The sequence below is a fragment of the Nocardioides sp. Z24_21 genome, assembly GCF_058134345.1.
In genome coordinates, this window is the sequence record NZ_JBYTTH010000002.1 from 1 (window position 1) to 56,560 (window position 56,560).

The following is a 56,560-nucleotide window of genomic DNA, read 5'->3' on the forward strand; positions in this document are numbered from 1 at the left end:
AACCCCCCTTTTGGGGGGGGGGTCCGACACTTTGTGGGGTTGGCAATGGCCTCCGGGTGTTGGATTCCCCGTTCGAGTGGGGACTCCGACGACCCGCTCGAGCGGGGACTCCGACACGGAGCGAGCCGGAAGAGCGCCCGGTCAGGCGGTCACCTTGCGGGGCCACCAGAACTTGTCGCCCAGGGTGAGGGCGAGGGCGGGCACCAGCACGGTGCGGACGACCAGGGTGTCGAGCAGCACGCCGACGCAGATGATCGCGCCGAGCTGGGCGAGCACGACCAGCGGCAGCACGCCGAGCACCGCGAAGACCGCGGCGAGCAGGATGCCCGCGCTGGTGATCACGCCGCCGGTGGCCGTCAGCGCGCGCAGCATCCCGGTGCGGGTGCCGTGCTCGCGCGCCTCCTCCCGGGCCCGGGTGACGAGGAAGATGTTGTAGTCGACGCCCAGCGCGACGAGGAACAGGAACGCCAGGAGTGGCACCCCGGTGTCCATCGCGTCGAAGTCGAACACCGTCCGGAAGAGCCACCACGAGGCGCCCATGCTGGCCGCGTAGGTCGCGACGACGGTGGCGACGAGCAGCAGCGGGGCCACGATCGAGCGCAGCAGCAGGAGCAGCGCGCCCAGCACCAGCAGCAGGATCAGCGGCAGGATGAGCAGCCGGTCGCTCGCGGCGTAGTCGCTGGCGTCGATGGCCTCGGCGTCGCCGCCGCCCACGTAGGTGTCGTCGAAGTCGGCCACCGTGTCGCGCAGCGTGAGCACGATGTCGCGGGTGTCGTCGCTGCCCGGTGCGGCGTCGGGGACGGCGTCGATGCGGGCGATCCCGTCGGCGTCGTTGGTGATGCGCGCGGAGTCGACACCGTCGACCTCCTCGACGGCCGCGAGCACCTTCTCGGGCTCGTCGCGGGTGATGACCTGGACCGGGTCGCTCGTGCCCGCCGGGAACGACTCGCCGAGCCGCTCGGCGGCCGAGATCGCCTCGGGTCGCTGCAGGAACTGGTCGGCCGGGTCGAGACCCGTGGTGATGGACGCCGTGCCGGTGGCCAGCACCGCGAGGCCCGCGATGGTGGCGACGACGAAGGTGCGCGGGCGCCGCGAGACGGCCCGGCCCACGCGGAACCAGAAACCGCGGGAGTCGACCAGCACCTCGTCGCCCACGTGCGGGACGCGCGGCCAGAACACCCACCGGCCGAACAGCACCAGCGCCGCCGGCAGCACCACCAAGGCGAACGTCGCCGCGATCAGGACGCCGACCGCACACGCGAGGCCGAGGCCGCGGGTGGTGGGGACGGCCGACAGCAGCAGCGTCAGCAGGCCGAGCACGACCGTGGTGGCGCTCGAGAGCACGGCCTCGAACGTCCGGCTGAGCGCGCGCGCCATCGCCAGGTGGCGTGAGTCGGTGGTCTTGAGCTCGTCGCGGTAGCGAGATATCAGCAGCAGGGCGTAGTCGGTGCCGGCTCCGAAGACGAGCACGCTGAGGATGCCGACCGTGGACTCGTCCCACGCGAAGCCCGCCACCTCGAGCACGTTGGTGGACGCGATCGCGGCGAAGCGGTCGGCGACGCCGACCACGGTCAGCGGGATCACCCAGAGCACGGGGCTGCGGTAGGTGATGATCAGCAGGATCGCGACGACGCCCGCCGTCGCGGCCAGCAGCCGGATGTCGGCGCCGTCGAAGACCTGACCGATGTCGGCCTGGATGCCCGCGGGGCCGGTGACCTGGACCTCGACGCCGTCGGGGGCGTCCGCGCGCAGCTGCTCGCGCAGCTCCTCGACGCTGTCGATGTTGTCGGTGGCGGAGCTCGCGGACACGGGCAGGGCGAGGAGCGCCGCGGTGCCGTCCTCGGCGACCACGACGGGCGACTGCTCGCCGCCCTCGCCGCCGGGCGGTCCGCCGCCGGTCCCGCCCTGGGTCCCGTCGGGACCACCCTGGCCGCCACCCTGGCCGCCGCCCTGGCCGCCACCCTGGGCACCGTCGGGCGCGCCCTGGGCGTCCTCACCACCGCCGGCCTCCGACAGCAGAGCCACCGCCTGCTTGGTCAGCTCGCCCTGCGTGGCGCGGTCGAGCTCGCCGGACTCCGCGGTCCACAGCACGATGGCCACCTGGCCCTCGTCGTCGGGCAGCTGGTCCTCGAGCTCGACGGCGTAGGTGCTGTCGGCCCCGACGGGGAGCTGGTCGACGGGGGTGGTGTCGCGCTCGCCCTCGGGGACGAAGGCGATCGCGGCCAGCGCCATCAGGATCGGGACGAGGGCGAACAGCCAGGCGAGCCTGGGCCCGGTGATCGCCCGCGCGAGGGCAGGAGGGCGGTGGGAGGTCACGAGGGTCTCCAAGGTGTGGACGGGACGTCAGGCGAGAAGTCTAGGAAAGATGATTGCTAAGCAGGTTACTTATCAAGTTATAGGTAGTATCATGGAGAGGCAAGCCAACGGACACGACGGGGAGGTCGACACTCGGTGACGGACGCGGAGGCACCCCCCACGACGCCGCGCTGGATCGGCCGGGGCAACGAGAGCGCGCGTCCCGCGACCCTCATGGCCCTGCGCGACCTGATCGCGGTCGGCAGCCGGGTCAACCACGTCGTGTCGCGGCGTGCCGGGTTCAGCGAGTCGGAGCTGGTCGCGCTCGACCACCTCAGCCGCGAGCAGATCGGGCCCGCGGAGGTCGCGCGCCGGCTCGAGGTGTCGACCGCCGCGGCCACGGGCATCGTCGACCGGCTGGTCTCCCGCGGGCACGTCGAGCGTCGCCCCCACGAGGGCGACCGCAGGCGCACCGAGCTGCACATCACCGACTCCGGGCGCACGGAGGTGATCGGGCACCTGATGCCGATGTTCCGCGCCCTCGACGAGCACGACTCCCGGTTCACCGACGAGGAGAAGGCGGTCGTCGAGCGCTACCTGCGCGGCGCGACGGAGGCCTTCGAGCGGGCGCTCGAGCCCTGAGCCGACTGCGGTCGGGTCGGGCCCGGTTCAGTCCTCGACGCCGGCGAGGCGGTGTGCGACCAGCGCGGCGCCCACGATGCCGGCGCGGTTCTGCAGCGTGGCCGGGACCATCTCGGTGTCGACCTCGATGAGGTGGCCGAACTTGTCCCACGACTTGCTCACGCCGCCGCCGATCACGAAGAGGTCGGGGGAGAAGAGCCGCTCGACGTGGCGGAAGTAGGCGGTGAGCCGCTTCCCCCACTCCTCCCAGCTCAGCCCCTCGCGCTCGCGGGCGCTGGTGGCGGTCGTCGACTCGGCCACGGCCCCGCCGAGCTCGAGGTGGCCGAGCTCGGAGTTGGGCACGAGCTGACCGTCCCAGATCATGGCCGAGCCGATGCCGGTGCCGAGCGTGATGACCATGACCAGCCCGCTTCGGCCCTTCGCGGCGCCGTACTCCGACTCGGCGAGCCCGGCGGCGTCGGCGTCGTTGACCACGTGCACCTCGCGACCGAGGGCCTCGGTGAAGATCGCGTCGGCGTCCTGGCCGATCCACGACTTGTCGATGTTGGCGGCCGAGTGGACCACGCCGCGGCGCACGATGCCCGGCACCGTCACGCCCACGGGCCGCGTGGAGACGTCGAAGTTGTCGATGATCTGCCCGAAGACCGCCGCGACCGCCTGCGGGGTGGCCGGCCGCGGGGTGTCGATGCGCACCCGGTCGTGGGCGAAGTCGCCGACCTCGAGGTCGACCGGGGCGCCCTTGATGCCGGTGCCGCCGAAGTCGATGCCGAAGGGATGCTCCATGGCCACCAACCTATCGTCAGCGGCGACCGGGTGTGACCGGCGCAACACCGGCGAGACGGCACGACGGGTTCATCCCTCGACCCCGGGGACGGCGACCTGGCGCCGGTCGTCGGCGAGCCTGCGGGTCAGCCCGGACCGGTCGAGCCGGTCGAGCAGCGGGAGCACCACCCGCCGCGACGTGCCCAGCTCCTGGCGCGCAGCGCTGGTGGTGAAGGGCTGCTCGAGCCGCGCGAGCCGGGCGGCCGCGTCGCGGTCGGCCCCGGGCAGCAGCACCAGGCCCGGTGCCACCCGCCACAGCAGGCCGGCGCGCTCGGCCGCACCGAGGGCGCGGTCGTCGAGGCCGAGCTCGCGCAGCCGGTCGGCAGTCGGGGCGGCGAAGGGCTCGGTCGCGAGCTCGCCGCGTACGACGTCGACGGCCGCGGCCACCGCCGCCGGGAGTCCCGACCCGGGGGAGCGGACCCGCCCGCCGACGACCTGCAGCGGCGGGCGTACGAGCGGGGCGACGAGCTGCGGGTCGGGCAGGCGGAGTCGGTCGGCCAGCACGGTGAGCGGCACGTCGGGGTCGAGCGGATGGGCGCGGGCATGCTCCTCCACGAGCCCGGGCAGCCGTTGGGCGAGGGTGGCGGCGAGCGCGCGGCTGACCAGCCACGGCCCGGCCTCGAGGTGGTCGCCGGCGGCGGGGTCGACGCCGATGCGCCGCAGCCGGTCGCGGCGGGCCAGGCCGCGGCGGGCGAGCTCGTCGGCGAGCTGCGGGGTGCCGTCGGCGCCGGCGAGCTGCGCCGCACGTCGTGCCGATGCGCCGCGCCGGCGCAACCGCGGCGGGTCGGGGTCGAGCACGTCCACGCGCCACAGCGCTCGGCGTCCGGGGTCGCGCAGCACCATCCGGTCGCCGACGCGCAGCGGCAGCGGCCGCTCGAGCGTCAGCCGGGCGATGCCGTCGGCGGCGTCGCCGAGCGGGCGGTGGCGCACGGCGACGTCGGCCGCCCCGACGTGCAGCTGCGGCGAGAGCGGCGGGCCCGCGTCGTGGTCGTCGCCCCGGAGCCGTACGTCGACCACCTCGGTGTGGTGCCACGCCGCCGGGGTGGTCAGCGGGGTCCCGCGCCCGATGCCGGCGACGTCGCCGGTGAGGTTGAGCGCCACCCGGGCGGTGCCGCTGACCGCCTCGGCGTCGCGGCCGAGGGCCTGCACCCCGCGGACTCGCACCGTGCGCTCGCCGTGGGACAGCGTGTCGCCCACCCGCACGGTGCCGGCGGGCAGGGTGCCGGTGACCACGGTGCCGGCGCCCCGCACGGTGAACCGCCGGTCCACCCAGAGACGTACGTCGGCCGCCGGGTCCGGGACGGGCAGCCGCGCCAGCATCGTCGCGAGCGCGGCACGGAGCTCGTCGAGGCCGTTGCCGGTGCGACCGCTGACCGCCACGACCGGCGCCCCGATCAGGCTGGTGCGCCCGACCTCCGCGGCGGCGCGGGCCATGGCCGGCGCGGGGTCGGCCAGGTCGCTGCGGGTGACCGCGACGACGCCGTGGGCGACGCCGAGGGCGTCGAGGGCGGCGAGGTGCTCGGCCGACTGCGGCATCCAGGGGTCGTCGGCCGCCACCACCAGCAGCGCGGCCGGGACCGGGCCGACGCCGGCGAGCATGGTGGTGAGGAACCGCTCGTGCCCCGGGACGTCGACGAACGCGACGTCGCCCGCGCCGGGCCACGCCGTCCACGCGTAGCCGAGCTCGATGGTGAGCCCGCGCCGCTGCTCCTCGGCGAGCCGGTCGGGGTCGGTGCCGGTGAGCGCGCGCACCAGGGTGGACTTGCCGTGGTCGACGTGACCAGCCGTGGCGATGACGTGCATCAGGGTCGGTCCGCGCCCGCGACGCGGCGTACGGCGTCGGCGAGCGCGGTGTCGTCGGCCGGGTCGAGCGCGAGCAGGTCGAGCAGCAGCCGGCCACGCACCGTCCTGCCGAGCACCGGCGGGTCGCCGGCGCGCAGCGGTGCCGCGAGGCGCTCGGGCAGCGAGATCGCCGCGCTCGGCAGCTCGACGCCCGGCGCGCCGCCGCCGCCGACGGCTCCGGCGGAGTCGACGACCTCGGCATCGAGCGCGGCGACCACGTCGGCGGGCCAGGCGGCGACGACCGCCTGCGCACGTGCCCGGAGGTCGCCGGCCGAGCGGCCCAGGGCGGCCGGCACGGGGGGCAGCGGACCGGCGAGCGTGGCCTCCAGCGCGGCCAGGGTGAGCTTGTCGACGCGCAGGGCCCGGGCGAACGGGTCGCGCCGCAGCCGCTCGACCAGGCCAGCCTCGCCGAGGAGCAGGCCGGCCTGCGGGCCGCCGAGGAGCTTGTCGCCGGACGCGGTGACGAGGTCGGCGCCCGCGCGCAGCGCCCCGGCGGCGTCAGGCTCGTCGGGGAGCCGGGGGTGGTGCGCCAGCAGGCCCGAGCCGATGTCGACGACGAGCGGGACCCGGCGTCGCGCATGGGTGATCCCGGCGAGCTCGCGGGCCGGCACCGAGGAGGCGAACCCGGTGACCGCGAAGTTGGAGGGGTGCACCTTGAGCACGAACGCGGTCGTGTCGTCCACGGCCGAGGTGTAGTCGCGCAGGTGGACGCGGTTGGTGGTGCCGACCTCGCGCAGCCGGGCTCCGACCGACTCCATCAGCTCGGGGATCCGGAAGCCGTCGCCGATCTCGACCAGCTCGCCGCGCGCGATCACCACGGTGTCGCGCCCGTCGTCGCCGCGCGCCAGCACCCGGGTGACCAGGGCGAGGGCCGCCGCACCGTTGTTGACCACGTGCACGCCGCCCGCGTCGGGAACGGCGGCGCCGAGGGCGTCCAGCGCACGGCGTCCGCGGCGGCCGCGGCGCCCGGTGGCGAGGTCGAGCTCGACATCGGTGGCGCCGGCGGCGGTGCGCACCGCCTCGACGGCCGCCTCCGACAGCGGCGCGCGCCCGAGGTTGGTGTGCACGACGACCCCGGTCGCGTTGAGCACCCGCCGCAGGCTCGACGCCGACTCGGGCAGCGACGCCACCGCGACGTCGGCGACGTCCTCGGGAGCGACGTCGCCCGCCCGGCACTGCTCCTGCGCGCGGGCCACCGCCTGCTTGACCAGGCCGGGCCCCAGCCGCCCGGCGGCGACGACCAGGCGCTCGTCGGCGAGCACCTGGTCGGTGCGGGGCGTGGCCCGCCGCGGATCCGGCACCCGCCCCTCCTCGTCCGACGACCCGGCTCACGTGTGGCGGAGGCGGACGGGAATCGAACCCGCCCGACCCAGCTGCTGGGCCGCAACGGTTTTGAGGACCGCGTCCGTCACCAGACGAGAACCGCCTCCGCGCGCCACCCTAGTCCGGTCCCCGCGGCCGCGCCCACGGTCCGCACGCCGGGCACGTGCTCGCGGCCCTGACCCGGCCGTGCCTAGATTGGCCGGGTGACCCAGCGCGCGAGCACGTCCGACCCGGCAATCCGCCTCACCCAGTACGCCGCCGGCGGCGGCTGTGCGTGCAAGGTCCCGCCCGGCGAGCTCGAGCGGGTGCTCAGCGGGCTGGGCCGGGGCCGGGCCTCGGGCGACCTGCTGGTCGGTCTCGACCACGGCGACGACGCGGCCGCCGTGCGCATCGACCCCGCTCCCGACGGCACCGGGCGCGCGATCATCGCGACCGCCGACTTCTTCACCCCGGTCGTCGACGACCCCTACGCCTTCGGCCGCATCGCCGCGACCAACGCGATGTCCGACGTGTGGGCGATGGGCGGCACGCCCGTGGTCGCGGTCAACCTCCTCGGCTGGCCGCGCGACCGGATCCCGTTCGACGTGGCCGCGGAGGTGCTGCGCGGCGGTGACGACGCGTGCACCGAGGCGGGCGCGTTCCTGGCCGGCGGGCACAGCATCGACGACCCGGAGCCGAAGTACGGGCTCGCCGTCACCGGTCTCGCCGACCCCGAGCGGCTGCTGCGCAACGACGCGGCGCAGCCGGGCATGCCGCTGACCCTGACCAAGCCGTTGGGCCTCGGCGTGCTCAACAACCGGCACAAGTCGACCGGCGAGTGGTTCGAGGAGGCCGTCGCGGTGATGACGCAGCTCAACCGCGACGCCAGCCGGGCCGCCGTCGACGCCGGCCTGCGGGCGGCGACCGACGTGACCGGCTTCGGCCTGCTGGGCCACCTGATGAAGATGATGCGCGCGAGCGGCACCACGGCCGTCATCGACGCGGCCGCCGTGCCCTACGTCGACGGGGCGCGCGCCTCGCTCGCCGACGGGTACGTCCCGGGCGGGAGCCGGCGCAACCTCGACTGGGTGCGGCCCCACCTCGACGCCTCGGTCGACGAGGACGAGCTGGTGCTGCTCGCCGACGCCCAGACGTCCGGCGGCCTCCTCGTGGTGGGCGAGCTTCCCGGGCACCCGGTGGTGGGCGAGGTCGTGGCCGCGGGCGAGCGCGCGGTGGTCGTGCGCTGACCACCCTCGGGGTGGTGGACGGCCCCCGGCGGGCGCCGTAGGGTCGAGGCACAGCGCACACTGCGGGGAGGTGAGGGCCATGGGTGAGTCCCGTTCCCAGTTGCCGTGGCCTGTGCTCCGCCAGCTCGTCAGCGGCGACTTCCTCGGCCGCGGCAAGGCCGTGCGCTCGCGGGCCACCGACGAGATCGAGCCCCGCACCACCACCGCCGACCGGGTCGCGCGCAGCGTGTGCCCCTACTGCGCGGTCGGCTGCGGGCAGAAGATCTTCGTCAAGGACGAGCAGATCGTGCAGATCGAGGGCGACCCCGACAGCCCGGTCAACCGCGGCCGGCTGTGCCCGAAGGGCTCGGCCAGCAAGAACCTGGTGACCAGCGAGCTGCGCGAGACCACGGTGAAGTACCGCCGCCCCTTCGCGACCGAGTGGGAGCACCTCGACCTCACCACCGCGATGGAGATGATCGCCGACCGCGTGGTGACGTCGCGCCGTGACGCCTGGCAGGAGCTCGACGAGAAGGGCCGCCGGGTGCGCCGCACGATGGGCATCGCGAGCCTGGGAGGGGCGACCCTCGACAACGAGGAGAACTACCTCATCAAGAAGCTCTTCACCGCGATGGGCGCCATCCAGATCGAGAACCAGGCGCGTATTTGACACTCCGCCACCGTCCCCGGTCTGGGGACCAGCTTCGGACGCGGCGGCGCCACCGGCTTCACGGCTGACCTCGCCAACGCGGACTGCATCATCATCCAGGGCTCCAACATGGCCGAGGCCCACCCGGTGGGCTTCCAGTGGGTCGTGGAGGCGCAACGGCGTGGCGCGAAGGTGATCCACGTCGACCCGCGGTTCACCCGCACCAGCGCGGTGGCCGACAAGCACGTCCCGATCCGCGTCGGCAGCGACATCGCGTTCCTGGGCGGCATCGTCCGCTACGTCCTGGAGAACGAGCTCGACTTCCGCGACTACGTCGTCAACTACACCAACGCCGCGACGCTCGTCAGCGATGCGTTCGAGGACACCGACGACCTCGACGGGCTGTTCAGCGGCTTCGACCCCGAGAGGCGCACCTACGACCCGACGAGCTGGGCCTACGACGTCGAGGACGGCCCGGGCGAGCAGAGCTCGGCGCAGGCCGACGACTCCGAGGAGACCCAGGAGCAGAGCGACACCGCTGCCGGCATGCAGAACGAGGCCCACGGCATGCAGGTGGCGGGACACCCGCGGCGCGACGAGACGCTGCAGCACCCGCGCTGCGTCTACCAGGTGCTCAAGCGCCACTTCTCCCGCTACACCCCCGAGGTGGTCGAGCAGACCTGCGGCGTGAGCCAGGCCGACTTCCTCGAGGTGTGCCGGGCCTGGACGGAGAACTCCGGCCGCGAGCGCACGACCGCGCTGGTCTACAGCGTCGGCTGGACCCAGCACAGCGTCGGCGTGCAGTACATCCGCACCGGAGCGATCCTGCAGCTGCTGCTCGGCAACATGGGTCGTCCCGGAGGCGGCGTGATGGCGCTGCGCGGCCACGCGAGCATCCAGGGATCCACCGACATCCCCACCCTGTTCAACCTCCTGCCCGGCTACCTGCCGATGCCCAACCCCGGCCAGCACGCGACCCTGTCCGACTACGTCGACAGCATCCGCAACCCCGGCAGCAAGGGCTTCTGGTCCAAGGCCGACGCCTACACCGTGAGCCTGCTCAAGGCCTACTGGGGCGACGCGGCCACCGCCGACAACGACTACTGCTTCGACTACCTGCCCAAGATCACCGGCGACCACGGCACCTACCGCACCGTGCTCGACATGATCGACGGCAAGGTCTCCGGCTACTTCCTGCTCGGCCAGAACCCCGCGGTCGGCTCGGCCCACGGTCGCGCGCAGCGCCTCGGCATGGCCAACCTCGACTGGCTCGTGGTGCGCGACCTGTTCGAGATCGAGAGCGCGTCGTTCTGGAAGGACGGGCCCGAGGTCGCCACCGGCGAGATCGTGCCCGAGGAGTGCCGCACCGAGGTCTTCCTCTTCCCGGCCGCGTCCTACGCCGAGAAGGAGGGCACCTTCACCCAGACCCAGCGGATGCTGCAGTGGCGTGAGAAGGCCGTCGACCCGCCGGGTGACTGCCGCTCGGAGCTGTGGTTCTTCTACCACCTCGGGCGCATGGTCCGCGAGCGCCTGGCGGGCTCGACCGACGAGCGCGACCGGCCCGTGCTCGACCTCGCCTGGGACTACCCCGTGCACGACGAGGGCGCGCTCGGCAGCGACGGCGCCGCCGCCTGGGGCGAGCCCAGCGCGGAGGCCGTGCTCAAGGAGATCAACGGCTACGACGTCGCGACCCGTCGCCCGCTGTCGTCCTTCCTGGAGATGAAGGCCGACGGGTCGACGGCCGGCGGGTGCTGGATCTACACCGGCGTCTTCGCCGACGGCGTCAACCAGGCCAACCGCCGCACGTCGCGCCACGACCAGTCGTACGTCGCGCCGGAGTGGGGCTGGGCCTGGCCGATGAACCGCCGCATCCTCTACAACCGCGCCTCCGCCGACCCCGAGGGCCGGCCGTGGAGCGAGCGCAAGGCCTACGTCTGGTGGGACCCGACACTCGGCGAGGCCGGCGAGTGGACCGGCGACGACGTCCCCGACTTCGAGAAGACCAAGCCGCCGTCCTACCGCTCGCCCGAGGGGTCCGACGGTGTCGAGGCGATCGAGGGCATCGACCCGTTCATCATGCAGGGCGACGGGAAGGGTGCGCTCTACGCCCCGCAGGGCCTCATCGACGGCCCGATGCCGACGCACTACGAGCCGGTGGAGTCGCCGTTCCGCAACCCGCTCTACGGCCAGCAGGGCAACCCCACGCGCAAGGCCTACGACCGCGACGACAACCGGATGAACCCCTCGCCCCCCGAGGAGCACAGCGAGGTCTTCCCCTTCGTCTTCACCACCAGCCGGCTCACCGAGCACCACACCGCCGGCGGCATGAGCCGCTACCTCGAGCACCTCGCCGAGCTCCAGCCCGAGATGTTCGTCGAGGTGTCGCCGGCGCTCGCACGCGAGCGGGGCCTCGAGCACATGGGGTGGTGCCACGTGATCACCGCCCGCTCGGCGATCGAGGGCCGGGTGCTCGTCACCGAGCGGCTGCGCCCGCTGCGGGTCGAGGGCCGCACGGTCCACCAGGTCTGGATGCCCTACCACTGGGGCAGCGGCGGGCTGGTCAGCGGCGACTCGACCAACGACCTGTTCGGCATCTCGCTCGACCCCAACGTGCTCATCCAGGAGAGCAAGGTCGGCACCTGCGACGTACGCCCGGGGCGGCGGCCGCAGGGTGCGGCCCTGCGCGCGCTCGTCGCCGACTACGCGCGCCGCGCCGGGGTGGACGACGGCGTCCCTGCGCGGATCGTCACCGCGTCCGAAGGGGCGCAGGCCAGGTCATTGGCGGGGGCCGACACCAGCGACGACGACCAGCACGACCAGGAGGGCCAGTGATCGGCCGCAACAGCCTCTTCGGACCGCTCGACCCGGCGCCCGACGCCGGCTACGTCGACCCGCCCAAGCGCAAGGGCTTCTTCACCGACACCAGCGTGTGCATCGGGTGCAAGGCCTGCGAGGTGGCGTGCAAGGAGTGGAACGACGTCCCGGAGAACCTCTTCGAGATGCTCGGCACCTCCTACGACAACAGCCACTCCCTCAACGCCAACCAGTGGCGCCACGTGGCCTTCATCGAGCGCTCCGCCCGCACGGAGGCACCGCAGCCACAGCGCGCGGACCTCGGCATGCCGACCGTCGGCGCCCCACCCAGCGACGTGCCCGAAGAGGCCAAGCCCGACTTCCAGTGGCTGATGTCCTCCGACGTGTGCAAGCACTGCACCCACGCCGCCTGCCTCGACGTGTGCCCGACCGGCTCGCTCTTCCGCAGCGAGTTCGGCACGGTCGTGGTGCAGGACGAGATCTGCAACGGCTGCGGCTACTGCGTCGCCGCCTGCCCCTACGGCGTGATCGACCGGCGCCGTGGCCCGGAGGGCGACCCCAAGGTGGGCATCGCCCAGAAGTGCACCCTCTGCTACGACCGGCTCACCGACGGCCAACGACCGGCGTGCGCGGCCGCGTGCCCGACCGAGTCGATCCAGTACGGCGACGTGGAGGAGCTGCGCGAGCGCGCCGACGCCCGGGTGGCGCTGCTCCACGAGCGCGGGGTGATGGACGCCCGGCTCTACGGCAACGACCCCGAGGACGGCGTGGGCGGCACCGGGGCGATGTTCCTGCTCCTCGACGAGCCGGAGGTCTACGGCCTGCCGCCCGACCCGGTCGTCACCACCCGGGACCTGCCGCAGATGTTCAGCCGCGCCGGGATGGCGGGCACGGCGCTGCTGCTCGGCGCGGCGCTGTCGTTCGTGCGGAGGCGCTCGTGAGCGAGGTCGACGGGGCCGGCCCGCAGGTCCGGCACGGCGGCAGCCCGGGTCGCTCGCGCGGTCGCGGGCGTGGCCGCGGCGGCGGCGACCGGGTGATGGTGCCGGAGGCCGACTTCACCTCCTACTACGGCCGCCCGATCGTCAAGGCGGCGCCGTGGGAGCACGACATCGCCTACTACCTGTTCACCGGGGGAGTCGCAGCCGGGACCTCGCTCCTCGCCGCCGGAGCAGACCTCACCGACCGCCCCGGACTGCGGCGCGCCGGCCGGATCGGCTCGCTCATCGCCCTGCTCCTCAGCATGGTCGCGCTCGTCCACGACCTCGGCAGGCCCAGCCGGTTCCTCAACATGCTGCGGGTCGTCAAGCTGACCTCCCCGATGTCGGTCGGCACCTGGATCCTCACCCTGCACGCCCCGTTCGCGAGCCTCGCCACGGCCGCCGAGCTGGTCGGCATGCTCCCGACCCGGTGGCAGCGCGGACCGGTGCGGCTGCTGCTGCGCCTGGGACGCCCCGCCGGGCTGGTGGGGGCGATCACCGCCCCGCCGGTCGCGGCGTACACCGCGGTGCTGATCGCCGACACCGCCACCCCGGCGTGGCACTCGGCCTACGCGGAGCTGCCCTTCGTCTTCTGCGGCTCCGCCGCGGCCGCGTCGGGGGGCTGGTGCATGGCCACCGCTCCCGTGGCCGAGGCCGGTCCCGCCCGCGCGTTCGCGGTGGGCGGCGCCGCGGTCGAGCTGGTGATGGCCCACCGCATGGAGGCCTCGATGGGCCTGTCCGCCGAGACGCTGCACACCGGCGTGGCCGGCAGGTGGATGCGCGCCAGCAAGGTGCTCACCGTCGCGGGCGCCGCCGGCGCGCTCGCGGGCGGGCGCAGCCGCATGCTCTCGGCCGTCGCGGGCACTGCACTGATGGCCGGCTCGCTGTGCACCCGGATGGGCGTCTACGAGGCCGGCCTGGCCTCGGCCAACGACCCGAAGTACACGGTGGTGCCGCAGCGCGAGCGGGTCGAGCGCGGCGAGCAGGTGCGCCACCAGGGCTGAGCCAGAACGGCGCCTCTCGGGCCGACCGACGGCCGGGGCCGGACGAAGGAGACAGCGATGGACGAGACACCCACGCGAGCGCAGGATCCCGCTGCCTCGAGCCGCTCCGGACCCGGCGGCTTCCGCTGGCTGCTGGTCGGGGGTGGGCTGCTCCTGCAGTTCTCGATCGGGGCGGTCTACGCCTGGTCGGTGTTCGGTGGCGCGCTCGAGGACGCCGAGTCGTGGCAGCTCAGCAAGGTGCGCGCCTCGCTGCCCTTCACCGTCACCATCGGCATGATCTTCATCGGCAGCTATCTCGGCGGCCGGCTCCAGGACGCCCGGGGGCCGCGGGTCGTGGCGCTCGCGGGCGGTGTCGTCTACGGCGTCGGCATCCTGCTGGCGGGGCTCACCAACGGCTCCGACGACTACTGGCTGCTGATCCTCGGCTACGGCGTCATCAGCGGCTTCGGCCTCGGCTTCGCCTACATCGTGCCCATCGCCATGCTGCAGAAGTGGTTCCCCGACAAGACGGGCCTGATCACCGGGCTGGCGGTGGGCGGCTTCGGATTCGGCGCCGTGCTCACCTCGCCGGTCGCCCAGTGGCTCATCGACCGTGACCCCGACGACCCCACCGGGGCGTTCATCCCGCTCGGCATCGCCTACCTGGTGATGTCGCTGGTGGGCGCCTCGATCTTCCGCAACCCGCCCGCCGACTACGTCGTGCCCGGCATGGAGACGACCGGCGGCGCGGCCACCGGCGCGGGCCGCGACTACACCCAGGGCGAGGCGCTGCGCACGCCGCAGTGGTACCTCCTCACCGCCATCCTCACCCTCAGCGTGAGCGCCGGCATCTCGCTGATCTCCCAGGCCAAGCTCAGCGCCACCGACATCGCCGGCGTCAGCGTCACCGGCGCCGCGACGCTGGTGGGCGTGCTCGCGATCTTCAACGGCGCGGGGCGCATCGTCTGGGCCGGCATCTCCGACCGGATCGGCCGGATGAGGACGTTCGCCGCGATCCTCGCGCTGCAGGGCGTGTGCCTGATCGTGCTGCCGCACGCCGGGAGCGTGGCGCTCTTCTCCGTGCTCGCCGCGGTGATCTACCTCTGCTACGGCGGCACCTTCGGCACGATGCCCGCGACCGCCGGCGACTTCTTCGGCGTGCGCAACGCCGGCGCGATCTACGGACTGATGCTCGTCGGCTGGAGCCTGGGCGGGGTGATCGGGCCGGTGCTCGCCTCGGCGCTCATCGGCGAGGACAAGGCCTACACGCTGGCCTACACCACGATCGGCGTCGTCGCGCTCGCCTCCGTGGCGCTCACCTTCGTCACCAAGGTGCCCGAAGGACGCCACGCCGAGCACGACTGAGCCCTGCCACACTCGGCTCATGGCCACGACGTCGACCCGAGTGCCGCGCGACTGAGGCCGGGCGAGCCGATGAGCGGAGTCGCCTGGGGCACGCCGACCGCGCGCGGCGTCGTGGCCGCGGCGACCCTCGGCTCCGGGATGACGCTCCTCGACGGCACCGTGGTCAACGTGGCACTGCGGTCGATGGGTGCCGACCTCGACGCCTCGCTGGCGGCGCTGCAGTGGATCACCAACGGCTACTTCCTCTCCCTGGCCTCGCTGATCCTGCTGGGCGGCTCCCTCGGCGACCGCCTCGGCCGGCGTCGGGTCTTCGTCGTCGGCACCGTGTGGTTCGCGCTGGCCTCCCTGCTGTGCGGGCTCGCCCCGACCGCGGAGGTGCTGATCGCCGCCCGCGTGCTCCAGGGCGTCGGCGGCGCGCTGCTCACCCCGGGCAGCCTCGCGATGATCCAGGGCGCGTTCCGGTCCGAGGACCGCGGCCGGGCGATCGGTGCCTGGTCGGGCCTCGGCGGCATCGCCTCCGCGATCGGGCCGCTGGTCGGCGGGCTGCTGGTCGACCACGCGTCGTGGCGGTGGATCTTCCTCATCAACCTGCCGCTCGCGGTGCTGACGGTGTGGCTCGCCCTGCGGTGGGTTCCCGAGACGCGCGACCCCCGCACGCACGGACGCTTCGACCTCACCGGCGCGACGCTCGCCTCCCTCGCCCTGGCGGGCGTCACGTGGGCGCTGACCGACGCCGGCGGAGCCGCGACGCCGTGGGCGGCCGGGGGCGGGATCGCCGCGGCCGCGGCCTTCGTCGTGGTGGAGCGCCGCACCCGTGCGCCGATGGTGCCGCTCGGGCTGTTCGGCGACCGCACCTTCAGCGCCGCCAACCTGATGACGCTGCTCGTCTACGCCGCGCTGGGTGCCGTCCTGTTCTTCCTGGTGCTCCAGCTGCAGACCGTGGGCGGCTACACCGCGCTCGAGGCCGGCCTCGCCACGCTCCCGATCACGCTGTGCATGCTGCTGCTCGCGGCCCGCGGCGGCGCGCTGGGCGAGCGGATCGGGCCGCGGATCCCGTTGACGTTCGGACCGCTGGTGATGGCGGCCGGGACGCTGTGGCTGCTGCTCGTCGGACCCGGGGTGACCTGGTGGCGTGACGTGGCGCCCGGCCTGACGGTCTTCGGCCTCGGCCTGGCCCTGATGGTCGCCCCGTTGACCGCCACCGTCCTGGCGGCCGCGCCCGACGAGGTGGCCGGCATCGCCAGCGGCATCAACAACGCCGTCGCGCGGGCCGGGTCGCTGCTGGCCGTCGCCGCGCTGCCGACGGCCGTGGGCCTGGCCGGCGACGACTACCGCGACCCCGCCCGGCTGGACGCGGCGTACGGCACCGCGCTGCTCGCGTGCGCGGCGCTGCTCGCCCTGGGCGGACTCGTCTCCTGGGTCACCATCCCCCGCCGCGTCCAGACACCGTCTGCCTAGGGTCGAGGCGTGCGCGGACGACGACAGGTGGCGGCCGCGGCGACGGCCGCCCTGCTGGCGGGGCTGGTGGGCCTGGCGGCCTGCAGCGAGCCGGCCGCGCGCGAGCGTCCCGACCCGGCCCCCGCGTCGCCCGCCCCCGAGCCGACCGCGTCGGACACGACGCCGCCCGTCGCCGACACCGACCACGCCGTCGACCCGCCCGGCGAGCGCGACGGACGGCTGTGGAGCGCCGACGTCCTCGTGCAGTGGGACAAGCCCATCGACGACGCGCTGCTCGCGCGGATCGAGGACCTGCGCGGCGTCGCGCACACCGAGCGCATCGGCCTGGGCCAGGTGAGCCTGGAGAACCGCGTCCTCACCGTCGCCGCCGTGGACCCGGGCGCCTACCGGCACTTCACGCAGGCCGAGGTCGCCGACCTCCAGGAGGCCTGGGACCGCGTCGCCGGGGGCGAGCTGGCCATCGACCGCACGGTCGCCGAGCGGGTGGCCGACCCGGAGACGGGGATGGTGCGGCTCGGCGCCGACGACGCGCCGAGCCTGCACGTCGGCGCCTACACCCCGCAGCTGCCGACCATCGACATGGTCGTCAACACCGCCTGGGCCGACGACATCGGGATGGACACCGACAACGGGCTGCTCATCTCCACCGACGCCGTCGCCCCCGCCGGCATCCGCAAGCCGTTGCAGCGGCTGGTCGGCGAGGACGCCTCGGTGCAGATGCTCGACGTGGCCTCCCGCCTCGGGCTCGACCCCGACGCCAGGCTCACCGCGGTGCCCGCCGGCGGCACCCTGGGCAGCGTCGTGGGCACCTTCCGCTACCAGGTGCTCGGCGGGGGCCGGATCGCCCCGGAGCCCGCCTGGGTCGCGGCCAGCATCCGCACGGAGTCCGTGCCGATCCTCGGCAGCGTCACCTGCCACAAGGACCTCTTCCCCCAGCTGCGGGCGGCGTTGCTCGAGGTCGAGCAGCGCGGCCTCGCCGACGAGATCGACCCGGGCCAGTACGCCGGGTGCTACTACCCGCGCTTCATCGCCGGCACCACGACGCTGTCCAACCACTCCTTCGGCCTCGCCCTCGACCTCAACACCCGCGACAACCAGCGCGGGACCGTCGGCGCGATCGACCGCGACGTGGTGGCGATCCTCAAGACGTGGGGCTTCGCCTGGGGTGGCGACTGGCGCTGGACCGACCCGATGCACTTCGAGCTCGCCGAGGTGAAGCGGGTCGGGTGAGCACCTGACTAGGGTCGGCGCATGCGCGCAGTCCAGGTCGTCACGCCCACCGGTCCCGCCGACATCGAGGTCCGCGACGTCGACCCTCCGGTGCCGGGGCCCGACGACGTGCTGGTGGAGGTGCACAGCGTCGGTGTCGCCTTCCCCGACCTGCTCCTCAGCCGCGGGGAGTACCAGTTCAAGCCCGAGCCGCCGTTCACGCTCGGCGTCGACTTCGCGGGCGTCGTCCTCGACCCGGGCTCCCCGGAGTCGAGCGGGTTCACCGTCGGCCAGCGGGTCGCCGGCGTCAACCTCAACGGCGGCGCCGCCGAGCAGGTCGCCAACCCCGCGATCTTCACCTTCGCCCTGCCCGACACGATGTCGTACGACGAGGGTGCGGCGCTGCCGATGAACTACCTCACCGCGCTGTTCGCGCTCGAGGAGCGCGGCGGGCTGCGCGAGGGCGAGACCGTGCTGGTGCACGGAGCCGCCGGCGGCGTCGGCACCGCCACCCTGCAGGTCGCGCGAGGTCTCGGCGCACGGACGATCGCGGTGGTCAGCACCCAGGAGAAGGCCGACTTCGCCCGCGCGGCCGGCGCCGACGAGGTCGTCGTGGGCCCCGACTTCAAGGACGCGGTGCGCGAGCTCACCGGCGGCCGCGGCGTCGACGTGGTCCTCGACGTGGTGGGCGGCGACGCGTTCACCGACTCGCTCCGCTGCCTCGCCGAGCAGGGACGCGTGCTCGTCGTCGGGTTCGCCGCCGGGCAGGGCATCCCCCAGGTGAAGGTCAACCGGCTGCTGCTCGGCAACACCGACGTCCGCGGCGTCGGCTGGGGTGCCTACGCGATGGTGCGACCGGGCTACATGCAGCAGCAGTGGCACCGCCTCCTGCCGATGATCGAGTCCGGTGCTGTGAAGCCGCCCGTCGGGGCGACGTACGACCTGGCCGGCTTCGGGCAGGCGCTGGTCGACATGGACGAGCGGCGCACCCTCGGCAAGTCGGTCGTCCGGGTGCGCTGACCCCGCCGGCCCATCGCCTTCCCGCCGCTGACGCGGCTACTCAAGCGGTGCGGTCCCCGCTCAACACGTCGGATCCGACGTGTTGAGCGAGGCGGCGACCGCTTGAGCCCGGCCGAACGACGAGCGACCGCGTCGTCCACAGGGGCCCTCCGCCGCGCCCGGGACTGGGCCGCCGGGGTTAGGGTCGCGACGTGACGATCCTCGACGCTGCCCGCGACGGCATGAACCTCGACATCCGCCCGCAGGACGACCTCTTCGGCCACGTCAACGGCCGGTGGCTCGACGAGACGGAGATCCCCGCCGACAAGTCGAGCTGGGGCGCGTTCATCGCGCTGGCCGACGCCGCCGAGCAGCAGGTGCGCGACATCATCACCGAGCTCGCCGAGCGCCCGGCCGACCAGCTCGACGAGGACGAGCGCAAGATCGGCGACCTCTACGCCTCCTTCATGGACACCGAGACGATCGCCGCGAAGGGCCTCGACCCGATCCGCGGCCTGCTCGACCGCGCCCACCACGTCGCCGACCTCACCGACCTCGCCGCCTTCCTCGGCGCGTACGAGCGCATCGGCGGGCCCGGCGTGTTCGGCTCCTACATCACCCCCGACCGCGGCGACGCCTCGCGCAACATCGTCTACCTCGCGCAGGGCGGCCTCGGCCTGCCCGACGAGTCCTACTACCGCGACGACAAGTTCGCCGAGATCCGCGAGAAGTACCTCGCCTACCTCACCACGCTGCTCGAGCTGAGCGAGCACGACGACCCGGCCGGTGCGGCGGCGCGCGTGCTGGCCTACGAGACCCGGCTGGCCGAGGGCCACTGGGAGGCCGCCGAGACCCGTGACGTGCAGAAGACCACCAACCACAAGAGCCTCGACGAGCTGCGCGAGCTCAGCCCCGCCTTCGACTGGGTCACCTGGATCACCGGCCTGGGCGGCACCGAGGAGATGCTGCGGCGCTCGATCGTGATGCAGCCCGACTTCTTCTCCCACCTCTCCACCGTGCTGGAGGAGACGCCGATCGAGACCTGGCGCGACATCCTCCACGTGCGCGTCGTGCGCAGCTCCGCTGCCTACCTGCCCGACCCGTTCGTCGAGGCCAACTTCGACTTCTACGGCCGCACCCTCAACGGCACCCCCGAGCTGCGCGCCCGCTGGAAGCGTGGCGTCGACTTCGTCGAGGGCGCCATCGGCGAGGCGGTCGGCAAGGTCTACGTCGAGCGCCACTTCCCGCCGCGGTCGAAGCAGAGGATGGACGAGCTGGTCGCCAACCTCGTCACCGCCTACCGCCGCTCCATCGAGGCGCTCGACTGGATGGGCGAGGACACCAAGAAGAAGGCCTTCGACAAGCTCGACCGCTTCTACCCCAAGATCGGCTACCCGACGGAGTTCCGCGACTACTCCACCCTCACGGTCTCCGCCGACGACCTGATGGGCAACGTCGCGTCGGCGTCGGCGTTCGAGACCGACCGCCAGCTGGAGAAGGTCGGCCAGCCGGTCGACCGCGACGAGTGGCTGATGCTGCCCCAGACGGTCAACGCCTACTACCACCCCGGCACCAACGAGATCTGCTTCCCGGCCGCCATCTTGCAGCCGCCGTTCTTCAGCCCCGACGCCACCGACCCCGAGAACTACGGCGGCATCGGTGCCGTCATCGGCCACGAGATCGGCCACGGCTTCGACGACCAGGGCGCCCAGTACGACGGCGACGGCAACCTCCAGGACTGGTGGACCGCCGACGACAAGGCCGCGTTCGAGGCCAAGTCGCAGGCGCTGATCACCCAGTACGACGCCTTCGAGCCGCGCAACCTGCCCGGCGAGCACGTCAACGGCAGCCTCACCGTCGGCGAGAACATCGGCGATCTCGGCGGGCTCACCATCGCCCACAAGGCGTTCGTGATCAGCCAGGGCGGCGAGGCGTCGCTCGAGGACCGGCGCGACCTGTTCCTCAACTGGGCCCACGTGTGGCGCACCAAGCGCCGCAAGGAGCAGGAGCTCCAGTACCTCACCATCGACCCGCACAGCCCCGCCGAGTTCCGCGCCAACATCGTGCGCAACCTCGACGAGTTCCACGAGGTCTTCGAGACCGGGCCCGAGGACGGGCTGTGGCTCGACCCGGAGCGCCGCGTCCGCATCTGGTGACCCGCCGGAGGACCTTCGGCCCTGACGTGCTGCCTGCCCGCGTCCCTACGATGACGCCATGGTGAGCAAGAGCGCTGATATCACCGGCGGGATCGTCGTCGGACACGACGGGTCGCGGGTCGGGACCACCGTCGTGCGGCGGGCCGCCGACCTCGCCCGGCGCCTCGGCGTCACGCTGCACGTGATCCGCGTGTGGAGCGTGACCACGGCCCCGCGCCCCGACTCGATGGTGGGCGGCTACGTCCCGCCCTTCGCGGAGTTCGAGCGCGCGGTCATCGCCGACCTCGAGGACGACTGCGCGGCCGCCGGGATCCCCGACGACGTCGACGTGCAGCTCTACGCCCTGCGCGGCCAGGCCACCGAGCGGCTCGTCGCGGCGGCCGCCGACGCGGAGATGCTGGTCGTCGGCACCCGCGGCGCGGGCGGGTTCGCCGGCCTGCGGTTCGGCTCGACCGCCGCCCAGGTCGTCCGGGCCTCGCGCGTGCCGGTGCTGGTCGTGCCCAACGTCCCCGACTGATCGCGGCCGACTCGGGCGGGCCGTGCTGCGCGCGAGCCGCCGGGGCTGTTGAATGAGGCGGTGACGCTGCCCGGGCACGACCAGTCGACCTATCGGCTCCGCATGGAGTGGGGCCCGACGGGTGCCGAGGCCGTGCCCGCCGACTACGCGGTCGTCGTCGACGTGCTGTCCTTCACCACCACCCTGGCCGTGGCGCTCGAGCGGGGCATCGAGGTCTTCCCGTTCCGCTGGAAGGACTCCCGCGCCGCCGAGCACGCGATGCGGCACGGAGCGACGCTCGCCGTCGGCCGGTTCGAGGCGCTCTCGCGCGGCGACGCCCGCCATGTCTCGCTCTCGCCGGCCGGTCTCGCCGAGGTCGAGGGCGTCGAGCGGCTCGTGCTGCCGTCGCCCAACGGCTCGACCATCGCCTTCTCGCTCGCCGAGTCCGGCGCCCAGGTCGTCGGCGCCTGCCTCCGCAACGCCGGCGCGGTCGCGCGGTGGCTCGCGCCCAAGGTCGCCGACGGCGCCAGCGTGGTCGTCGTACCCGCGGGGGAGCGGTGGTACGACGACACGCTCCGCCCGGCCGCGGAGGACCTGTGGGGCGCCGGGGCCGTCCTCACCGCCCTCGACCAGGAGGCGGAGGCCGGGGCAAGCCCGGAGGCCCGGATGGCGATGGCCGCCTGGCAGGCGGCGGTGCTGCCGCACGACCTGCTCCTCTGCGCGGGCGGACGCGAGCTGACCGAGGTGGGGTTCGTCGCCGACGTGGAGATCGCCGCGAAGCACGACGTCAGCGAGGTCGTGCCGGAGCTGGTCGGCGAGTCCTTCCGCGACGCCGCGGCCGCGCCGCCTCCCCCGGGCGCCCGACTACGCCGCATCGGCGACTGACGCCGGCCGGTGACGCCGGCGGGGCACCTCGTGCCGTTGCCGCCCGTCCGGTCCGGTCTGGTGGAGCGGAGCGCGCGTCCCTAGTGTGATGAGGGCCACACTCGGGTGGCACCTGTCTCGGAGGACACAGATGAACCGCTCGTCCCGCCTCGCGGTGCTCGGCACGGCGCTCGCCGGCCTGCTCACCCCGGTCCTGGCCCAGCCCGCCCAGGCCGCCGCACCGGCCTACGTCGCCCTCGGCGACTCCTACTCCTCGGGCACCGGCACCCGCTCCTACATCGCCGACGGCACCGGCTGTCAGCGCTCGACGTCGGCCTACCCGAGCCTGATCGCGGCCGCCCGCGGGTACGCGCTCAACTTCCGCGCCTGCTCCGGCGCGACCATCCCCGACGTCACCTCCACCCAGCTCCCCGCCCTCACCGCGAGCACCGCCTACGTCTCGGTGTCGGTCGGCGGCAACGACGCCGGGTTCGCCAGCGTGCTGACCGAGTGCGCCCTGCCGGGCTGGCTGAGCAGCTGCGACCGCGCGTCAACGGCGCGCAGTCCTTCATCACCTCCACCCTGCCCTCGCGGCTCGCGACCCTCTACGCCGGCATCCGCAGCCGCGCGCCCCAGGCCACGGTCGTGGTCGTCGGCTACCCGCGCATCTTCAACGGCGAGGACTGCAACGTACTGACCTGGTTCTCCCCGGCGGAGGAGACGCGGCTCAACCAGACCGCCGACCTGCTCAACAGCCGCCTCGCCACCGCCGCGTCGGCCGCCGGCTTCTCCTTCGCCGACCCGACCAGCCGCTTCGTCGGGCACGCCGTGTGCGACGACGCCGAGTGGATCAACGGGCTGTCCACCCCGATCAGCGAGAGCTACCACCCGAAGGTCTCCGGACACACCTCCGGCTACACCCCGGTCGTCAGCCCGCTGCTGACCGGCGCCGCCGTGGCCGTCACCGCCGACGTCGCGGCCGCCGCGGCCGCCGGCGCCGACGCGCAGGCAGCCCTGCAGCAGCAGTACGCCGCCGCCGACCGCACCATCGAGCCCGAGACGTTCGTCGCCCCCGACCTGACGACCCCCGAGGCCCGGCGGGCCGCCCGCCGCGCCGGCGTCGATCTCGACCGGTTCCTGGCCCGCGGCGCCCGCAGCGCCCACTGAGCCCGCCTCAGCCGCGCTGGCGGCCGCGGCCGGAGCGGAGGTCGCGGACGTACTCCTCGAACAGGGCGCGGTGCACCGCGTGCGGCAGGAGCTCCGGGCGCCGCGCCACCACCGGCGCCAGCGCGAGCAGCAGGGGGTCGATGCTCTCGACGGTCTGCGCGGTGACCTTGAGGCCGCGTCGCCTGCCCGCGGTGGTCCGACCGAGGAGGGTCACCGACTTGTTCCAGAGCTCGGGGGTGGCCCCGCCCGCCGAGCCGTCGACCCCGGGGCGGACCTCGGTCAGGTCGTCGAAGGCGAACGTCCGCACCTCGCGCTCCCCCCGGCGTACGACGACGCGGTCCGGGCGGACCAGGATCGTGCGACCCCGCGCCCACCAGATCGCCCACGCCGGCAGGGCCACCGTCACCACGAGGATCGCGACGGTGAGCAGCGCGCGCTGGTCCCCACCGCCGGCCCACGTGGCCGAGGCGAGCAGAATCCCGACGACCAGCACCCCGATCGCCAGGTGGAGCACCAGCGGGCGCGGGGTGAGGACGGTCGCCGGCGGCGATGCACCGGGCGGGCTCTCCATGTTTGCCCACAGTAGGGCGGGGAAGGATCCCCAGGCACGACGACATCCCCGGAGGACTGATGAGCTCACGGCTCGATGCCTATCTGGCGGCGATGAACGAGTCGTTCGACGCCGCCGAGGCCAGACTGGACCAGGCCCAGGCCCTGGCCGCCACCACCGAGCGGATGCGGGTGGAGGGCGAGTCGACCGACCGCGTCGTCACCGTCGTCGTCGACGGCAACGGCCAGATGGTCGACCTGCGCTTCGACGACTCGTTCGCCGGCCAGGAGCCCGCCCGGCTCGCGCACAGCGTGCTCGAGGCCCACTCGCAGGCCAAGCGCCGGCTGAGCTTCGAGGTCGAGCAGGCCGCCCGCGAGATCTACGGTCCCGACGTCGCCGCGGCGTCCACGATCACGCAGTCCTACCGCAACACGTTCGGCTACGAGGAGTACCAACGATGAGCATCGACGTCAGTCTCGCCGCGATGCGGAGCCACGCGGGCAAGGTCGAGCACCTCAAGGGCCGGGCCGACAGTGCCGTGCAGGCCGCCGACTCGGTCTCCTTCCACCCCAACACCTTCGGCAAGATCGGCGCCGCGCTGGTCTACCCGCTGATCGCGCCGCTCGAGGTCGCCGGCGTCGGCGCCACCCGCGCCGCGAGCGACTCCCTGTCGGCCACCGCCACGGGCATGCGGTCCGCGGCCGACCTGTTCGAGCTGGTCGACGAGAAGGTCGCCGAGCTCAACGAGGCGATCCACAAGGCGCTGTCGTGAACGACCTGGTCGCCGTCGTCGACCGCAACCCGGGCTTCAACGAGATGACCAACGGGCTGAAGATGATCGACGGGGCCGCCGACTCCGCCGAGGCCTTCGGCCGCGGTGACTGGATCGAGGGCTCGGCCAACGGTCTCAGCGCCGCCGTCGACGTCGTCGGCGCGGTCGTCGACCCGATCGGCACCCTCGGGTCGATGTTCGCCGGCTGGCTGCTCTCCCACATCGGCCCGGTGCAGGACGCCCTCGACGAGCTGCTGGGCGACCCCGCCACCATCCAGTCCTTCGCCCAGACGTGGGAGAACTGCGCCGGCCACCTCCGCGGCCTGGCCGACGACTATCGCGGCGCCGTCGCCGGCGACCTCAGCGGACTGCAGGGCATGACGATGGACGCCTATCGCGACTTCGCCGAGACCGAGGAGTCGCTCGTGCGCGGCATGGGCAACGTCTGCACCGGGGTCGGCGCCGGCGTCGCCCTCGGCGGCACGGTGCTCGCCGGTGTCCGCGAGTTCATCGTGCAGATCATGTCCGACGCGATCGGCCAGATCATCAAGCTGCTCGGCGAGGCCGCGGCCACCCTCGGCATCGCCGCCCCGCACGCGATCACCACGGCGGCCAACAAGGCCCGCGAGCTGATCCAGAGGACCCGGACGCTGATGACCGACCTGGCCAAGTCGCTCGACAAGTTCGCCGACCTCGTCGCCGACATCTCCCCGGCGCTGGAGAAGGCCTCGACCGCCCTGGCCAAGGCCTCCCGCTACGCCTCGGAGATGAACGCGAGCGAGCTCACCGCGCTCCAGCAGCTGATCAAGTCGACCACCCAGCTCGACAACTACCGCGATCCACAGACTGCCTGAGGCGCCGTGCGCTGCGTCGGTGGCGGTTGGTAGACAGGTGGCATGACCGCCGTCCCCACCACCCCCGCCGACGTCCGCCCCGCCGCCCGCGAGGCGGCCGAGCGGCACCTGCGGGCGCTGGTCGGGCGAGACGACGCCGTCCTGCGCGAGGACCAGTGGGCCGCGATCGAGGCCCTCGCCGTCGACCGGCGCCGCGCCCTCGTCGTCCAGCGCACCGGGTGGGGCAAGTCGGCGGTCTACTTCGTCGCGACCAAGCTGCTGCGCGAGGGGGGTGCGGGTCCCACCGTGATCGTCAGCCCGCTGCTCGCGCTCATGCGCAACCAGATCGCCGCCGCCGAGCGGGCCGGCATCCGGGCGGTGACGATCAACTCGACCAACATCGACCAGTGGCAGCCGATCAACGAGCAGATCCGCGCCGGCGAGGTCGACGTCCTCCTCGTCAGCCCCGAGCGGCTCAACAACCCCGGCTTCCGCGACGAGGTGCTCCCGCGCCTCGCCGCCACCTGCGGCCTGCTCGTGGTCGACGAGGCCCACTGCATCTCCGACTGGGGCCACGACTTCCGCCCCGACTACCGCCGGCTGCGCACCCTGCTCGCCGAGCTGCCCACCGGCATCCCGGTGCTCGCCACGACGGCGACCGCCAACGCCCGGGTGACCGACGACGTCGCCGAGCAGCTCGGGGTGCACGCCGACGGGGCCGCCGACTCGCAGGTGCTCGTGCAGCGCGGCACGCTCGACCGCGAGTCCCTCCGGCTCGGCGTCGTCCGGCTCCGGACCCCCGAGCAGCGGCTCGCCTGGCTGGCCGACCACCTCGCCGAGCAGCCCGGGTCGGGCATCGTCTACTGCCTCACCGTCGCCGCCACGCAGGAGGTCGCGGGCTACCTCCGCGACCGCGGCCTCGAGGTCGCGGCCTACTCCGGCCAGACCGAGCCCGACGAGCGGCACGCGCTGGAGCAGGCGCTGGTGGACGGCCGGGTCAAGGCCCTCATCGCCACCAGCGCGCTGGGCATGGGCTTCGACGCGACCCTCGGCTTCGTGATCAACCTCGGCGCCCCGGCGTCGCCCGTCGCCTACTACCAGCAGGTCGGCCGCGCCGGCCGCGGCACCGACGAGGCGACGGTCGTGCTGCTGCCCCAGCTCGAGGACCGCGACATCTGGGCCTACTTCGCCTCGCTCGGCTTCCCACGCGAGGAGCAGGTCCGCGAGACGCTCGCCGCCCTCGGCGCGTCCGAGCGCCCGATGTCGACGGCCACCCTCGAGACCCGCGTCGAGCTCGGCCGCAACCGGCTCGAGTCGATGCTCAAGGTCCTCGACGTCGACGGCGCCGTCCAGCGCGTGCAGGGCGGCTGGGTCGCGACCGGGCGTCCCTGGCACTACGACGCCGAGCGCTACGCCCGGGTGGCCGAGGCCCGCGAGCGCGAGCAGCAGGCGATGCTGGGATACCTCGAGACCACCGAGTGCCGGATGCGCTACCTCCGCGAGCAGCTCGACGACCCCGACGCCGCCGACTGCGGTCGCTGCGACAACTGCGGCGGGCTGAGCCTGTCGACGGCGGTGAGCGACACGGCGGTGGCCGAGGCCGGCCAGCGGCTCTCCCGCCCCGGCGTCGTGCTCGAGCCGCGTCGGATGTGGCCCACGGCGCTGGCCAACCTCGGCCTCGACCTCAAGGGCAAGATCACCCAGGGCGCCGAGCCCGGTCGCACGGTCGCCCGCCTCACCGACCTCGGCCACGGGCAGGCGCTGCGGGCGCTCTTCCGCGAGGACACCCCCGACGGTCCGGTCCCGCCCGGGCTGGCGCAGGCGGTGATGGACGTGATGAAGGACTGGGCCCCCGAGTGGAGGTCGCGTCCCGACGTGATCGTCGTCGTGGAGTCGGCGGCCCGGCCCACCCTGACCCGCGACCTCGCCGACGGCCTGTCCCGCGTGATGCAGGTCCCCGTGGTCGGCACGTGGGCGATCCGCGACCCCTCCGTCCCGCCCCGCGCCGGCCAGTCCAACTCGGCCCAGCGCGTCGCCGCCGTACGCCGTCGCGGTGGCCTCGACGCCGACGTGCCGGCCGGCGCCACCGTGCTGCTCGTCGACGACCAGGTGGCGACCGGCTGGACGCTCACGGTCGCCGCGACCGCGATCCGCGCGGCGGGGGCGAGCGCCGTCCTCCCGCTGGCCCTCGCCTCCCAGGGCTGAGCGACGGCGGTCAGAGCGCGGTCGTCACCGCGTGCTGGAAGTGGTCGCGCTCGAGGTCTCCCTGCAGCAGCGCGGGACGCTCGGCGACCTCCGCCGCGAGGCGGCGCAGCAGCGGCTGCAGCGACTCGACGTGGAAGCGGGACACCACGATCGTGCCCCGTCCGACCCGGGGCTCGCCGGAGAGGAGGATCCGCTCGCTGGGCATGATCTTGCCGCCGTCACCGGTGTAGCGCACCTTGATCTCGGTCAGGTCGTCGAAGGCGATCTGCTGGCGGACCTCGCCGCCCGTGACCACCGACACCGCGTCGTCCGAGACGTGGGTGTGGCGGGTGAGGATGCTGCGCACGAGCAGCAGGGGCGCGACGACGAGCACGAGGGCCATCACCGCGGCCGACGCCCAGGCACCGATCGCCGTGCCGCCCGACTCGCCGGTGGCGGCGCGCACCGTGCGCACCACCGGCACCGCGAAGACCACCGCGGCGAGGACCAGGACCCACACGAAGGTGCGGCGTGGCGGCAGCTCCGCCCCGAGACCGTCCATGTCTCGCACGCGGGCCGTCAGTGACCCACCAGCACGGTGGGGTCGACCGGGGCGAGCCTCCTGCGGGGCAGGAACGCCGCGGGGATCAGGCAGCACGCGACGAGCACCGTGGCGACGACGAACACCGTCGCGAACGCGTCGGCCATGTCGCTGGTGACCAGCTGCTCGAGGTTGCCGAGCTGGTCGGGCGAGATCCCGAAGCGCTCGAGGATCGCGGCCACCTTGGTCTGGTCGTCGCCGGCCTCGGCCAGAGCGGTGCCGGCGGCGACGAAGCGCGAGTCCTTGAGCTCGTTGGTGAGGATCACCGAGAAGAGCGCGGTGCCGATCGAGGCCGCGACCTGCTGGGTGATGTTGAGCAGCGTCGAGCCGCGGGCGACGTTGTTCGCGGTGAGCGTCGCCAGCGCGGCGGACATGATGGGCATCATCGTGCCGCCCATGCCGAGGCCCATGATGAACAGCGCGCCGAGGATGTAGACGTAGGAGGTGTCGGCGCCGATCTGGGTGAACATCGCCATGCCGACGGTGATCACCGTGATCCCGACGAGCACGATCTTGCCGGGACCGATCCGGTCGGCGAGGACGCCCGCGAGGGGCATGGTGAGCATCGCGCCGACGCCCTGTGGGGCCAGCAGCCAGCCGGTGAAGAGGGTGCCCTCGCCGCGGACCTGGATGAAGTAGAGCGGGAACAGCAGCGAGGCCCCGAAGAAGGCGATGGCGAAGAGCGTCATCGCGATGATCGCGACGGTGAGGTTGCGGTTGGCGAACAGGCGCAGCTCGACCAGCGGGTGGACGTTGCGCCGCGCGAGGGCCCACGGCACGAACGCCGCGATGAAGGCGAGGCCGCCGACCATCGGCACCAGCACCCGGGCAGCCATGACGGTGCCCTCCTCCGGGATGGAGCTGACGCCGTAGAGGAACGCGGCGAGGCCGGGCGAGAGCAGCAGCATGCCCAGCCAGTCGAAGGTCTCCGACGGCTCGACGTCGTCCTTGGGCAGCACGATCCAGGCGTAGACGATCGCGGCGAGGCCGATGGGCAGGTTGATCAGGAAGATCCAGTGCCACGACGCGCTCTCGATCAGGGCGCCGCCGACGATCGGGCCGAAGATCGGGCCGAGGAGCATCGGGATGCCGAGCACGGCCATCACGCGGCCCACCCGCTCGGGGCCGGCGGCGCGGGTCAGGATCGTCATGCCGAGCGGCATCAGCATGCCCCCGCCGAGGCCCTGGAGCACCCGGAAGAGCACGAGCGTCTCCAGCGACGTCGCCGCGGCGCACAGCACCGAGCCGAGGGTGAAGAGCAGCACCGCGAGGAGGTAGAGCCGCTTGGTGCCGAAGCGGTCGGCCGCCCAGCCCGTCAGCGGGATGACGCTGGCGAGGGCGAGGGTGTAGCCGGTCATCGTCCAGGCCACCTCGGCGGCGGTCGCGTCGAACTCCTCCTGGAAGGTGTTGAGCGCGACGGACACGACGGTGATGTCGAGGATCGACATGATCGCGCCGAGGACGACGACGCCGGCCACCATCAGGACGTTCTTGTCGAGCTTGTCGGAGCGCTCGGGGCGGATCTCGCCGGGCTGGGTCTGGGTGTGGGTCACCCGCCAACGGTAGGCGGTGCGGGCGACCCCGGCGCAATCGGTTTACGCACCGCCCGGGTCACTGCCACGGACGCTCGGGCGTACGCCGTCGAGGTCCTCGATCCGCGCCAGGCTCGGCCCGCGCTCCGACTGCAGGTCGAGCGCCACCGCCTCGATCTCGCGCATCACCCGCAGGGTGTTGCGGCAGGTCAGCCGGGCCAGGTCGGCGGCCGACCAGCCGCGCTCGGCGAGCGCCGCGAGCAGCCGCGGGTAGGCCGACACGTCCTCCAGTCCTGCGGGGAGGGTCTCGACCCCGTCGTAGTCGCCGCCGAGCCCGACGTGGTCGATGCCGGCCACCTCGCGCACGTGCTCGCAGTGGGCGACGACGTCGTCGAGGGTGGCCGTGGGCCGCGGATGGTCGAGCACCCACGTCCGCTCGAACGCCGCGAACCGGACGCCGTCGGCCTCGGCGACGCCCTCGCGCGCGGCGGCCTCGACCAGCTCGCGGTGGGCCTCGGCACAGGCCGCGTTGACGAACTTCGGCACGAAGGTGACCATGCACACCCCGCCACCGCGGGCCATCGCCTCGAGCACGTCGTCGGGGGCGTTGCGGGGGCTGTCGGTCACCGCCCGCGCGGAGCTGTGGCTGAAGATGACCGGCGCCTCGGAGACCTCGAGCGCGTCGCGCATCGTGTCGGCGGAGACGTGGGAGAGGTCGACCATCATCCCGGTGCGGTTCATCTCGCGCACGACCTCGCGGCCGAAGTCGGTCAGCCCGCCCGCCGCGGGGCGGTCGGTGGCCGAGTCGGCCCACGGGGTGTTGGCGTTGTGGGTGAGCGTCAGGTAGCGCACGCCCAGGGCGTGGAGCGCGCGAAGCGTGCCGAGCGAGCAGTCGATCGAGTGGCCGCCCTCGGCGCCCATGAGCGAGGCGATCCGGTCCGACGCCCACGCCTCCTCGACCTCGTCGGCGCTCGTGGCCCACGCCAGCTGGTCGGCGTAGCGCGCGGTCAGCATGCGTGCCGCGTCGACCTGCTCGAGCGTGGCGCTCACGGCCGTGTCACCGCTCAGCCGCGTCGGCACGTAGACCGACCAGAACTGCGCGCCCATCCCGCCCGCGCGCATCCGCGGCAGGTCGGTGTGGGTGGGGGTGCCGCCCGCGCCGACGTCGAGGCGGGAGAAGTCGTACGCCGCCTGCGCGCGCGCCTCCCACAGCAGGTCGTTGTGCCCGTCGATCACCGGGTGCGCGGCCAGCAGTGCGGAGACGTCCACGGGGGTGCCCATGGTCGTCGACCGTAGCCGGTCGAGCGGCTGCGCGAGACCCGGGCGGGTGAGGGGCGGGAACTCCGTGTCGGTGCGAGGCGTTAGCGTCTCGTCGTCCGCCACCCGGCGGATCGGAGAGGGGCCAGATGACCGACGTCCCACCCCGGCCCTCCCCTTCGACGCCGCTCGCCGCGTCGCGCACGGAGGACCGCGCATGAGCCTCGTCCCGGTCACCGGCCCGGCCAGGCTGCTGGTGGGGGAGCCGCCCCGGGAGGGGTCGGTGGAGTTCACCGACGCGCGCCGCACCATCGTGATGCCGATCAGGGGCGCGCTGCCGGTGCTGGGCAAGGCCCGCGACCAGGCCGACGTGCACCCGTCGGTGGCGCTGCTCGCCGGGGCCGCGCTGATGGGCCTGCAGCTGGTCGCGTCGGGCCGCTTCGCCCCCGACCCCGAGGGCCGGCACTGGCAGGTCGCGGGTCTCGACGCGGCCGACGAGCAGCGGATCGCCGACCTGGCGCGCTCGCGGGCGTGGGACGGCTTCGACGAGGCGTCCGCCGAGGGGATGGTGCGCGGGATGCTCGACGCGGTCGTCGACACCATGCCCCGCACCACCCCGGGACGCTCGCGGCACCGCGGCCCCGCCCGCGCACCCGACCGCGCGCCCGCCCAGCGGAGCCCCGACGACTTCAGCGACCGGCTGCAGCAGCGGATCGCCCGGATCCGGGCTCGCGGGCGCGACGACCGACCCCAGCTGGTCTCGATCTCCTTCCGGGTCGAGGCCGACGAGGAGGAGCTGGTCGCGGGCGCCGTGCGCCTGGTGATGCAGGTGCACGCCGTCGACAACCCCGCCCATGTCGCCGACGCCTCCGAGCTGTGGGCCGAGACCGGCCCCGAGGCGGCCCACGGCTTCGGCGAGCGGGCCCGCACCCACGCCGCGATCGCCCTGCGCTCGGCGGCCGACGCCTGGCCGGTGCTCGACCGGCTGCTCGACCTGCGCGTCCCCGACGAGATCACCCTCGACACCGACGAGATCCTCTCGCTGCTCGACGGCGGCGCCGCGGCGCTCACCGAGGCCGGGCACCCGGTCATGTGGCCGAAGTACCTCGACCGCGAGGTGACCCAGCGCGTCGAGCTGGGCCGCCGGGCGCCGGCCGGCGGGCGGGAGGAGCCGCTGCAGGACGGCCTGTTCGGACCGCAGGCCCTGTTCGGCTTCGAGTGGCAGCTGTCGCTGCACGGCGAGGAGCTGACCGACGACGAGATGGACGAGCTGGCCCGCACGACCAGCCCGATCATCAAGCTCCGCGACAACTGGGTCGCCGTCGACTCCGCCGTGATCAAGCGGGCCCGCAAGAGGCTGATCCGCACCGTCACCCCCGTGCAGGCGCTGGCCGCGACCCTCACCGGGGTCGTCGACATCGAGGACGCCCCCTACGAGGCGGTCGTCGGCGCGAGCCTGCTCGCGATGCGCGACCGGGTGCGTGACGCGGTCACCGGCGAGCTCGTCGACGTTCCGGCCGGACTGCGCGCCGAGCTGCGCGACTACCAGCGCCGCGGACTGTCGTGGCTGGCCGAGCTGACGTCGCTGGGCCTCGGCGGCTGCCTGGCCGACGACATGGGCCTCGGCAAGACGATCACGGTCATCGCGCTCCACCTGCACCGCAGCGAAGGGCGCGGCGGCGCCCCCACCCTGGTCGTGTGCCCGGCCTCGCTGCTCGGCAACTGGGAGGCCGAGATCCGCCGCTTCGCCCCCGGCGTCGCCGTACGCCGCCACCACGGCAGCACGCGCGACCTCGACGGCGTGCGCGACGGCTTCGTGCTCACCACCTACGGCACGATGCGCAACGACGCCGCGCTGCTGGCCGAGGTGCCCTGGGACCTCGTCGTCGCCGACGAGGCACAGCACATCAAGAACTCCCGCTCGGCCGCCGCCCGCGCGCTGCGCACCATCCCCAGCACCGCCCGGGTCGCCCTCACCGGCACGCCGGTCGAGAACGACCTCACCGAGCTCTGGTCGATCCTCGACTGGGCCATCCCCGGCCTGCTCGGCAGCCGCAACGCCTTCCGCAAGGTGTGGGCGGGCCCGATCGAGTCGGGCCTCGAGCCCACCAAGGCACGGCAGTTCGCCGACCTGATCGACCCCTTCCTGCTGCGTCGCCGCAAGTCTGACCCGGGCGTGGCCCCCGAGCTCCCGCCCAAGACCGAGACCGACCACCTGCTCGGCCTGACCCGCGAGCAGGTCGTCCTCTACGAGACCCTGGTGCGCGAGTCGATGCGGCGCATCGAGGAGGCCGACGAGGAGACCCGCCGCGGCCTGGTGCTCAAGCTGCTCACCGGCCTCAAGCAGATCTGCAACCATCCCGCCCACTTCCTGCGCCAGGCCAACCCCAGGCTGCGCGGGCGCTCGGAGAAGGTCGAGCTCCTCGACGAGCTGGTCGGCACGGTCATGGCCGAGGAGGGTGCCGTCCTCGTCTTCACCCAGTACGTCGCGATGGCCGAGCTGCTCGTGCGCCACCTCGCCGCAGCGGGGGTGCCCCACCAGCTGCTCCACGGCGGCACGCCGGTGCGCCAGCGCGACGAGATGGTGGCGCGGTTCCAGGCCGGCGAGGCGCCGGTGTTCCTGCTCTCCCTCAAGGCCGGCGGCACCGGGCTCAACCTCACCCGGGCCGACCACGTCATCCACTTCGACCGCTGGTGGAACCCCGCCGTCGAGGACCAGGCCACCGACCGTGCCTACCGGATCGGCCAGACCCGACCGGTGCAGGTGCACCGCTTCGTCACCCAGGGCACCATCGAGGAGCGGATCGCCGAGCTGCTGGCCCGCAAGCGCTCCCTGGCCGACTCGGTGCTGTCGCGAGGTGAGACGGCGCTCACCGAGCTCTCCGACGCTGAGTTGCGCGACCTGGTCGAGCTGCGTCGCGAGGGCACCTGATGGCCCCGCCCGACGACACCGCGACCACCCATCCCCGCCTGCCGCCCCGCCGCGGGGGTGGGTCCGGCACCTGGTGGAGCAAGGCCGTGCTCCGCGCGGTGGAGGAGGCCGCCTTCAGCGTCACCGACCTGCGCCGCGGTCGTGCGCTCGCGCGCGCCGGGTCGGTCGGCGCGATCACCGTCACCGAGGGCGGCGCGGTGGCGGCAGTCGACGACGGCCAGGACGCCTGGACCGTCGAGGTCACCGTCCCGGTCCTCGACGGCGCCGACGCGTCGGCGTTCATCGAGCTCGTCGCCGCCGAGTCCGGGCGGATCGGCGCCCTCCTGGCCGGGCAGCTGCCGCACTCGCTGGTCGAGGCGGTCGAGGAGGCCGGCGTCGAGCTGCTGCCCTACGGCGGCGAGCTGGGCTCGGCGTGCACCTGCGACGCGTGGCTCGACCCGTGCCCCCACGCGCTGGCCGTGCTGACCCAGCTGGCCTGGCTGATCCAGGCCGACCCGTTCGTGCTGACCCACCTGCGCGGGCTCTCGCGCGAGCGGGTGCTGCGCGACCTGCACCGGCTGGTCCGCCAGCCCCGGCCCGACGCGTCGCCCGACGACGACCCGGCCACCGGGCCCGGCGGGCTCGACGGGCAGGCCGAGGTCGACGACCTGGTGGTCGCCGAGGACGCGGCCGTCCGTGCGGCCCGCCTGCTCGGGCAGGACAGCCCGTTCGAGGCCTGGTGAGCGGCGATGCTCAGGAGAGCCCGAGCGCGCCGTGGGCCATGTCGCGGAGCACCGCGTGCATCTGCGGGTCGGGGAGCCGGCCGCTGTGCGGGGTGGAGTTGAGCAGGCCGAAGACGACGTGGGCGCGGGCGCGCGAGGTCTCCGGGCTCAGGGTCGGGTCGTGGCGGCGGATCTGCGTGGCCCACACGTCGACGTAGGCGCGCTGCAGGGCGCGTACGCGCTCGCGTGCCCGGTCGGGCAGGCTGCTCCAGTCGCGGTCCTGCACGACGATGAGCGCGCGGTGCCCGAGGGCGAACTCGATGTGCCACTCGACGAGCGCCTCGAGCGCCGCACGCGGGCCGTCGGCGGCGGCGACGCGGCTGCTGCCCTCGGCGAGCAGGGTCTCGCTGATGCTCACCAGCATCTCGGCGAGCATCGCGTCCTTGGACTCGAAGTGCTTGTAGAGCGCCGGGCCGGAGATGCCGCAGGCGGCGCCGAGCTCGGCCACGGACACGCCGTGGAAGCCCCGGGCGGCGAAGAGGTCGGCAGCGATGTCGAGGATCTGCTGCCGGCGCGGAGTCACGGCGACGAGGTTAGTGCCTGCTAACCGCTCCTTCGGCTCGCGCGGCGACGGGAGCCTCATCGGACGCTCCGGCGCCTGCCAGACTGCCAGCGGAATCACACGTGCCTCCCAGCTCCCCGATGCTGCCACCCCTGGCACCAGCCCCACGTCGGTCCAGCCGGTCCCCACGACCGATGAACTCTGACCCGATGCTAGAGCGTAGGCGCTACACCCTCAGGCGTGAGTGGTGCCAGCACCACCATCGGGCCAAGGATCCCGTCGCGAAGGTGTCCAATGACCACGGAATCCAGCGTGGGAGCGGCCTCGTGCCGCGTGACCCGTGGTGCGGGTGGGACAGTGGACCCGGTCGCTACGATGCGCCCATGCCCCCGATCCGCGTGGTGCTCGCCGAGGACGGCGACCTGCTGCGCGCCGGGGTGCTCGCGCTGCTCGAGGGACACGAGGACATCGAGGTCGTGGCGGCCGCCACCAGCCTGCCCGAGCTGCTCGCGGCTGTGGACGAGCACCGTCCCGACGTGGTGCTCACCGACATCCGGATGCCGCCCGACCTCACCGACGAGGGGATCCGCGCGGCCGGCGAGCTGCGCCGCACCCATCCCGGCGTCGGGGTGGTCGCCCTGACCCAGTACTCCGACGTGGAGTACGCCCTCGACCTGGTGCGCGAGGGCAGCGACGGGCGCGGCTACCTGCTCAAGGAGCGGGTGGCCGACGTCGACGAGCTGGTCACGGCGCTGCGCACGGTCGCGGCCGGCGGATCGGTCATCGACCAGCTCGTGGTCGACTCCCTGGTGGCGGGCGGCGCGCGGCGCGCCGACTCCGTCCTCGACCGGCTCACCCCCCGCGAGCTCGAGGTGCTGGGCATGGTGGCCCGCGGGATGACCAACGCCGCGATCGCCGACCAGCTCGCCGTCACCGACCGGGCGGTGGAGAAGCACGTCGGCTCGATCCTGACCAAGCTCGACCTGCCCGCCGACGCCCCCGTCCACCGCCGCGTCGCCGCGACGCTCGTCTTCCTCAGCGAGGCCGGCGTCGGCGGCATCGCGCTCGGGTGAGCGGGCCAGGGTGAGCTCGGTCCTGGGCGGCTGGGACAGCCTCGACCCGGCGCTCCGGCGGCTGATGCGGATCAACCTCGCCGTGCTGGGCGTGGCGACGGTGCTGCTCGCGGCGGCGTACGTCCTCGGCTTCCGCCCCCGGGCGGCCGAGGTCGACCTCGCGGTGATGGCGCTCTCGATCGCCCTGCTGCTGGCCACCGCGCCGCTGTCGCGCCGGCACGGCGCCCCGGCGGCGGTCGTCGGCCTCACGCTCGCCGCCCTGGTCTTCGCCGTCGGCGGCACCTGGGCCACGCCCGTCCTCAGCCCGCTCACCGCCCTGCTGACGATGGTGCCGCTGCTGATCGGCTCCTCCTTCCTGGGACGGCGGTGGATCCTGGCGCTCAGCGTGGTCGCGGTGGTCGGCAGCGCCGGCGTCGCCGCGCTGGGTGAGTGGCGGCGGCCGGAGGCGGTCAGCGAGCACTGGTGGGCCAACGCCCTGGTGGTGGCGTCGTCGCTGCCGGCCGGGGTGGTCGTGGTGGTGCTGCTGGTGCGCGGGGCGTACGCCCGACTGCAGGAGCAGTCCGGCGAGCTCGTGGAGTCGCGGCGCCGGGTCGTCGAGGTCGCCGACGCCGCCCGTCGCAGTCTCGAGCGCGACCTGCACGACGGCGTGCAGCAGCGGCTGCTGGCCACCAGCGTGACGATCGAGCGGGCCCGCAAGGCCCTCGCCGCCGGGAGCGTCGACGGAGCGGCGACGCTGCTCGAGCAGCTGGCCGGCGACACTCGTGCGACCGCCGAGGAGCTGCGCGAGCTCGCCCGCGGCATCTACCCGCCGCTGCTCAGCGAGCGCGGGCTGGTGGCGGCGCTCCAATCGGCCGCGCGGCGCTCCGCGGTGCCGGTCACCCTCGACGTCGCCGACGTCGAGCGGCACAGCCGCGACGTCGAGGCGGCGGCCTACTTCTGCATCCTCGAGGCGCTGACCAACGCCGCGAAGCACTCCGGCGCGACCGAGGTCGTCATCACCGTCCGCGGGCGTCCGCACCTCTCCTTCGCCGTGAGCGACGACGGTCGGGGCTTCGACCGCCCCAGCGTCGACGTCGGCGGGCTGCTCGGGATGGAGGCCCGCGTCGAGGCGGCCGGCGGGCGCCTCGCGCTCGACACCGCGCCGGGTCGCGGCACGGTGCTGCGTGGTGAGTTCCCGCCCTCCGGTCGTCGACCCACGGACCGTCGGGCGGAGTGATGGACACCGGAGGTTAACGATCGCTAACCTGAGCCGGTGTCCGATCCCGTGAGCACCACCCCCACCATGCGCGAGCTCGTCGACGACCTCCGCGCCCGGCTGGCGCGGGTGCGCCAGGGCGGGTCGGAGTCCGCGCGGCGCAAGCACACCGACCGCGGCAAGCTGCTGGTCCGCGACCGCGTCGACCGGCTGCTCGACCCGGGCAGCCCGTTCCTCGAGCTGGCGCCGCTGGCGGCGTTCGGGATGTACGGCAGCGGGTCGGGGGGCGACGACTACGCCGTCCCGTCCGCCGGCGTGGTCGCCGGCATCGGCCGGGTGGCGGGCCGCGAGTGCGTCGTCGTGGCCAACGACGCGACCGTCAAGGGCGGCACCTACTACCCGATGACGGTCAAGAAGCACCTCCGCGCGCAGACGGTCGCCGCGGAGAACGGGCTGCCCTGCATCTACCTCGTCGACTCCGGTGGGGCGTTCCTGCCGATGCAGGACGAGGTCTTCCCCGACCGCGAGCACTTCGGCCGGATCTTCTTCAACCAGGCCAACCTGTCGGCGAAGGGGATCCCGCAGATCGCCAGCGTGATGGGCTCGTGCACCGCCGGCGGGGCGTACGTCCCGGCGATGTCCGACGAGACGGTCATCGTCCGCGAGCAGGGCACGATCTTCCTCGGTGGCCCGCCGCTGGTGAAGGCCGCGACGGGCGAGGTCGTCACGGCCGAGGACCTGGGCGGCGGCGACGTCCACGCCCGCACCTCCGGCGTCGTCGACCACCTGGCCGAGGACGACGCCCACGCGCTCGCGATCGTCCGCTCGATCGTCGACACGCTCCCCGCCGCGCAGCCGGCCCGGCAGCCGCGGGCCGGGGTGGAGGAGCCGCACGAGCCGCCGGAGTCGCTCTACGACGTGGTGCCCACCGACACCCGCACGCCCTACGACGTGCGCGAGGTGGTCCGCCGGCTCGTCGACGGGAGCCGCTTCCACGAGTTCAAGAGGCTCTACGGCGACACGCTGGTGTGCGGCTTCGCCCGCATCGACGGCTACGAGGTCGGCATCGTCGCCAACAACGGGATCCTCTTCAGCGAGTCGGCGCTCAAGGGCGCCCACTTCATCGAGCTGTGCAACCAGCGCGGGATCCCGCTGGTGTTCCTGCAGAACATCACCGGCTTCATGGTCGGGCGCGAGTACGAGAACAAGGGCATCGCCCGCGACGGCGCCAAGCTGGTCACCGCGGTCGCGTGCAGCGTCGTGCCGAAGTTCACCGTCGTCATCGGCGGCTCGTTCGGCGCCGGCAACTACGGCATGTGCGGTCGCGCCTACGACCCGCGCTTCCTCTGGATGTGGCCCAACGCCCGGATCTCGGTGATGGGCGGGGAGCAGGCCGCCTCGGTGCTCGCGAGCGTCGCGGGCCGCGAGGACGACGACGAGTTCAAGGCGCCGATCCGCGAGCAGTACGAGACCCAGGGCTCGTCCTACTACGCCAGCGCCCGGCTCTGGGACGACGGCGTCATCGACCCCGCCGACACCCGCCGCGTGCTCGGCATGGCGCTCGCCGCGACGTCGTACACCCCGATCCCCGAGCCGTCCTACGGCATCTTCAGGATGTGATGACGATGGACCGACCCGAGACCATGCGCGTGCTCATCGCCAACCGGGGTGAGATCGCGGTGCGCGTCGCGCGGACCTGTCGGCGCCTCGGCCTGTCGACGGTGGCCATCCACACCGACCTCGACGCCGACGCCCCCCACGTGCGGGCCTGCGACGAGGTGGGCCGCGTCTCGTCCTACCTCGACGTCGACGAGGTCGTGCGCGAGGCGCGTCGCCACGGCTGCTGGGCCGTGCACCCCGGCTACGGCTTCCTGTCCGAGCGCGCGCCCTTCGCGCGGGCGCTGGCCGAAGCGGGCATCACCCTGATCGGTCCGAGCGCCGAGGTGATGGACGCGATGGGCCGCAAGGACCGGGCCCGCGACATCGCGCTCGCGGCCGGCGTTCCGGTGGTGCCGTCGTACGCCCTCGACGACGACCCGGCGACCTTCAGCTACCCGGTCCTGGTCAAGGCCGCCGCCGGCGGTGGCGGCAAGGGGATGCGGGTGGTGCGCAGCGCCGCCGAGCTGCCCGACGCGAGGGAGGCCGCCGCCCGCGAGGCCGCCTCCTCGTTCGGCGACGACACGCTCCTGATCGAGAAGTACGTCGAGTCGGGGCGCCACATCGAGGTGCAGGTCTTCGGCGACCCCCACGGCACCGTGCGGCACCTCTTCGAGCGTGACTGCTCGACCCAGCGCCGGCACCAGAAGGTGCTGGAGGAGGCGCCCGCGCCGACGATCACCGACGAGCAGCGCGCCGCGATCACCTCGTCGGCCGTCGCCCTCGCCGAGCAGTGCGGCTACACCGGCGCCGGCACGGTCGAGTTCCTGCTCGACAACGCCACCGGCGAGTTCTACTTCCTCGAGATGAACACCCGCCTCCAGGTCGAGCACCCGGTCACTGAGGAGGTCGTCCGGATCCGCGGCGAGCGCGTCGACCTCGTCGAGCTCCAGCTGCGGGTGGCTGCGGGCGAGCCGCTCGGCTTCACCCAGGACGAGGTCACCCTCGACGGCCACGCGATCGAGGCCCGCGTCTACGCGGAGGACTCCTTCCACGGCTTCCTGCCCCAGGCCGGGCGCACGTCGATCGTGCGGTGGCCTGAGAGCGGTGAGCTGTCCGCGAGCGCCAGCGAGCTGACAGGTCACCGAGTCGAGCGCTCCAGCACTCACGGGATTCGCGTCGACCACGCGCTCGAGCCCGAGCAGGAGGTCTCCACGGCGTACGACCCGATGCTCGGCAAGGTCATCGCGTGGGGCGCCGACCGCGAGGCCGCCCGCGCTGCGCTCGTCGGCGCCCTCGATGAGACCGCGATCCTCGGGATCACCACCAACACCGGCTTCCTGCGCGCCCTGGCCGACTCCCCGGAGTTCCGCGGGGCGACCATCGACACGGCATGGCTCGACCGCCACGAGGTCGCGGCGCCCGACGCGGACCTCGCGCGGGTCTTCGGCGCGTGGACCGAGGTGCTGATCGACACGATGGGCGAGCCCGGGCCGTGGCGGGCCGACGGGTGGCGGATGGGCGCCGACCCCGCGCCCGACACGGTGGTGCTCGGCGATGACCTGGTGGTCGTCGACCGGCACCGCGGCACGGTCACCCACGACGGCGCCAGCCATGACGTACGCCTGGTGTCGGCGGCCGACCACACCGTCCACCTGCTCGTGGACGGGGTGGCCGAGCACGCCGTGCTCAACGTGCAGCGCGACCTCGTCGACGTCGTGCATCGCGGGCAGCGGTGGGCGTGGGAGCGCCCCGACCCGTTCGGCGACCACGCCGCCGCGACCGGCGACGGGACGCTGCTCGCCCCGATGCCGGGCACCGTCCTGGCCGTCCACGTCGCCGAGGGCCAGGCCGTGGCCGAGGGTGAGACGATGGGGGTGATGGAGGCGATGAAGATGGAGCTCGCGCTCCGGGCACCCTTCGCCGGCACGGTCACCATCGTCGGCGCGGCCGTCGGCGACCTGGTCAGGCTCGGCGCGGTGCTCTTCACGGTGGAGGCGGACGATGACTGATCTCCCGATGACGGTGCGGGCCCAGGGCCTGCCGGAGCGCGTCACGATCTACGAGGTCGGCCCGCGCGACGGGCTGCAGAACGAGCAGGCGATCGTGCCGGTGGCGGTCAAGGCCGAGTTCGTCCGCCGTCTCGTCGCCGCGGGCCTGCCGATCGTCGAGGCGACCAGCTTCGTGCATCCCCGCTGGGTGCCGCAGCTCGCCGACGCCGCGGAGCTGATGAGCGAGCTGGGCGAGGCCGCCCGCCGGCTGCCGGTGCTCGTGCCCAACGAGCGCGGCCTCGACCGGGCCCTCGAGCTCGGCCTGGAGCACATCGCCGTCTTCGCCAGCGCGACCGAGACCTTCGCGACCAAGAACCTCAACCGCACCTTCGACGAGCAGTTCGCCATGTTCGAGCCGACCGTGGCGCGGGCGCGGGAGGCGGGCATGGACGTCCGGGCCTACGTCTCGATGTGCTTCGGCGACCCGTGGGAGGGCGCCGTGGCGATCGAGCAGGTCGTCACCGCCGGCACCCGGCTGCTCGACCTCGGCGCGAGCCAGCTCAGCCTCGGCGACACCATCGGCGTGGCGACCGCCGGCCACGTCGCGGCGCTCGTGGCGGCGTTCGGCGAGGCGGGCGTCGGCACCGACCGGCTGGCGATGCACTTCCACGACACCTACGGCCAGGCGCTCGCCAACACCCACGCCGCGCTGCTGGCCGGCATCACCACCTTCGACGCCAGCGCCGGCGGGCTCGGCGGCTGCCCCTACGCCAAGTCGGCCACCGGCAACCTCGCCACCGAGGACCTGGTCTGGATGCTGACCGGTCTCGGCATCGAGCACGGGGTCGACCTCGACGCCGTCGTCGCCACCAGCACCTGGATGGCCGCCCAGCTCGGCCGGCCGAGCCCCAGCGCCGTCGTCCGCGCCCTCGGCGGGGACGGGTAGCCCGGTGCCGGAGGGTCCCCGACGGCGCGATCGGCCGGCCGCATCGCACGGCACCATCCCGGCTCGGGCACAATCAGCCGCATGAGCCGCGTCGTCCACCTCCACATCGGCGCCCCCAAGACCGGCACGACCTACCTCCAGGACCGGCTGCTGCTCAACGCCTCCTCGCTGGCGCGGCACGGCGTGACGATCCCCAGCCCGCGGGGCGGTCGCTCCGACATGTTCCACTTCCGGGCCGCGCTCGACCTCCTCGAGCAGGACTGGGGCGGTGCCCCCGGCCACGCCCAGGGCGCCTGGGAGTCGATGATGCGCAAGGTGCGCCGCGCCGACGGCAACGTCGTGATCAGCCACGAGATCCTCGCCGGCGCCAAGCCCGACAAGGTGGCCCGGGCGATGAACGACCTCGCCGGCCAGGAGGTGCACGTCGTCTACTCCGCGCGCGACCTCGGCCGGCAGCTGCCCGCGGCGTGGCAGGAGTCGATCAAGCAGGGCCGCAAGTGGCCCTTCAAGCGCTTCCTGACCAAGGTCGAGCGCAGCCAGACGTGGTTCTTCAACGCGATGGACCTCCCCACGGTGCTCGCGCGCTGGGGCGCCAAGATCCCCCCGGAGCGGGTGCACGTCGTCACCGTCCCCCACGACCGCGGCCCCAACGGCGACGAGCTGTGGCTGCGGTTCTGCCGGGCCTTCGGCATCGACCCGGCGTGGGCCCCGCTCGACTCCGAGCGCGACAACCGCTCGCTGGGCATCGCCGAGACCTCGCTGCTGCGCAAGCTCAACCGACGCCTCGAGCTCGGCGTGTGGCGCGACCCGGCGTACGACGCGCTGATCCGCGAGCTGCTCGCCCAGCAGGTGCTCGTCTCCCGCACGGCGGTCCCGGTCCGGCTCCCTCCCGACCGCTACGGCTTCGCCGAGGAGCAGGCCGACCTGTGGATCGACTGGATCAGGGGCAGCGGCGTCGACGTGATCGGCGACGTGGAGGACCTGCGCCCGCGCCGGCCCGCCGAGGGCGAGAAGTGGAAGGACCCCGACCGGGTGCGCGCCAAGCTCGAGCTCTCCGCCGCGCTCGACGCCCTGACGGTGATGACGCAGGAGGCAGCGGCCCGCGCGTCCTCCGACTCCCTCGGCGGACGGCTGCGCGACACCGCGCGTCGGCTGCGCGACCGGTGACGCGCCCCGCGGGGGCCGTGCCCGGCTGGATCGCCCACCTGCGCGCCGGCGGCACCACGCCCTGGCTGGAGTGGACCGGCCCGGACCTCGACCCCGTGTCCGGCCCGGGCGCCGGTCGCCCGGCTGCCGGGCGCGCCCTGCCCGGCGCCCAGCAGCTCGAGCTGCTGCGCCGCGTCAACGTCGCCCGGGCGAGTGCCGGGGGCGCGGGCGCCGATCAGGCCTCGCCCGAGCTGGCCGACCGGGTGCTCGCGGCGCCGGCCGCCGGGCGCGGCAAGGCCGACCTGCCGCTCGTCGGGGCCGCGCCGGCCGCGTTCGGTCCCCGCCCGGTCGACCCGGCGACGGTCGGCGAGCACGAGCTGCTCCGCGTCGCCGCCTCGCTGCTGGCCGACGACCTCGTCGCGCTCGGCGCCGACCCGGTCCGCCCCCGCCTGTCCCGGCCCTGGCGCCGCCGCTACCGCCTCGTGGGCGACCCGCTGGTCGCCACCGCCACCCGCGAGCACCTGCTCGCCCGCGGCCGGCCCGAGGGCGGCCCGCGGGCCTTCGTCGTGGCGGTGGGCGGCCCGCTCGACGACCTGCTCGTCCACGCCTGGACCCAGCGCTGCTTCGAGCACGGCAGCCGTCCGTGGATCGACTGGCTGCGCTTCTGGCGCCAGCGCGACCAGCTGCCGGCCCGGGTCGACCTCGCCGACTCCGTACGACGCTGGGGCGGGCGCCGGCCGTTCGTCCGGGTGGTGACCGACCTCGACCAGCTGCCGCGCCAGGTCGGCGTGCGCCGGCTGCCGGCGGTGCGGGTGCCGGGCGCCGACCAGGCCGAGCTCGCGCGTCGCGTCGCGGCCGTCGTCGGGCTGCGGGTGCCGGTCGCGGAGCGTCCCGCGCTGATGCGCACCCTGCAGCGGCGGATCCCCGACACCGGGGTCGCGCCGGTCGGCGTACCCGCCGCGGAGCACGACTGGGTGGTCGCGTCGGCGGCCCGCACCACCCGCGCGCTGACCCGCGCTGGCTACCCTGTCGTGGGCGACCTCGCCGACCTCGCCCCCCGCGGGTCCGAGCGGGCCGGTGCGGACGCCCCGGACGACGGACAGGTGCTCGACCTGGCGATCCGGATGATCGTCGACCCGCGCTGGCGCACGGGCGCGGCGGAGAGGACGGTGGAGCGGTGAGCAGGCGGGTGCTTCTGCACGTGGGCTGCCCCAAGACGGGGACGTCCTACCTCCAGGACGTCCTCTTCCGCAACCAGGCGGTCCTCCGCGAGCACGACATCCTCTACCCGGCCGACCGGTTCGACGCCCACTTCCTGGCCGCGCTCGACCTGATGACGCTCCCGTGGGGCGGCATCGAGACCGAGGCCGTCGGCGCGTGGGACCGGCTGGCCGAGCAGGTCCGGTCGTGGCACGGCACCTCGATCATCAGCCACGAGATCTTCGCGCGGGCCACGCCCACGCAGGTCGAGCGGGCGCTGGCCTCGCTCCGCGACGCCGAGGTCCACCTCGTGCTGTCGGCGCGCGACCTGGTGCGCCAGGTGCCCGCGGAGTGGCAGGAGAACGTCAAGCACCGCAGCCACATCACCTACGCGCAGTTCCTGCGGACCATCCGCGACCCCGCCCGCGACTCGCGGATCGGCTCGTGGTTCTGGGCCGTGCAGGAGGTCCCCGACATCCTCGACCGCTGGGGCTCCTCGCTCCCGCCCGAGCGCGTCCACCTCGTGACGCTCCCGCCCCCGGGTGCCGACCGCGGCGAGCTGTGGCGCCGGTTCTCGCGGACGTTCGGCCTCGACGGGCTGCCCCTCGACCTGACCGCCGAGCGGGAGAACCCGTCCCTCGGCGTCCCCGAGACCGCGCTGCTGCGCACCATCAACGAGCGGGTCACCTCGATCATCGCGCCCCCCGACTACCGCCCGCTGGTCCGCGAGACGCTGGCGCACCAGACCCTGTCGCGGAGCGTGACGTCCGCCCGGCTCGGCCTGCCGCCCGACGACCACGCGTGGGCGCGGGAGCTCTCCGAGCACTGGATCGAGGTGCTCGCCGCGCGCGGCTACGACGTGGTCGGCTCGCTCGACGACCTGCGCGGCCCCGACCTCGGCACGTACGCCGACCCCGACGCCGTCACCGCCGACGAGCTGCTGCCGCCGGCGCTCGACGCGATCAGCGCCCTGCTCGTGGAGGCCGCCCGCCTGCGCGCGGTCGAGGAGCGGCTCCACCGCGAGCTGCACGAGACCCGCGAGCAGCTCGACCGGGCCCGCGCGACCCCCGCCTACCGGGCCAGGCGCAAGGTGGTCACCACGCTCGAGGAGACCGCCGCCGGCCGGGGTTCGCTCGAGGTCTACCGCCGGCTCCGCCGCCGCGGCTGACCCGGGCTGGTCGTTCTCGCGGCTCGCCGTTCGCCCTCGTCGGGTTGTCGAAGTCCCCGCTCGAGCGGGGACTCCGACACCTGGAGGGGGTTGCAACGGCCTCCAGGTGTCAGACCGGGCCACCAGGTCGGGACCCGAGGGGCTCAGGCCCGGCGCGCGAGCAGCTCGCGGTCGGCGTAGCGGCCGATCCGCCAGGTGGCGAAGCCGTCGGCGCTCATGCCGACCACACCGCCGATGACCGGCACCCGACGCCCGAGCGTGGTGGCCAGTCGCTTGCCCGCCACCCGGGCGATGATGTCGGTCGCCACGACGGCCGAGATGCTGCCGTCCAGGGTGGGGTCGTGCACTGGGGCGGTGGCCAGCGCCATCGGGGTGCTCGGCAGGCGGCGCTTCCTCACCATCTCGTCGACCTGGTCCTCGCCGAGCAGCACCGCGAGGACGGCGTTGCGTACGCGCGGGTCGGCGAGGTCGTGGCCGCGGAGGTGGGCGATGCCGGCGACCATCCGGCACTGGATGATCGCCAGGCCCGTCACGTTGGCGGGGATCGTGACCGCCATCGTCACCAGGCCACCGACGTTGGTGGCGAAGCCCTGGGCGCCGGCGATGCGCACGTTGTTCTCGATGACCTCGTGGATCGCCCGCTCGACGTCGCCGCGCTGCTCGCGCAGCTGCTTGTCGGCGGCGACCGCGGCGGGAGCGAGCGGGCCGATCCCGTCGATCGCACGGTTGAGCGCCTCGCGCACGAACCCGCCCGTCAACCCCGGCGCGAGCTCCTGGATGCGGGGGGCGAGCTGCCGCCCCACGGTCTGCTTCAGGCCCATGCCCCGATCGTACGGCCGGCGTCCCACCCGGCGTCCCACCCGGCGTCACCCCGAGGCGGGTGGGCCGCCCCAGCGTCCCCGGTCCTTGCCGAGGTGTCCGGCGCGCGGGCCGGTTGGACCGTTCGCTACCGTGCGAAACGTGCCCATCGCCCCCGCTCCGACGCCGTGGGGCTTCCCCCCACGCTCGACGTGGGACCCGGACGACGACCTCGTCGCCCTGGGCGCCGACCTCGAGCCGGGCACCCTGGTCACCGCCTACGCCCTCGGCCTCTTCCCGATGCCGGTGACCCTGGACGGCGAGGAGCACCTGGGCTGGTTCTCGCCCGTCGAGCGCGGGGTGCTGCCGCTCGACGGGCTGCGCGTCTCACGCTCGCTGCGCCGCTCCGCGCGCGACTTCGAGATCCGCATCGACACCGCGTTCGACGAGGTCATCTCCGCGTGCGGCAGCCGCGATCGCCCCGACGGCTGGATCACGCCCGAGTTCCGCCACGCCTACGCGCGCCTGCACCGCCTCGGCTGGGCCCACTCGGTCGAGGCGTGGCGCTACGGCGAGCTCGCCGGCGGGCTCTACGGCGTCAGCGTCGGCGGCCTCTTCGCGGGGGAGTCGATGTTCCACCGCGAGCGCGACGCGTCGAAGGTGGCGCTGCTGGCGCTGGTCGAGCTGATGAGCGACCGGTACGCCGACCGGCGGGTGCTCGACGTGCAGTGGCAGACCCCCCACCTGGCCTCGCTGGGCGTCGTACGACGCCCGCGCGAGGACTACCTCGAGTCGCTGGGCCGCTGCCTCGACCTCCCGCTCCCGGAGCCCTTCGGGATGGACGAGTAGGGACGGTCGCGAGAGGGTGGACGCCCGCGCGACGCGACTGCCTGGTGGGACGTGCCCCACCGGAGGGGACCCGAGATGACCATCCATGCCCGGCTCGGTCTGGCGGGCGCCGCGGTGCTGCTCGCAGCCACCTCCGCGTGCGGGGCGGGCGAGCCTCCCACCGACGCCGACGAGGACCGCTTCTGCGACACGGCCGACAGCCTGATGTCCGGTCTGCTGCCGGAGGACCCGACCGACTCCGAGCTGCCGAGGGACGAGGACATGGCGCGCGCCGTGCGGGACTGGGGCGCGCGGATGGAGGAGGTCGGCACCCCGGCTGGCATCCCCGACGAGGCGCGCAAGGGCTTCGAGGCGGTCGTCGAGCAGGCCAAGGGGATGGACGCCTCCGACTTCTCGCTCGAGACCCTGAGGGAGCTCGAGGGCGGCGGCGCCGACTCCTCGGAGCAGGTGCAGGCGCAGACCGACGCCTTCGGCGACTACCTGGCCGAGACCTGCGGCGACCCGATCGACGACCTCGAGATGCCCGAGCTCGAGGGTCCGGACGCCGTCGGCTGACGACCGCGCCGGCCGGCGTCGGGGCCGCGGCCCGGGCCGTACGATGTCGCGCAGTGCCGGTGAGGGAGGAAGTGGATGGCGATCGCGCGCGAGGGCAGGATCTGCTCGTTCTGTGGCGAGCCCGGAGGACCGGACACCGACCTGCGCCTGATCGGCGGGCTCGGCGCCCAGGTGTGCGAGCGGTGCGTCGACGACTTCCATGCGCTCCTCCACGACGAGGCCAGCTGGCGGGCCGCCCGCGCGGAGATGCCGTGGGAGCGGATGGGCCAGGCCGAGCTGCTCGCGACGCTGCCGCGGATCCTCGCCTCGGCCGAGCAGAACGTCGCGTTCGCCCAGGAGTGGGTCGACCTGCTCCGCGAGCGTGCCATCTCGTGGGCGGAGATCGGGCGTGCGCTGGGCGTCTCGCGACAGGCGGCGTGGGAGCGATTCTCGCGCCGGACGCCCGACAAGGGCGCCACGGCGTGAGAGGATCCCTCTCGTCAGGCTAGGCTTGACGCGCGAGGTGCCGGTAGGGCTGTCACGGGGGTGGGCCTGACCGGCGCCTTCGCACCACGGGCCCCGACAGATGTCGCCCGTGCCCCAGGACGGCCCAGGACGATGACGGCGGCTACTTCAGCAGCCGCGACATCCGGCGGTCGGCGAGCGGCTTCCCGCCGGTCTGGCAGGTCGGGCAGTACTGGAGGCTCGAGTCGGCGAACGACACCTCGCGCACCACGTCGCCGCAGACCGGGCAGGTCTGCCCGGTGCGGCCGTGCACGGCGAGGTTGCTCTTCTTCTCGCCCTTGAGCTCGCTCGCCGCGAGCCCGCTGGAGCGCTGGACGGCGTCGCCCAGCGTGTCGCGGATGGCGCCGTAGAGGGTCTGGAGCTCGGTCTCGTCGAGGCTGTTGGCGGGCTTGAACGGTGACATCCGCGCGGCGTGCAGGATCTCGTCGGAGTAGGCGTTGCCGATGCCCGCGACGATCGACTGCATGCGCAGCACGCCCTTGATCTGCTTGCGCCCCTCGGCCTCGAGGATGCGCTGCAGCGCCTCGACGGTGAAGTCGTCGGACAGCGGGTCGGGCCCGAGCCGGGCGACCCCCTCGATCTCCTGCGGGTCGCGGACGACGTAGATCGCCAGGCCCTTGCGCGTGCCGGCCTCGGTGATGTCGAGACCCGGCTGCGCGTCGAGGTCGGGGTCGTCGATGACGATCCGGGCGGCGAGCGGGTTCTTGCTGTTGGGTCGCGCCGGCAGGACCGGCACCTCGTCGCGCCAGCGGATCCAGCCCGCGCGGGCGAGGTGGATGACCACGTGCACCCCGCTGGCGTCGATGTCGAGGAACTTGCCGTGGCGCGTCACCGAGTCGACCAGCGTGCCGTGCAGGGCCTGCAGCGGCGGGTCGAACGTCTTGAGGGCGCTGAAGGCGGCCAGGTCGACGCGGCTGATGGCGCGGCCCACCAGACGACCGCGCAGGTCCTGGACGAGGGCTTCCACCTCGGGCAGCTCGGGCACGCACCGAGTCTAGGCAGGTCTTCTCGGATCGAGGTGGTGCGCGTGACCATGGCCCATGGTCCAGCCGCGCGTGCCTCGCACCGGGACGGTCTTCCTCGACCGCCGCGGCGACGACCGCTCGCTCCGGGTCACGTGGCACGAGGAGTCGCAGCTCGTGGTGCTGTCGCTGGGGCGTGACAACGTCTGCGCCGGCCGGAGCCCCGAGGCGGGCTGACTCGCCCACTATCGGGCGATCTAGGGATCGGCCTAGACGCGCCGATAGCGTGTGATCGTGGACCCGATCCGGAACCCCTACGCCCCCGGCGCGGGCCAGCGCCCGCCCGAGCTCGCCGGCCGCGACGAGCAGCTCGCGGCGTTCGACGTGGTGCTCGAGCGGGTGGCCAAGGCGCGCCCCGAGCGCAGTCTGGTCCTGACCGGCCTGCGCGGCGTCGGCAAGACGGTGCTGCTCAACGCGCTGCGCGGCGCGGCCGTACGCAAGGGCTGGGGCACCGGCAAGCTCGAGGCCCGCCCGGGGCAGACCCTGCGGCGCCCGCTGAGCAGTGCGCTGCACCAGGCCGTGCGCGAGCTCGGCCACGGCGACGAGGAGTCCGTCGACCACGTCCTGGGGGTGGTCAAGTCGTTCGCCCACCGTGACGCCGGCGTGGGCGCGAAGTTGAAGGACCAGTGGAGCCCCGGCATCGACGCCGCCGCCGTACGCGGTCGGGCCGACTCCGGCGACATCGAGATCGACCTCGTCGAGCTCTTCACCGACCTGGGCGGTCTCGCCGCCGACGTCGGCAAGGGCGTCGCGGTCTTCATCGACGAGATGCAGGACCTCGGGCCCGACGACGTGTCCGCCCTCTGCGCCGCCTGCCACGAGCTCAGCCAGTCGGGGCTGCCGGTCATCGTCGTCGGCGCCGGGCTCCCGCACCTGCCGGCCGTGCTGAGTGCCAGCAAGTCCTACAGCGAGCGGCTGTTCCGCTACCAGCGCATCGACCGGCTCTCCCGCGAGGCCGCAGACCGGGCGCTGGAGGCCCCCGCGGCCGACGAGGACGCGGCCTACGAGCCCGACGCGCTCGCCGCGATGTACGACGCGACCGGCGGCTACCCCTACTTCATCCAGGCCTACGGCAAGGCGGTGTGGGACCTCGCGCCACGCTCGCCGATCACCGCCGCCGACGTCGCCGTGGCGGCGCCCGAGGCCGAGTCGGAGCTGGCCGTGGGGTTCTTCGGCTCGCGCTACGAGCGGGCGACGCCGGGGGAGCGCGACTACCTGATGGCGATGGCCGACGTCGCGATCGCGCAGGCCGCCGACGGCGAGGCCGAGGGCGACGCGGTGCTCAGCGCCGACGTCGCCGCCGCGCTCGGCAAGAAGCCGCAGTCGCTCTCGCCCGCGCGCGACTCGCTGCTCAAGAAGGGCCTCGTCTACTCCGGGGAGCGCGGCCGCATCGCGTTCACCGTCCCCCACTTCGGGCGCTACCTGCGCGAGCGCGGCTGAGATCGCTCAGTCGACGGGCGGGGGCGTCCGCAGCTCGCGCGGCAGCTCCTCGAGCAGCCGCAGCCAGAGCTCGGCCGCGGTCGGGAACGACGCCACGGCGTGGCGCAGCACGTGCACGGGCACCCCGCCCGTGATCGCCACGGTCGCGGCGTGGAGCAGCTCGCCCGCGCGGACGCCGACGAAGGTCGCGCCGAGCAGCAGGCGCGTACGCCGGTCGACGACGAGCTGGGCGTCGCCGACCACGTGGTCGCGCAGCAGCGCGGTGCCGGAGGCGGACGACGTCGGCACCCGGCTGACCACGACGTCGTGGCCGGCCGCGCGCGCCTCCGCCTCGGTGAGCCCGACGCTCGCGACCTCGGGCTCGGTGAAGACGACCTGCGGCACCGGCGCCTCGCGGTCGGGCTCCCAGGCGACGTCGTCGGCCGCGGCGGCTGCGATCCGGGCGCCGACGAGGCGGGCCTGATGCTTGCCCCAGTGGGTCAGCGGCGGGCCGCCGCTGGCGTCGCCGACGGCGTGCAGCCACTCCGGCAGCCGCCCCGACGTCACGTCGTCGGGGGTCAGTCCCACCGACGACAGGCCCAGGTCGTCGAGGCGCGGGGTCCTGCCGATCGCCAGCAGCACCTCGTCGGCCTCCAGCTCGCCGCCCGAGGTGGTGAGCGTGACGGTGCCGCCGTGGACGCGTCCGGTGCCGGTCGCGGCGGGGTCGGAGCGGCGTACGGACTCGACGGAGGTGTCGAGCAGCACCGTCACGCCCCGCTCGCGCAGGCTCGCCAGCACCGCCTCGCCGGCGAACGGCTCGGTCCGGTCGAGGAGCCGCGGGCCGCGGACGACGAGGGTGACCGCCGAGCCGAGGGCGCTCATCCAGGTCGCCGCCTCGCAGGCCACCACGCCCCCGCCGACGACCGCCAGCCGGTCGGGCACCTCGACCACGCCCGTCGCGTCGCGCGAGCCCCACGGCAGCGCGTCGGCGTAGGCGTCGGGGACGCGGGCATCGCTGCCCGTGGCGATCACGACCGCCCGTCGTGCGCGCAGCAGCAGGTCGCCGTCGGCGGAGGACACCCGCACGGTCCGCTCACCGCTCAACCGGGCGTCGCCGCGCACCACGGCGATCCCGGCACCGCCGGCCCACTGCGCCTGCCCGGAGTCGTCGTAGTGGGAGACCCACGTGTCGCGGCGCTCGAGGAGCGCCTTGGGAGCGACCCGCGCGGTCGAGACGCCGGGCAGGTCGCCGGTGACGTCGGCCGCGGCGACCGGGCGCAGCAGGGCCTTGCTGGGGATGCACGCCCAATAGCTGCACTCGCCGCCGAGCAGCTCGCGCTCCACGATGGCGGCGGTCATCGTGGTGCCCTCCACGGCGTACTGGGCGGCGTTCTCGCCCGCGGGTCCGCCCCCGATGACCACGACGTCGTACTCGACTGTCTCCATGCGGGGACGATACGGCGTGCCGCCGCCCAGGTGGGTGGCGCTTGCACCTTCAACTACCATGTGCCGTCGAGGGGAGTACCCCATCAACCATCGCCGGTCACTACGGCGCCTCCGCAGGCGCCCCGGCGGAGACCACGGCAGGGCCGCGGCGGGAGAGACCTCAGGAGCTCATTCCTGAGGAGACCCATGTCGTCCATCGCGTCACCCACCCTGTGGTTCATCACCCTCGCGGCCGTGCTCGCGCTGCTGGTGGTCGACTTCGTCGCCACCCGCCGCCCGCACGAGGTCTCGATGCGCGAGGCGATCGCGTGGTCGGCGTTCTACCTCGCCCTGCCGCTGGCGTTCGGCCTCTACGTGTGGACCACCCACGGCGGCGACCGCGGGCTGGAGTACTACACCGGCTACCTGGTCGAGAAGACGTTGAGCGTGGACAACCTCTTCGTCTTCATGCTGCTGCTCGCGGCCTTCGCGGTGCCCGAGGTGCTCAAGCAGCGGGTGCTGCTCTACGGCATCGTCGGGGCCCTGGTGCTGCGCGGCATCTTCATCGCCCTCGGTGCGGCCGCGCTCTCGCGCTTCGACTGGGTGTTCCTGGTCTTCGGCGCGATCCTGCTCGCCACCGGCGCCAAGCTGCTGCGCGACGCGATCCGCGGGCAGGAGCACGAGGTCGACGTCGCCCAGATGCGCGTGGTCCGCGTGATGCGCCGGATCATGCCGGTCTCCGACAGCTACGAGGGCACCCGCTTCACCGTCGTGCGCGACGGCGCCCGCGCGCTGACCCCGTTCGCGCTGGTGACGGTCGCCGTGCTCGCCACCGACATCGTCTTCGCCGTGGACTCGGTGCCCGCGGTCTACGGCATCACCGGCGACCCCTACCTGGTCTTCGTCACCAACGCCTTCGCCCTGCTCGGCCTGCGCGCGCTCTACTTCGTGCTCGAGGGCGCCCTCGGCGCGCTGCGGCACCTGAGCTACGGCCTGGCCGCGATCCTCGGCTTCATCGGCGCCAAGCTGGTGCTGCACTGGGCCCACCTGGTGTGGCCGTCGGTCCCCGACGTGCCCACCCTCGCCTCCCTGGTGGTCATCGTCGCCATCCTCGCCGCGACCATCGCCTCGAGCCTGTGGGCCAACCGCCGCGAGCGGCTCAGCACCAGCGACGTACGCCAGCGGGTGTGACGCCGCGGTCGCGCAGCACGACGGCCAGTCGGTCGCCGTGCTCGCGGCACGTCGCGGAGAAGTCGCGGGTCCGGTACTCCACGACCAGCACCCGGTCTCCGAAGGAGTCGACGTAGCGGTCGCACTCCGCATATCGGCCGCACTCCTCGGCGACGGCGAAGTCGAAGCCGGCCTGCGTGCCGTCCCAGTCGGCCCAGTTCTTCTGGCCCGCGGCCAGGCCGACCCGGTGGGCCTCCGCGACGAGCAACCGGGCGAACGCGCGCGCGTGCCGCGCCCGGATCAGCCCGCGGCTGCGGGAGAAGGAGTCGAGGTTGTCGTACTCCACGGCGTCGAAGCCGTCGCGCGCGCAGCCACGGGTCCAGCGCCCGACGATGCGGGCCAGCCGCTCGCGCGTGGCGGGGGTGCGGATGTCGAGGAGCCGCTCGCCCCACGCCTCGTCGACCACGGGCCGGCCGCCGTGGGTGAGGAGCAGATCGGCGTGCCGGCGCCAGAAGCGTCGCTCTCCGGGCTGGGTCTGGAAGCCGTTGACGTAGCAGACGTTGTAGCGACCCGGAGCGGGCTCGGCCGCCCGGTCACGCACCACGATCCCGACGTGGTCGGGCAGCGCGGCGACGCCGCCGAGCTGGTAGTCGACGTCGGTGCCGACCGGCAGCGGCACCGGCAGCGGCACCGGCAGCGGCTCGGCGTATGCCGCCGGGGCGAGGGTCACGGCCAGCAGGAGCGCGGCCAGCAGGGCACCGGTGCGTCGTACGCCCGGTCGCGGGCGCGCGCGACGGTGGACGCGGACTCCTGGCCTCGGTGACGGCATGGGCACAGTCTGGGTGCTGCCGACACCCCTGTCAGTCGGCGGCGACGCCGACAACGTCGTTGCCGTGACCGGTGAGTCTCTGGGAGACTCACCGGCGAGGGCGCCGTCCACCGCCCAGCCCGTCGCGTCGGCCCCAGTCCGCGCAGCCCGGCGAAGGGGAGCAGATCCTCGGACGCATCCACCGGATCAGGTCAGATCGTCGCCCGCTGCAGCGGCGCACTGGGGGCGCAGCGCAGTCGAAGGTGATGACAGTGACCAGGGACAGTGACTTCAAGCGCGTCGTGCGGGCGCGCATGGCGGAGAGCGGCGAGGGCTACGCCGCCGCGCGGGCAGCGCTCGAGCAGGAGGCGTACGACGCCGCGCTCGCCGAGCAGCGGCGCGTCGTCGACCGGTTCGTGCGCGACGGGCGCCTCGCGCGGGTGCCGGCGAAGCGCACGGTGCGCGCGGCGGTGCTGCTCGAGGTGCTCAGCCGCTTCGAGCCCGGCCGCGACTACTCCGAGCCCGAGGTCAACGACGTCTTGCGCGGTGTCCACGAGGACGTCGCCTACCTGCGCCGCGAGCTGGTGAACTACCACTACCTCCAGCGCGCGGACGGTCGCTACCGGACAGCCGCGCAGGCGCCGATCCGCTCCGTGGTCGAGCGCCAGGAGATCCCCGACTGGGAGGCGCACTGGCTGCCCGGGTTCCTCGCGGGGGCCTTCCCCCGTGCGCAGCGGACGGGCAGGCTGGGACCGTGACGGCTGGGATCGATCCGGAGGTGCCCCCGTCGGGGCCGGGGTGCGTGGAGTGTGAGGAGGCCGGCGGCTGGTGGGTGCACCTGCGACGGTGCGCCCAGTGCGGGCACGTGGGGTGCTGCGACTCCAGCCCGTCCCAGCACGCGACGGCGCACCACCGGGCGACCGGTCATCCGGTGATCCAGAGCTTCGAGCCGGGCGAGGACTGGTACTGGGACTTCGACCGCTCCGTCGGCGTGACGGGCCCGCGGCTGGCCGACCCGCAGAGCCGGCCGGAGGACCAGCCGGTGCCGGGACCCGCCGGCCGGGTGCCCGACGACTGGCGCGACCACGTCCGCTGATGCCCCCGGGGTCGCCCCTGCTGGCCCATGGCATGCTCGATCCATGCGACGTACGCGGCGCGCCCGCGCCACCCGCACGGCCGACCCCCGACGGCGGCCGCAGGTGGTGGCCCACCGGGGCAGCAGCCACGCGAACCCCGAGCACACGCTGACGGCCTACGTGAAGGCCCTCGACGAGGGGGCGGAGGCGCTCGAGTGCGACGTGCGGCTCACCGCCGACGGGCACCTCGTGTGCGTGCACGACCGCGACCTGCGGCGGACGGCCGCCACCCAGGGGATCGTCTCGACGATGAACCTGGCCGAGCTCGACGAGCTCGACTTCGCGTCGTGGAAGAACCCGTGGTCCGACCTCGACGACGAGGCCCCCGACCGCGACCCCGAGGCGGGCAAGGTGCTCACCCTGCGCCGGCTGCTGGAGACGGTGGCCGACTACGACCGGCGCGTCGAGCTCGCCATCGAGACCAAGCACCCCACCCGCTACGGCGGGCTGGTCGAGCGGCGGCTGCTGGACACGCTGGGCGACTTCGGGTGGGACGGCCCCGGCTCGCCGGCGCGGGTGATGAGCTTCTCCCTCAACGCCGTCAACCGGGTCCGACGGCTCGCGCCGGCGCTCGACGTGGTCCTGCTGATCGAGAAGGCGCACCGCTGGCCGGTGCTGCGACCGGTCGCCGGCGACGACTGGATCATCGGGCCCGGAATCCGCGAGCTGCGCGACCACCCCGGCCTGGGTCGGCACTTGGTCGCCGACGGCCGCGAGATCCACGTCTGGACCGTCAACACCGCCGACGACCTCGAGCTGTGCCTCGACCTGGGTGTGGCGGCCGTCATCAGCGACCGGCCGGCCTACATGCTGGAGCTGCTGGACGGATAGGTTCTCGGGCATGGCCAAGAAGTCCCGCACCCGCGCCCAGTCCGCTCCCGCCCCCGGCGAGGTCGGCCCCCGCCAGCCCTGCCCCTGCGGGTCGGGCAAGCGCTACAAGGCGTGCCACGGGGCGGCCGGCGGCGCCGCTCCGACGTTCGTCGCGCGCCCCTTCGAGGGGATGCCGAGCGAGTGCGACGTGATCGCCCTGCGCGAGCTCGTCCCGGCCGCGACGGCCCCGCTGACCCTCGCCGAGGGCGAGCGCAACGTCCGCCTCGCCACCCTCCTGCCCGGCGCCGCCCCCGCGATGGTGCGCGACTCCGGTGACATCTGGCTCGGCCTGCAGGTCCAGCACTCCTACGGCAACCCCGCGCGCGACCTCGGAGCCGTCCTCGAGGCCGCGCTGGCCACCGAGGAGCCGGGCATCGTCGGGCTGATGACCGACCCCGGCGACGGCCCGCGCCTCCAGGACCTGATCAGCGACACGAGCCTCGACATCACCCTCCACGACGGGTTCGACTACTGGATCGACGACGTCCCCGAGCGCGAC

General features: G+C 73.9%; 51 protein-coding genes, 1 tRNA gene and 1 pseudogene (1 of these 53 cut by a window edge). 39 read left to right on the forward strand and 14 right to left on the reverse strand.

All coding sequences use genetic code 11. The features are described 5' to 3' along the window. Positions 1 to 141: 141 nt before the first annotated feature. A complete protein-coding gene (locus tag AC3X7Z_RS06385; RefSeq protein ID WP_489975388.1) occupies positions 142 to 2,316 on the reverse strand; it encodes an MMPL family transporter in 2,175 nt (724 codons plus the stop codon). A gap of 135 nt (positions 2,317 to 2,451) precedes the next feature. Between AC3X7Z_RS06385 and AC3X7Z_RS06390 the strand changes: the two genes are divergently transcribed. Next, positions 2,452 to 2,937, forward strand: coding sequence for a MarR family winged helix-turn-helix transcriptional regulator (locus AC3X7Z_RS06390; RefSeq protein WP_241005272.1), 486 nt, complete (start codon positions 2,452 to 2,454; stop codon positions 2,935 to 2,937). A 27-nt stretch (positions 2,938 to 2,964) separates the two neighbouring features. Here AC3X7Z_RS06390 and ppgK read toward each other — a convergent pair whose 3' ends face one another. The 4 genes from ppgK to AC3X7Z_RS06410 all read right to left on the reverse strand — a co-directional run bounded on the left by ppgK (position 2,965) and on the right by AC3X7Z_RS06410 (position 7,031). Then, positions 2,965 to 3,720 (reverse strand): polyphosphate--glucose phosphotransferase, encoded by a 756-nt coding sequence (gene ppgK, locus AC3X7Z_RS06395; protein ID WP_186339730.1) that lies wholly within the window; start codon positions 3,718 to 3,720, stop codon positions 2,965 to 2,967. A 69-nt stretch (positions 3,721 to 3,789) separates the two neighbouring features. After that, positions 3,790 to 5,562 (reverse strand): selenocysteine-specific translation elongation factor, encoded by a 1,773-nt coding sequence (selB, locus tag AC3X7Z_RS06400; protein ID WP_489975389.1) that lies wholly within the window; start codon positions 5,560 to 5,562, stop codon positions 3,790 to 3,792. Beyond that, positions 5,562 to 6,902: an L-seryl-tRNA(Sec) selenium transferase gene (gene selA, locus AC3X7Z_RS06405; protein WP_489975390.1), complete on the reverse strand. Its 1,341-nt coding sequence runs from the start codon at positions 6,900 to 6,902 to the stop codon at positions 5,562 to 5,564. The genes selB and selA overlap by 1 nt, the downstream gene beginning before the upstream one ends. Before the next feature lie 34 nt (positions 6,903 to 6,936). Then, positions 6,937 to 7,031: transfer RNA gene (locus AC3X7Z_RS06410), tRNA-Sec, on the reverse strand. Positions 7,032 to 7,127: 96 nt separating this feature from the next. Here AC3X7Z_RS06410 and selD point away from each other — a divergent pair. From selD to AC3X7Z_RS06480, 14 genes and pseudogenes are all read left to right on the forward strand, one after another. Then, a complete protein-coding gene (selD, locus tag AC3X7Z_RS06415; protein ID WP_489975391.1) occupies positions 7,128 to 8,150 on the forward strand; it encodes a selenide, water dikinase SelD in 1,023 nt (340 codons plus the stop codon). A 79-nt stretch (positions 8,151 to 8,229) separates the two neighbouring features. Further along, positions 8,230 to 8,799, forward strand: coding sequence for a dehydrogenase (locus AC3X7Z_RS06420; RefSeq protein WP_186339734.1), 570 nt, complete (start codon positions 8,230 to 8,232; stop codon positions 8,797 to 8,799). 12 nt (positions 8,800 to 8,811) lie between these two features. After that, positions 8,812 to 11,610, forward strand: a pseudogene (gene fdh / locus AC3X7Z_RS06425) (formate dehydrogenase); the annotation flags it as partial. Continuing rightward, positions 11,607 to 12,533, forward strand: coding sequence for a 4Fe-4S dicluster domain-containing protein (locus AC3X7Z_RS06430; protein WP_186339736.1), 927 nt, complete (start codon positions 11,607 to 11,609; stop codon positions 12,531 to 12,533). The pseudogene fdh and the gene AC3X7Z_RS06430, both read left to right, overlap by 4 nt. Then, positions 12,530 to 13,573, forward strand: coding sequence for an NrfD/PsrC family molybdoenzyme membrane anchor subunit (gene nrfD, locus AC3X7Z_RS06435; RefSeq protein WP_489975392.1), 1,044 nt, complete (start codon positions 12,530 to 12,532; stop codon positions 13,571 to 13,573). Before AC3X7Z_RS06430 ends, nrfD begins: the two co-directional genes overlap by 4 nt. 57 nt (positions 13,574 to 13,630) lie before the next feature. Then, the gene (locus tag AC3X7Z_RS06440; RefSeq protein ID WP_489975393.1) at positions 13,631 to 14,917 is read left to right on the forward strand and encodes an L-lactate MFS transporter; all 1,287 of its coding nucleotides are present in this window, start codon (positions 13,631 to 13,633) and stop codon (positions 14,915 to 14,917) included. 69 nt (positions 14,918 to 14,986) lie between these two features. Continuing rightward, positions 14,987 to 16,375, forward strand: a complete 1,389-nt coding sequence (locus AC3X7Z_RS06445) for an MFS transporter (protein ID WP_489975394.1) — start codon at positions 14,987 to 14,989, stop codon at positions 16,373 to 16,375. Between the two features lie 9 nt (positions 16,376 to 16,384). Then, positions 16,385 to 17,605 carry a M15 family metallopeptidase gene (locus AC3X7Z_RS06450; protein ID WP_489975395.1) on the forward strand — a complete coding sequence of 407 codons (1,221 nt, stop codon included), beginning with the start codon at positions 16,385 to 16,387 and terminating at the stop codon, positions 17,603 to 17,605. 21 nt (positions 17,606 to 17,626) lie between these two features. Further along, positions 17,627 to 18,604 (forward strand): NADPH:quinone oxidoreductase family protein, encoded by a 978-nt coding sequence (locus AC3X7Z_RS06455; RefSeq protein WP_489975396.1) that lies wholly within the window; start codon positions 17,627 to 17,629, stop codon positions 18,602 to 18,604. Positions 18,605 to 18,795: 191 nt separating this feature from the next. Beyond that, positions 18,796 to 20,739, forward strand: coding sequence for a M13 family metallopeptidase (locus AC3X7Z_RS06460; RefSeq protein WP_489975397.1), 1,944 nt, complete (start codon positions 18,796 to 18,798; stop codon positions 20,737 to 20,739). A 58-nt stretch (positions 20,740 to 20,797) separates the two neighbouring features. Next, positions 20,798 to 21,256, forward strand: coding sequence for a universal stress protein (locus tag AC3X7Z_RS06465; protein ID WP_186339741.1), 459 nt, complete (start codon positions 20,798 to 20,800; stop codon positions 21,254 to 21,256). 60 nt (positions 21,257 to 21,316) lie between these two features. Beyond that, complete coding sequence (locus tag AC3X7Z_RS06470) at positions 21,317 to 22,120, forward strand: 2-phosphosulfolactate phosphatase (RefSeq protein WP_489975398.1); 804 nt, start codon at positions 21,317 to 21,319, stop codon at positions 22,118 to 22,120. Between the two features lie 130 nt (positions 22,121 to 22,250). Continuing rightward, positions 22,251 to 22,796 carry a GDSL-type esterase/lipase family protein gene (locus AC3X7Z_RS06475; RefSeq protein ID WP_489975399.1) on the forward strand — a complete coding sequence of 182 codons (546 nt, stop codon included), beginning with the start codon at positions 22,251 to 22,253 and terminating at the stop codon, positions 22,794 to 22,796. Next, on the forward strand, positions 22,745 to 23,266 hold the full coding sequence (locus AC3X7Z_RS06480; RefSeq protein WP_489975400.1) for an SGNH/GDSL hydrolase family protein: 522 nt from the start codon (positions 22,745 to 22,747) through the stop codon (positions 23,264 to 23,266). Before AC3X7Z_RS06475 ends, AC3X7Z_RS06480 begins: the two co-directional genes overlap by 52 nt. A 7-nt stretch (positions 23,267 to 23,273) precedes the next feature. Here AC3X7Z_RS06480 and AC3X7Z_RS06485 read toward each other — a convergent pair whose 3' ends face one another. Beyond that, positions 23,274 to 23,837, reverse strand: coding sequence for a hypothetical protein (locus AC3X7Z_RS06485; RefSeq protein WP_186339743.1), 564 nt, complete (start codon positions 23,835 to 23,837; stop codon positions 23,274 to 23,276). A 59-nt stretch (positions 23,838 to 23,896) separates the two neighbouring features. Here AC3X7Z_RS06485 and AC3X7Z_RS06490 point away from each other — a divergent pair, with 59 nt between their 5' ends. The 4 genes from AC3X7Z_RS06490 to AC3X7Z_RS06505 are packed head-to-tail and all read left to right on the forward strand — an operon-like array spanning position 23,897 to position 27,626. Next, complete coding sequence (locus AC3X7Z_RS06490; RefSeq protein WP_186339744.1) at positions 23,897 to 24,277, forward strand: YbaB/EbfC family nucleoid-associated protein; 381 nt, start codon at positions 23,897 to 23,899, stop codon at positions 24,275 to 24,277. After that, positions 24,274 to 24,588, forward strand: a complete 315-nt coding sequence (locus AC3X7Z_RS06495) for a type VII secretion target (RefSeq protein ID WP_186339745.1) — start codon at positions 24,274 to 24,276, stop codon at positions 24,586 to 24,588. The genes AC3X7Z_RS06490 and AC3X7Z_RS06495 overlap by 4 nt, the downstream gene beginning before the upstream one ends. After that, positions 24,585 to 25,442, forward strand: a complete 858-nt coding sequence (locus tag AC3X7Z_RS06500) for a hypothetical protein (RefSeq protein ID WP_186339746.1) — start codon at positions 24,585 to 24,587, stop codon at positions 25,440 to 25,442. Before AC3X7Z_RS06495 ends, AC3X7Z_RS06500 begins: the two co-directional genes overlap by 4 nt. 42 nt (positions 25,443 to 25,484) lie before the next feature. After that, complete coding sequence (locus AC3X7Z_RS06505; protein ID WP_489975401.1) at positions 25,485 to 27,626, forward strand: RecQ family ATP-dependent DNA helicase; 2,142 nt, start codon at positions 25,485 to 25,487, stop codon at positions 27,624 to 27,626. Between the two features lie 10 nt (positions 27,627 to 27,636). Here AC3X7Z_RS06505 and AC3X7Z_RS06510 read toward each other — a convergent pair whose 3' ends face one another. From AC3X7Z_RS06510 to AC3X7Z_RS06520, 3 genes are read right to left on the reverse strand one after another with little or no spacing between them, the layout of a single operon-like run. Next, complete coding sequence (locus AC3X7Z_RS06510; RefSeq protein WP_489975402.1) at positions 27,637 to 28,167, reverse strand: hypothetical protein; 531 nt, start codon at positions 28,165 to 28,167, stop codon at positions 27,637 to 27,639. Positions 28,168 to 28,184: 17 nt separating this feature from the next. After that, the gene (locus tag AC3X7Z_RS06515) at positions 28,185 to 29,759 is read right to left on the reverse strand and encodes a DHA2 family efflux MFS transporter permease subunit (protein WP_489975403.1); all 1,575 of its coding nucleotides are present in this window, start codon (positions 29,757 to 29,759) and stop codon (positions 28,185 to 28,187) included. Positions 29,760 to 29,801: 42 nt separating this feature from the next. After that, positions 29,802 to 31,019 (reverse strand): dipeptidase, encoded by a 1,218-nt coding sequence (locus AC3X7Z_RS06520; RefSeq protein WP_489975404.1) that lies wholly within the window; start codon positions 31,017 to 31,019, stop codon positions 29,802 to 29,804. Positions 31,020 to 31,212: 193 nt separating this feature from the next. Here AC3X7Z_RS06520 and AC3X7Z_RS06525 point away from each other — a divergent pair, with 193 nt between their 5' ends. Together AC3X7Z_RS06525 and AC3X7Z_RS06530 are read left to right on the forward strand one after the other, a co-directional pair. Then, positions 31,213 to 33,927 carry a DEAD/DEAH box helicase gene (locus AC3X7Z_RS06525; protein WP_489975405.1) on the forward strand — a complete coding sequence of 905 codons (2,715 nt, stop codon included), beginning with the start codon at positions 31,213 to 31,215 and terminating at the stop codon, positions 33,925 to 33,927. Beyond that, the gene (locus AC3X7Z_RS06530) at positions 33,927 to 34,649 is read left to right on the forward strand and encodes an SWIM zinc finger family protein (protein WP_186339751.1); all 723 of its coding nucleotides are present in this window, start codon (positions 33,927 to 33,929) and stop codon (positions 34,647 to 34,649) included. The genes AC3X7Z_RS06525 and AC3X7Z_RS06530 overlap by 1 nt, the downstream gene beginning before the upstream one ends. Positions 34,650 to 34,659: 10 nt before the next feature. Here AC3X7Z_RS06530 and AC3X7Z_RS06535 read toward each other — a convergent pair whose 3' ends face one another. Further along, on the reverse strand, positions 34,660 to 35,211 hold the full coding sequence (locus tag AC3X7Z_RS06535; protein ID WP_489975406.1) for an SACE_7040 family transcriptional regulator: 552 nt from the start codon (positions 35,209 to 35,211) through the stop codon (positions 34,660 to 34,662). A 362-nt stretch (positions 35,212 to 35,573) separates the two neighbouring features. On the opposite strand from AC3X7Z_RS06535, the gene AC3X7Z_RS06540 reads away from it, so the two are divergent. The 8 genes from AC3X7Z_RS06540 to AC3X7Z_RS06575 all read left to right on the forward strand — a co-directional run bounded on the left by AC3X7Z_RS06540 (position 35,574) and on the right by AC3X7Z_RS06575 (position 45,505). Beyond that, positions 35,574 to 36,263 (forward strand): response regulator transcription factor, encoded by a 690-nt coding sequence (locus AC3X7Z_RS06540; protein WP_489975407.1) that lies wholly within the window; start codon positions 35,574 to 35,576, stop codon positions 36,261 to 36,263. A 10-nt stretch (positions 36,264 to 36,273) separates the two neighbouring features. Continuing rightward, positions 36,274 to 37,479, forward strand: coding sequence for a sensor histidine kinase (locus tag AC3X7Z_RS06545; RefSeq protein WP_489975408.1), 1,206 nt, complete (start codon positions 36,274 to 36,276; stop codon positions 37,477 to 37,479). Between the two features lie 36 nt (positions 37,480 to 37,515). Continuing rightward, the gene (locus AC3X7Z_RS06550; protein WP_489975409.1) at positions 37,516 to 39,078 is read left to right on the forward strand and encodes a carboxyl transferase domain-containing protein; all 1,563 of its coding nucleotides are present in this window, start codon (positions 37,516 to 37,518) and stop codon (positions 39,076 to 39,078) included. Positions 39,079 to 39,083: 5 nt separating this feature from the next. Next, the gene (locus AC3X7Z_RS06555; RefSeq protein ID WP_489975410.1) at positions 39,084 to 41,066 is read left to right on the forward strand and encodes an acetyl/propionyl/methylcrotonyl-CoA carboxylase subunit alpha; all 1,983 of its coding nucleotides are present in this window, start codon (positions 39,084 to 39,086) and stop codon (positions 41,064 to 41,066) included. Then, positions 41,059 to 41,991 (forward strand): hydroxymethylglutaryl-CoA lyase, encoded by a 933-nt coding sequence (locus AC3X7Z_RS06560; RefSeq protein WP_489975411.1) that lies wholly within the window; start codon positions 41,059 to 41,061, stop codon positions 41,989 to 41,991. The genes AC3X7Z_RS06555 and AC3X7Z_RS06560 overlap by 8 nt, the downstream gene beginning before the upstream one ends. A gap of 81 nt (positions 41,992 to 42,072) precedes the next feature. Beyond that, complete coding sequence (locus AC3X7Z_RS06565; protein ID WP_489975412.1) at positions 42,073 to 43,158, forward strand: hypothetical protein; 1,086 nt, start codon at positions 42,073 to 42,075, stop codon at positions 43,156 to 43,158. Beyond that, positions 43,155 to 44,318, forward strand: a complete 1,164-nt coding sequence (locus AC3X7Z_RS06570) for a hypothetical protein (protein WP_489975413.1) — start codon at positions 43,155 to 43,157, stop codon at positions 44,316 to 44,318. Before AC3X7Z_RS06565 ends, AC3X7Z_RS06570 begins: the two co-directional genes overlap by 4 nt. Further along, positions 44,315 to 45,505 (forward strand): hypothetical protein, encoded by a 1,191-nt coding sequence (locus AC3X7Z_RS06575; protein ID WP_489975414.1) that lies wholly within the window; start codon positions 44,315 to 44,317, stop codon positions 45,503 to 45,505. Before AC3X7Z_RS06570 ends, AC3X7Z_RS06575 begins: the two co-directional genes overlap by 4 nt. A gap of 143 nt (positions 45,506 to 45,648) precedes the next feature. Here the strand turns inward: AC3X7Z_RS06575 and AC3X7Z_RS06580 are convergent, their stop codons facing one another. Next, on the reverse strand, positions 45,649 to 46,326 hold the full coding sequence (locus AC3X7Z_RS06580) for an EcsC family protein (RefSeq protein WP_186339760.1): 678 nt from the start codon (positions 46,324 to 46,326) through the stop codon (positions 45,649 to 45,651). A 139-nt stretch (positions 46,327 to 46,465) separates the two neighbouring features. Between AC3X7Z_RS06580 and aat the strand changes: the two genes are divergently transcribed. The 3 genes from aat to AC3X7Z_RS06595 all read left to right on the forward strand — a co-directional run bounded on the left by aat (position 46,466) and on the right by AC3X7Z_RS06595 (position 48,172). Continuing rightward, complete coding sequence (aat, locus tag AC3X7Z_RS06585) at positions 46,466 to 47,152, forward strand: leucyl/phenylalanyl-tRNA--protein transferase (RefSeq protein WP_489975415.1); 687 nt, start codon at positions 46,466 to 46,468, stop codon at positions 47,150 to 47,152. Positions 47,153 to 47,227: 75 nt separating this feature from the next. After that, on the forward strand, positions 47,228 to 47,707 hold the full coding sequence (locus AC3X7Z_RS06590; RefSeq protein ID WP_186339762.1) for a hypothetical protein: 480 nt from the start codon (positions 47,228 to 47,230) through the stop codon (positions 47,705 to 47,707). 75 nt (positions 47,708 to 47,782) lie between these two features. Further along, on the forward strand, positions 47,783 to 48,172 hold the full coding sequence (locus AC3X7Z_RS06595) for a ClpX C4-type zinc finger protein (protein ID WP_489975416.1): 390 nt from the start codon (positions 47,783 to 47,785) through the stop codon (positions 48,170 to 48,172). 142 nt (positions 48,173 to 48,314) lie between these two features. Here AC3X7Z_RS06595 and AC3X7Z_RS06600 read toward each other — a convergent pair whose 3' ends face one another. After that, a complete protein-coding gene (locus tag AC3X7Z_RS06600; RefSeq protein WP_489975417.1) occupies positions 48,315 to 49,196 on the reverse strand; it encodes an Fpg/Nei family DNA glycosylase in 882 nt (293 codons plus the stop codon). Between the two features lie 55 nt (positions 49,197 to 49,251). Between AC3X7Z_RS06600 and AC3X7Z_RS06605 the strand changes: the two genes are divergently transcribed. Further along, entirely contained in the window at positions 49,252 to 49,410 is a 159-nt protein-coding gene (locus tag AC3X7Z_RS06605) for a hypothetical protein (protein WP_489975418.1), read from the forward strand. 57 nt (positions 49,411 to 49,467) lie between these two features. After that, positions 49,468 to 50,673, forward strand: coding sequence for an ATP-binding protein (locus AC3X7Z_RS06610; RefSeq protein WP_489975419.1), 1,206 nt, complete (start codon positions 49,468 to 49,470; stop codon positions 50,671 to 50,673). Positions 50,674 to 50,679: 6 nt separating this feature from the next. Here AC3X7Z_RS06610 and AC3X7Z_RS06615 read toward each other — a convergent pair whose 3' ends face one another. Next, complete coding sequence (locus AC3X7Z_RS06615) at positions 50,680 to 52,098, reverse strand: dihydrolipoyl dehydrogenase family protein (protein ID WP_489975420.1); 1,419 nt, start codon at positions 52,096 to 52,098, stop codon at positions 50,680 to 50,682. Positions 52,099 to 52,284: 186 nt separating this feature from the next. Here AC3X7Z_RS06615 and AC3X7Z_RS06620 point away from each other — a divergent pair, with 186 nt between their 5' ends. Beyond that, positions 52,285 to 53,268, forward strand: a complete 984-nt coding sequence (locus AC3X7Z_RS06620; protein WP_489975421.1) for a TerC/Alx family metal homeostasis membrane protein — start codon at positions 52,285 to 52,287, stop codon at positions 53,266 to 53,268. On the opposite strand, the gene AC3X7Z_RS06625 is transcribed toward AC3X7Z_RS06620, so the two are convergent. Continuing rightward, on the reverse strand, positions 53,237 to 54,076 hold the full coding sequence (locus AC3X7Z_RS06625) for an endo alpha-1,4 polygalactosaminidase (RefSeq protein WP_489975422.1): 840 nt from the start codon (positions 54,074 to 54,076) through the stop codon (positions 53,237 to 53,239). The genes AC3X7Z_RS06620 and AC3X7Z_RS06625 overlap by 32 nt on opposite strands. A 251-nt stretch (positions 54,077 to 54,327) precedes the next feature. On the opposite strand from AC3X7Z_RS06625, the gene AC3X7Z_RS06630 reads away from it, so the two are divergent. The 4 genes in view from AC3X7Z_RS06630 to AC3X7Z_RS06645 are tightly spaced (at most 43 nt apart) and all read left to right on the forward strand, a layout consistent with a single transcriptional unit that may run on beyond the window. Then, complete coding sequence (locus AC3X7Z_RS06630; protein ID WP_489975423.1) at positions 54,328 to 54,813, forward strand: DUF2087 domain-containing protein; 486 nt, start codon at positions 54,328 to 54,330, stop codon at positions 54,811 to 54,813. Further along, a complete protein-coding gene (locus AC3X7Z_RS06635; RefSeq protein WP_186339770.1) occupies positions 54,810 to 55,151 on the forward strand; it encodes a UBP-type zinc finger domain-containing protein in 342 nt (113 codons plus the stop codon). Before AC3X7Z_RS06630 ends, AC3X7Z_RS06635 begins: the two co-directional genes overlap by 4 nt. Before the next feature lie 43 nt (positions 55,152 to 55,194). Further along, positions 55,195 to 56,022 carry a glycerophosphodiester phosphodiesterase family protein gene (locus AC3X7Z_RS06640; protein ID WP_186339771.1) on the forward strand — a complete coding sequence of 276 codons (828 nt, stop codon included), beginning with the start codon at positions 55,195 to 55,197 and terminating at the stop codon, positions 56,020 to 56,022. Between the two features lie 10 nt (positions 56,023 to 56,032). Next, positions 56,033 to 56,560 carry the 5' portion of a DUF5926 family protein gene (locus AC3X7Z_RS06645; RefSeq protein ID WP_186339772.1) on the forward strand. The gene runs 402 nt beyond the window's last position, so 528 of the gene's 930 nt are visible here — the first part of the coding sequence; its start codon is at positions 56,033 to 56,035; its stop codon lies beyond the right edge, outside the window.

Excerpts from the sequence above, each read along its gene's own strand:
- AC3X7Z_RS06555 (WP_489975410.1), top strand. The coding sequence starts at position 39,084 with ATGGACCGACCCGAGACCATGCGCGTGCTCATCGCCAACCGGGGTGAG.
- AC3X7Z_RS06580 (WP_186339760.1), bottom strand. The coding sequence starts at position 46,326 with ATGGGCCTGAAGCAGACCGTGGGGCGGCAGCTCGCCCCCCGCATCCAG.
- AC3X7Z_RS06640 (WP_186339771.1), top strand. The coding sequence starts at position 55,195 with ATGCGACGTACGCGGCGCGCCCGCGCCACCCGCACGGCCGACCCCCGA.
- AC3X7Z_RS06565 (WP_489975412.1), top strand. The coding sequence starts at position 42,073 with ATGAGCCGCGTCGTCCACCTCCACATCGGCGCCCCCAAGACCGGCACG.
- ppgK (WP_186339730.1), bottom strand. The coding sequence starts at position 3,720 with ATGGAGCATCCCTTCGGCATCGACTTCGGCGGCACCGGCATCAAGGGC.
- AC3X7Z_RS06475 (WP_489975399.1), top strand. The coding sequence starts at position 22,251 with ATGAACCGCTCGTCCCGCCTCGCGGTGCTCGGCACGGCGCTCGCCGGC.
- AC3X7Z_RS06485 (WP_186339743.1), bottom strand. The coding sequence starts at position 23,837 with ATGGAGAGCCCGCCCGGTGCATCGCCGCCGGCGACCGTCCTCACCCCG.
- AC3X7Z_RS06510 (WP_489975402.1), bottom strand. The coding sequence starts at position 28,167 with ATGGACGGTCTCGGGGCGGAGCTGCCGCCACGCCGCACCTTCGTGTGG.
- AC3X7Z_RS06495 (WP_186339745.1), top strand. The coding sequence starts at position 24,274 with ATGAGCATCGACGTCAGTCTCGCCGCGATGCGGAGCCACGCGGGCAAG.
- AC3X7Z_RS06530 (WP_186339751.1), top strand. The coding sequence starts at position 33,927 with ATGGCCCCGCCCGACGACACCGCGACCACCCATCCCCGCCTGCCGCCC.
- AC3X7Z_RS06420 (WP_186339734.1), top strand. The coding sequence starts at position 8,230 with ATGGGTGAGTCCCGTTCCCAGTTGCCGTGGCCTGTGCTCCGCCAGCTC.
- AC3X7Z_RS06440 (WP_489975393.1), top strand. The coding sequence starts at position 13,631 with ATGGACGAGACACCCACGCGAGCGCAGGATCCCGCTGCCTCGAGCCGC.
- AC3X7Z_RS06560 (WP_489975411.1), top strand. The coding sequence starts at position 41,059 with ATGACTGATCTCCCGATGACGGTGCGGGCCCAGGGCCTGCCGGAGCGC.
- AC3X7Z_RS06455 (WP_489975396.1), top strand. The coding sequence starts at position 17,627 with ATGCGCGCAGTCCAGGTCGTCACGCCCACCGGTCCCGCCGACATCGAG.
- AC3X7Z_RS06590 (WP_186339762.1), top strand. The coding sequence starts at position 47,228 with ATGACCATCCATGCCCGGCTCGGTCTGGCGGGCGCCGCGGTGCTGCTC.
- AC3X7Z_RS06525 (WP_489975405.1), top strand. The coding sequence starts at position 31,213 with ATGAGCCTCGTCCCGGTCACCGGCCCGGCCAGGCTGCTGGTGGGGGAG.
- AC3X7Z_RS06465 (WP_186339741.1), top strand. The coding sequence starts at position 20,798 with ATGGTGAGCAAGAGCGCTGATATCACCGGCGGGATCGTCGTCGGACAC.
- AC3X7Z_RS06625 (WP_489975422.1), bottom strand. The coding sequence starts at position 54,076 with ATGCCGTCACCGAGGCCAGGAGTCCGCGTCCACCGTCGCGCGCGCCCG.
- AC3X7Z_RS06620 (WP_489975421.1), top strand. The coding sequence starts at position 52,285 with ATGTCGTCCATCGCGTCACCCACCCTGTGGTTCATCACCCTCGCGGCC.
- AC3X7Z_RS06595 (WP_489975416.1), top strand. The coding sequence starts at position 47,783 with ATGGCGATCGCGCGCGAGGGCAGGATCTGCTCGTTCTGTGGCGAGCCC.
- AC3X7Z_RS06445 (WP_489975394.1), top strand. The coding sequence starts at position 14,987 with ATGAGCGGAGTCGCCTGGGGCACGCCGACCGCGCGCGGCGTCGTGGCC.
- AC3X7Z_RS06605 (WP_489975418.1), top strand. The coding sequence starts at position 49,252 with ATGGTCCAGCCGCGCGTGCCTCGCACCGGGACGGTCTTCCTCGACCGC.
- AC3X7Z_RS06520 (WP_489975404.1), bottom strand. The coding sequence starts at position 31,019 with ATGGGCACCCCCGTGGACGTCTCCGCACTGCTGGCCGCGCACCCGGTG.
- AC3X7Z_RS06490 (WP_186339744.1), top strand. The coding sequence starts at position 23,897 with ATGAGCTCACGGCTCGATGCCTATCTGGCGGCGATGAACGAGTCGTTC.
- AC3X7Z_RS06505 (WP_489975401.1), top strand. The coding sequence starts at position 25,485 with ATGACCGCCGTCCCCACCACCCCCGCCGACGTCCGCCCCGCCGCCCGC.
- selB (WP_489975389.1), bottom strand. The coding sequence starts at position 5,562 with ATGCACGTCATCGCCACGGCTGGTCACGTCGACCACGGCAAGTCCACC.
- AC3X7Z_RS06615 (WP_489975420.1), bottom strand. The coding sequence starts at position 52,098 with ATGGAGACAGTCGAGTACGACGTCGTGGTCATCGGGGGCGGACCCGCG.
- AC3X7Z_RS06540 (WP_489975407.1), top strand. The coding sequence starts at position 35,574 with ATGCCCCCGATCCGCGTGGTGCTCGCCGAGGACGGCGACCTGCTGCGC.